The organism is Salinicoccus cyprini, assembly GCF_007713705.1.
Lineage (GTDB): Bacteria > Bacillota > Bacilli > Staphylococcales > Salinicoccaceae > Salinicoccus > Salinicoccus cyprini.
This window is the reverse complement of the sequence record NZ_VMSJ01000002.1, coordinates 226957-283898: the sequence shown is the minus strand read 5'-3', so window position 1 is coordinate 283898 and position 56942 is coordinate 226957. Positions and strand designations below refer to the sequence as shown.

General features: G+C 48.4%; 61 protein-coding genes (2 of these 61 only partly in view). 18 read left to right on the top strand and 43 right to left on the bottom strand.

Annotated elements, in window-relative coordinates:
* The 5 genes from FO441_RS07740 to FO441_RS07720 all read right to left on the bottom strand — a co-directional run.
* Positions 1 to 347, bottom strand: the beginning of a protein-coding gene (locus tag FO441_RS07740; RefSeq protein ID WP_145288213.1) for a UTP--glucose-1-phosphate uridylyltransferase. 799 nt of this gene lie to the left of the window's left edge; only the first 347 of its 1146 coding nucleotides appear in the window; the start codon lies at positions 345 to 347; its stop codon lies off the left edge, out of view.
* A gap of 105 nt (positions 348 to 452) precedes the next feature.
* Positions 453 to 2573 carry a hypothetical protein gene (locus tag FO441_RS07735; RefSeq protein ID WP_145288211.1) on the bottom strand — a complete coding sequence of 707 codons (2121 nt, stop codon included), beginning with the start codon at positions 2571 to 2573 and terminating at the stop codon, positions 453 to 455.
* Positions 2570 to 3988 (bottom strand): glycosyltransferase family 2 protein, encoded by a 1419-nt coding sequence (locus FO441_RS07730; RefSeq protein WP_145288208.1) that lies wholly within the window; start codon positions 3986 to 3988, stop codon positions 2570 to 2572. The genes FO441_RS07735 and FO441_RS07730 overlap by 4 nt, the downstream gene beginning before the upstream one ends.
* Positions 3988 to 4998: a HEAT repeat domain-containing protein gene (locus FO441_RS07725; protein WP_145288205.1), complete on the bottom strand. Its 1011-nt coding sequence runs from the start codon at positions 4996 to 4998 to the stop codon at positions 3988 to 3990. Before FO441_RS07725 ends, FO441_RS07730 begins: the two co-directional genes overlap by 1 nt.
* Positions 4989 to 5390 carry a response regulator transcription factor gene (locus FO441_RS07720; protein WP_145288202.1) on the bottom strand — a complete coding sequence of 134 codons (402 nt, stop codon included), beginning with the start codon at positions 5388 to 5390 and terminating at the stop codon, positions 4989 to 4991. The genes FO441_RS07725 and FO441_RS07720 overlap by 10 nt, the downstream gene beginning before the upstream one ends.
* A 268-nt stretch (positions 5391 to 5658) precedes the next feature.
* Here FO441_RS07720 and FO441_RS07715 point away from each other — a divergent pair, with 268 nt between their 5' ends.
* Positions 5659 to 6759 carry a GGDEF domain-containing protein gene (locus tag FO441_RS07715; protein WP_145288200.1) on the top strand — a complete coding sequence of 367 codons (1101 nt, stop codon included), beginning with the start codon at positions 5659 to 5661 and terminating at the stop codon, positions 6757 to 6759.
* 26 nt (positions 6760 to 6785) lie between these two features.
* Here the strand turns inward: FO441_RS07715 and FO441_RS07710 are convergent, their stop codons facing one another.
* The 7 genes from FO441_RS07710 to kynU form a co-directional block, all read right to left on the bottom strand.
* Positions 6786 to 8087 carry a pyrimidine-nucleoside phosphorylase gene (locus FO441_RS07710; protein WP_145288197.1) on the bottom strand — a complete coding sequence of 434 codons (1302 nt, stop codon included), beginning with the start codon at positions 8085 to 8087 and terminating at the stop codon, positions 6786 to 6788.
* Positions 8088 to 8104: 17 nt separating this feature from the next.
* Positions 8105 to 9241 carry a glycosyltransferase family 4 protein gene (locus FO441_RS07705; protein ID WP_145288195.1) on the bottom strand — a complete coding sequence of 379 codons (1137 nt, stop codon included), beginning with the start codon at positions 9239 to 9241 and terminating at the stop codon, positions 8105 to 8107.
* A 15-nt stretch (positions 9242 to 9256) separates the two neighbouring features.
* Positions 9257 to 10405: an NAD-dependent epimerase/dehydratase family protein gene (locus tag FO441_RS07700; RefSeq protein WP_145288192.1), complete on the bottom strand. Its 1149-nt coding sequence runs from the start codon at positions 10403 to 10405 to the stop codon at positions 9257 to 9259.
* Between the two features lie 196 nt (positions 10406 to 10601).
* Entirely contained in the window at positions 10602 to 10922 is a 321-nt protein-coding gene (locus FO441_RS07695) for a hypothetical protein (protein WP_145288190.1), read from the bottom strand.
* 17 nt (positions 10923 to 10939) lie between these two features.
* Entirely contained in the window at positions 10940 to 11782 is an 843-nt protein-coding gene (locus FO441_RS07690; protein ID WP_145288187.1) for a tryptophan 2,3-dioxygenase, read from the bottom strand.
* Positions 11775 to 12407, bottom strand: a complete 633-nt coding sequence (locus tag FO441_RS07685; protein ID WP_145288184.1) for a cyclase family protein — start codon at positions 12405 to 12407, stop codon at positions 11775 to 11777. The genes FO441_RS07690 and FO441_RS07685 overlap by 8 nt, the downstream gene beginning before the upstream one ends.
* Positions 12407 to 13672 (bottom strand): kynureninase, encoded by a 1266-nt coding sequence (kynU, locus tag FO441_RS07680; RefSeq protein WP_145288181.1) that lies wholly within the window; start codon positions 13670 to 13672, stop codon positions 12407 to 12409. The genes FO441_RS07685 and kynU overlap by 1 nt, the downstream gene beginning before the upstream one ends.
* 140 nt (positions 13673 to 13812) lie before the next feature.
* Here kynU and FO441_RS07675 point away from each other — a divergent pair, with 140 nt between their 5' ends.
* Both FO441_RS07675 and FO441_RS07670 read left to right on the top strand, forming a co-directional pair.
* Entirely contained in the window at positions 13813 to 14538 is a 726-nt protein-coding gene (locus FO441_RS07675) for an SDR family NAD(P)-dependent oxidoreductase (protein WP_145288178.1), read from the top strand.
* 21 nt (positions 14539 to 14559) lie between these two features.
* Complete coding sequence (locus FO441_RS07670) at positions 14560 to 14985, top strand: hypothetical protein (RefSeq protein ID WP_145288175.1); 426 nt, start codon at positions 14560 to 14562, stop codon at positions 14983 to 14985.
* A gap of 54 nt (positions 14986 to 15039) precedes the next feature.
* Here FO441_RS07670 and FO441_RS07665 read toward each other — a convergent pair whose 3' ends face one another.
* Both FO441_RS07665 and malQ read right to left on the bottom strand, forming a co-directional pair.
* On the bottom strand, positions 15040 to 17391 hold the full coding sequence (locus tag FO441_RS07665) for a glycogen/starch/alpha-glucan phosphorylase (RefSeq protein ID WP_145288172.1): 2352 nt from the start codon (positions 17389 to 17391) through the stop codon (positions 15040 to 15042).
* Positions 17388 to 18869: a 4-alpha-glucanotransferase gene (malQ, locus tag FO441_RS07660; protein WP_145288169.1), complete on the bottom strand. Its 1482-nt coding sequence runs from the start codon at positions 18867 to 18869 to the stop codon at positions 17388 to 17390. The genes FO441_RS07665 and malQ overlap by 4 nt, the downstream gene beginning before the upstream one ends.
* Positions 18870 to 19237: 368 nt before the next feature.
* Here malQ and FO441_RS07655 point away from each other — a divergent pair, with 368 nt between their 5' ends.
* Genes FO441_RS07655 through FO441_RS07635 form a run of 5 tightly spaced genes read left to right on the top strand, consistent with a single transcriptional unit; the run spans position 19238 to position 23561 of the window.
* Positions 19238 to 20152, top strand: a complete 915-nt coding sequence (locus FO441_RS07655) for a metal ABC transporter solute-binding protein, Zn/Mn family (RefSeq protein WP_145288167.1) — start codon at positions 19238 to 19240, stop codon at positions 20150 to 20152.
* 12 nt (positions 20153 to 20164) lie between these two features.
* The gene (locus tag FO441_RS07650; RefSeq protein WP_145288164.1) at positions 20165 to 20890 is read left to right on the top strand and encodes a metal ABC transporter ATP-binding protein; all 726 of its coding nucleotides are present in this window, start codon (positions 20165 to 20167) and stop codon (positions 20888 to 20890) included.
* Complete coding sequence (locus FO441_RS07645) at positions 20883 to 21761, top strand: metal ABC transporter permease (protein ID WP_145288161.1); 879 nt, start codon at positions 20883 to 20885, stop codon at positions 21759 to 21761. The genes FO441_RS07650 and FO441_RS07645 overlap by 8 nt, the downstream gene beginning before the upstream one ends.
* Positions 21758 to 22852, top strand: coding sequence for a metal ABC transporter permease (locus FO441_RS07640; protein WP_246095070.1), 1095 nt, complete (start codon positions 21758 to 21760; stop codon positions 22850 to 22852). The genes FO441_RS07645 and FO441_RS07640 overlap by 4 nt, the downstream gene beginning before the upstream one ends.
* Before the next feature lie 55 nt (positions 22853 to 22907).
* Positions 22908 to 23561, top strand: a complete 654-nt coding sequence (locus FO441_RS07635) for a metal-dependent transcriptional regulator (protein ID WP_145288159.1) — start codon at positions 22908 to 22910, stop codon at positions 23559 to 23561.
* A gap of 57 nt (positions 23562 to 23618) precedes the next feature.
* Here the strand turns inward: FO441_RS07635 and FO441_RS07630 are convergent, their stop codons facing one another.
* The 3 genes from FO441_RS07630 to FO441_RS07620 form a co-directional block, all read right to left on the bottom strand.
* Positions 23619 to 24446 carry a manganese catalase gene (locus tag FO441_RS07630; RefSeq protein ID WP_145288156.1) on the bottom strand — a complete coding sequence of 276 codons (828 nt, stop codon included), beginning with the start codon at positions 24444 to 24446 and terminating at the stop codon, positions 23619 to 23621.
* Between the two features lie 111 nt (positions 24447 to 24557).
* On the bottom strand, positions 24558 to 25169 hold the full coding sequence (gene wrbA / locus FO441_RS07625) for an NAD(P)H:quinone oxidoreductase (protein ID WP_145288153.1): 612 nt from the start codon (positions 25167 to 25169) through the stop codon (positions 24558 to 24560).
* 42 nt (positions 25170 to 25211) lie between these two features.
* A complete protein-coding gene (locus FO441_RS07620; RefSeq protein ID WP_145288150.1) occupies positions 25212 to 25652 on the bottom strand; it encodes a MarR family winged helix-turn-helix transcriptional regulator in 441 nt (146 codons plus the stop codon).
* Positions 25653 to 25831: 179 nt separating this feature from the next.
* Here FO441_RS07620 and FO441_RS07615 point away from each other — a divergent pair, with 179 nt between their 5' ends.
* The gene (locus tag FO441_RS07615; protein ID WP_145288147.1) at positions 25832 to 27430 is read left to right on the top strand and encodes a BCCT family transporter; all 1599 of its coding nucleotides are present in this window, start codon (positions 25832 to 25834) and stop codon (positions 27428 to 27430) included.
* A 56-nt stretch (positions 27431 to 27486) separates the two neighbouring features.
* Here the strand turns inward: FO441_RS07615 and FO441_RS07610 are convergent, their stop codons facing one another.
* The 14 genes from FO441_RS07610 to FO441_RS07550 form a co-directional block, all read right to left on the bottom strand.
* Positions 27487 to 27954 (bottom strand): Dps family protein, encoded by a 468-nt coding sequence (locus FO441_RS07610; RefSeq protein WP_145288144.1) that lies wholly within the window; start codon positions 27952 to 27954, stop codon positions 27487 to 27489.
* A gap of 130 nt (positions 27955 to 28084) precedes the next feature.
* On the bottom strand, positions 28085 to 29089 hold the full coding sequence (locus FO441_RS07605; protein WP_186365504.1) for an aldo/keto reductase: 1005 nt from the start codon (positions 29087 to 29089) through the stop codon (positions 28085 to 28087).
* Positions 29090 to 29250: 161 nt separating this feature from the next.
* Positions 29251 to 30033: a Cof-type HAD-IIB family hydrolase gene (locus FO441_RS07600; RefSeq protein WP_145288138.1), complete on the bottom strand. Its 783-nt coding sequence runs from the start codon at positions 30031 to 30033 to the stop codon at positions 29251 to 29253.
* Between the two features lie 79 nt (positions 30034 to 30112).
* Positions 30113 to 30241 (bottom strand): hypothetical protein, encoded by a 129-nt coding sequence (locus FO441_RS12730; RefSeq protein WP_281287292.1) that lies wholly within the window; start codon positions 30239 to 30241, stop codon positions 30113 to 30115.
* Positions 30238 to 30831 (bottom strand): hypothetical protein, encoded by a 594-nt coding sequence (locus FO441_RS07595; protein ID WP_145288135.1) that lies wholly within the window; start codon positions 30829 to 30831, stop codon positions 30238 to 30240. The genes FO441_RS12730 and FO441_RS07595 overlap by 4 nt, the downstream gene beginning before the upstream one ends.
* A gap of 75 nt (positions 30832 to 30906) precedes the next feature.
* Positions 30907 to 31626 carry a hypothetical protein gene (locus tag FO441_RS07590; RefSeq protein ID WP_145288132.1) on the bottom strand — a complete coding sequence of 240 codons (720 nt, stop codon included), beginning with the start codon at positions 31624 to 31626 and terminating at the stop codon, positions 30907 to 30909.
* Positions 31614 to 32234: a hypothetical protein gene (locus FO441_RS07585; protein WP_145288130.1), complete on the bottom strand. Its 621-nt coding sequence runs from the start codon at positions 32232 to 32234 to the stop codon at positions 31614 to 31616. Before FO441_RS07585 ends, FO441_RS07590 begins: the two co-directional genes overlap by 13 nt.
* Before the next feature lie 3 nt (positions 32235 to 32237).
* The gene (locus FO441_RS07580) at positions 32238 to 33710 is read right to left on the bottom strand and encodes a sodium:solute symporter family protein (protein WP_145288127.1); all 1473 of its coding nucleotides are present in this window, start codon (positions 33708 to 33710) and stop codon (positions 32238 to 32240) included.
* Positions 33697 to 33948, bottom strand: coding sequence for a hypothetical protein (locus FO441_RS07575; RefSeq protein ID WP_145288124.1), 252 nt, complete (start codon positions 33946 to 33948; stop codon positions 33697 to 33699). Before FO441_RS07575 ends, FO441_RS07580 begins: the two co-directional genes overlap by 14 nt.
* Before the next feature lie 16 nt (positions 33949 to 33964).
* Positions 33965 to 34954, bottom strand: coding sequence for an ornithine cyclodeaminase family protein (locus FO441_RS07570; RefSeq protein WP_145288121.1), 990 nt, complete (start codon positions 34952 to 34954; stop codon positions 33965 to 33967).
* Between the two features lie 110 nt (positions 34955 to 35064).
* Positions 35065 to 35481 carry a universal stress protein gene (locus FO441_RS07565; protein WP_145288118.1) on the bottom strand — a complete coding sequence of 139 codons (417 nt, stop codon included), beginning with the start codon at positions 35479 to 35481 and terminating at the stop codon, positions 35065 to 35067.
* A gap of 4 nt (positions 35482 to 35485) precedes the next feature.
* The gene (locus tag FO441_RS07560; protein WP_145288115.1) at positions 35486 to 35815 is read right to left on the bottom strand and encodes a YrhK family protein; all 330 of its coding nucleotides are present in this window, start codon (positions 35813 to 35815) and stop codon (positions 35486 to 35488) included.
* 95 nt (positions 35816 to 35910) lie between these two features.
* Entirely contained in the window at positions 35911 to 37101 is a 1191-nt protein-coding gene (gene chrA / locus FO441_RS07555) for a chromate efflux transporter (RefSeq protein ID WP_145288112.1), read from the bottom strand.
* Between the two features lie 94 nt (positions 37102 to 37195).
* A complete protein-coding gene (locus FO441_RS07550) occupies positions 37196 to 38191 on the bottom strand; it encodes a zinc-binding dehydrogenase (RefSeq protein WP_145288109.1) in 996 nt (331 codons plus the stop codon).
* A gap of 134 nt (positions 38192 to 38325) precedes the next feature.
* Here FO441_RS07550 and FO441_RS07545 point away from each other — a divergent pair, with 134 nt between their 5' ends.
* Positions 38326 to 39288, top strand: coding sequence for a threonine ammonia-lyase (locus tag FO441_RS07545; protein WP_145288106.1), 963 nt, complete (start codon positions 38326 to 38328; stop codon positions 39286 to 39288).
* A 27-nt stretch (positions 39289 to 39315) separates the two neighbouring features.
* Here the strand turns inward: FO441_RS07545 and FO441_RS07540 are convergent, their stop codons facing one another.
* On the bottom strand, positions 39316 to 40290 hold the full coding sequence (locus FO441_RS07540) for an LLM class flavin-dependent oxidoreductase (protein WP_145288103.1): 975 nt from the start codon (positions 40288 to 40290) through the stop codon (positions 39316 to 39318).
* Between the two features lie 12 nt (positions 40291 to 40302).
* A complete protein-coding gene (locus tag FO441_RS07535) occupies positions 40303 to 40638 on the bottom strand; it encodes a DUF3219 family protein (protein ID WP_246095068.1) in 336 nt (111 codons plus the stop codon).
* 118 nt (positions 40639 to 40756) lie between these two features.
* Here FO441_RS07535 and FO441_RS07530 point away from each other — a divergent pair, with 118 nt between their 5' ends.
* The gene (locus FO441_RS07530; RefSeq protein ID WP_145288100.1) at positions 40757 to 41215 is read left to right on the top strand and encodes a DUF2243 domain-containing protein; all 459 of its coding nucleotides are present in this window, start codon (positions 40757 to 40759) and stop codon (positions 41213 to 41215) included.
* A 1-nt stretch (position 41216) separates the two neighbouring features.
* Positions 41217 to 42005, top strand: coding sequence for a cytochrome c oxidase assembly protein (locus FO441_RS07525; RefSeq protein WP_246095066.1), 789 nt, complete (start codon positions 41217 to 41219; stop codon positions 42003 to 42005).
* 33 nt (positions 42006 to 42038) lie between these two features.
* Here the strand turns inward: FO441_RS07525 and FO441_RS07520 are convergent, their stop codons facing one another.
* On the bottom strand, positions 42039 to 43466 hold the full coding sequence (locus FO441_RS07520; RefSeq protein ID WP_145288097.1) for an NAD-dependent epimerase/dehydratase family protein: 1428 nt from the start codon (positions 43464 to 43466) through the stop codon (positions 42039 to 42041).
* 301 nt (positions 43467 to 43767) lie between these two features.
* Here FO441_RS07520 and FO441_RS07515 point away from each other — a divergent pair, with 301 nt between their 5' ends.
* From FO441_RS07515 to FO441_RS07495, 5 genes are all read left to right on the top strand, one after another.
* Positions 43768 to 45411: a peptide ABC transporter substrate-binding protein gene (locus tag FO441_RS07515; protein ID WP_145288094.1), complete on the top strand. Its 1644-nt coding sequence runs from the start codon at positions 43768 to 43770 to the stop codon at positions 45409 to 45411.
* 66 nt (positions 45412 to 45477) lie between these two features.
* Positions 45478 to 46416, top strand: a complete 939-nt coding sequence (locus FO441_RS07510; protein WP_145288090.1) for an ABC transporter permease — start codon at positions 45478 to 45480, stop codon at positions 46414 to 46416.
* On the top strand, positions 46406 to 47335 hold the full coding sequence (locus tag FO441_RS07505) for an ABC transporter permease (protein ID WP_145288087.1): 930 nt from the start codon (positions 46406 to 46408) through the stop codon (positions 47333 to 47335). The genes FO441_RS07510 and FO441_RS07505 overlap by 11 nt, the downstream gene beginning before the upstream one ends.
* Before the next feature lie 5 nt (positions 47336 to 47340).
* Positions 47341 to 48387, top strand: a complete 1047-nt coding sequence (locus FO441_RS07500) for an ABC transporter ATP-binding protein (protein ID WP_145288084.1) — start codon at positions 47341 to 47343, stop codon at positions 48385 to 48387.
* Positions 48384 to 49301, top strand: a complete 918-nt coding sequence (locus tag FO441_RS07495) for an ABC transporter ATP-binding protein (protein ID WP_145288081.1) — start codon at positions 48384 to 48386, stop codon at positions 49299 to 49301. Before FO441_RS07500 ends, FO441_RS07495 begins: the two co-directional genes overlap by 4 nt.
* A gap of 84 nt (positions 49302 to 49385) precedes the next feature.
* Here FO441_RS07495 and FO441_RS07490 read toward each other — a convergent pair whose 3' ends face one another.
* From FO441_RS07490 to FO441_RS07460, 7 genes are all read right to left on the bottom strand, one after another.
* Positions 49386 to 50114 carry a ZIP family transporter gene (locus FO441_RS07490; protein ID WP_145288078.1) on the bottom strand — a complete coding sequence of 243 codons (729 nt, stop codon included), beginning with the start codon at positions 50112 to 50114 and terminating at the stop codon, positions 49386 to 49388.
* Between the two features lie 95 nt (positions 50115 to 50209).
* Positions 50210 to 51502 carry a DUF2254 domain-containing protein gene (locus FO441_RS07485; protein ID WP_186365503.1) on the bottom strand — a complete coding sequence of 431 codons (1293 nt, stop codon included), beginning with the start codon at positions 51500 to 51502 and terminating at the stop codon, positions 50210 to 50212.
* Between the two features lie 119 nt (positions 51503 to 51621).
* Positions 51622 to 52137 (bottom strand): DoxX family membrane protein, encoded by a 516-nt coding sequence (locus tag FO441_RS07480; RefSeq protein WP_145288071.1) that lies wholly within the window; start codon positions 52135 to 52137, stop codon positions 51622 to 51624.
* A 136-nt stretch (positions 52138 to 52273) separates the two neighbouring features.
* Entirely contained in the window at positions 52274 to 52714 is a 441-nt protein-coding gene (locus tag FO441_RS07475; protein ID WP_145288068.1) for a VOC family protein, read from the bottom strand.
* 115 nt (positions 52715 to 52829) lie between these two features.
* Positions 52830 to 53693 (bottom strand): alpha/beta fold hydrolase, encoded by an 864-nt coding sequence (locus tag FO441_RS07470; protein WP_145288065.1) that lies wholly within the window; start codon positions 53691 to 53693, stop codon positions 52830 to 52832.
* A 111-nt stretch (positions 53694 to 53804) separates the two neighbouring features.
* Positions 53805 to 54578 carry a YhfC family intramembrane metalloprotease gene (locus tag FO441_RS07465; protein ID WP_145288062.1) on the bottom strand — a complete coding sequence of 258 codons (774 nt, stop codon included), beginning with the start codon at positions 54576 to 54578 and terminating at the stop codon, positions 53805 to 53807.
* Positions 54579 to 54638: 60 nt separating this feature from the next.
* The gene (locus FO441_RS07460) at positions 54639 to 55082 is read right to left on the bottom strand and encodes a YaiI/YqxD family protein (protein ID WP_145288057.1); all 444 of its coding nucleotides are present in this window, start codon (positions 55080 to 55082) and stop codon (positions 54639 to 54641) included.
* Between the two features lie 256 nt (positions 55083 to 55338).
* Here FO441_RS07460 and FO441_RS07455 point away from each other — a divergent pair, with 256 nt between their 5' ends.
* Complete coding sequence (locus FO441_RS07455) at positions 55339 to 55707, top strand: DUF3021 family protein (RefSeq protein WP_145288054.1); 369 nt, start codon at positions 55339 to 55341, stop codon at positions 55705 to 55707.
* Between the two features lie 34 nt (positions 55708 to 55741).
* Here FO441_RS07455 and FO441_RS07450 read toward each other — a convergent pair whose 3' ends face one another.
* Positions 55742 to 56512 (bottom strand): DUF817 domain-containing protein, encoded by a 771-nt coding sequence (locus FO441_RS07450; RefSeq protein WP_145288052.1) that lies wholly within the window; start codon positions 56510 to 56512, stop codon positions 55742 to 55744.
* A gap of 28 nt (positions 56513 to 56540) precedes the next feature.
* A protein-coding gene (locus FO441_RS07445) for an undecaprenyl pyrophosphate synthase (RefSeq protein ID WP_145288049.1) crosses the window boundary here: on the bottom strand, positions 56541 to 56942 show its 3' portion. The gene runs 357 nt beyond the window's last position; 402 of the gene's 759 nt are visible here — the last part of the coding sequence; its start codon lies off the right edge, out of view — the gene reads right to left on this strand; the stop codon is at positions 56541 to 56543.

The following is a 56942-nucleotide window of genomic DNA, read 5'->3' as shown; positions in this document are numbered from 1 at the left end:
TGGTTTGCCTGGAGTTCGAAAAGAGAACGCCCTTCAAAAGAAAATGTGCCTTTCGGTCCCTGGTGCTCGAGTCTCGTTCCCTGACCACCAGCCATCAGCAGTACTGCCACCTCTCCTTTGCCCATGGCATCATAGGCAACATCATTCAGCATGTCTTCATCCAGCTCGGCAGGTGTGGCATAAGGAACCTCCTTTATCGAACTCATATCTACATACGAAGGGTTCCGATATGCATCCTCGTACACTTTCCTGATTTCTTCCTTATCGAGCAGTTGATATTGGTCTTCCAATTTCTGCTGGCAGCTCTGTTCCAGCAATTCGAATTGAGGTATCCAGTTCGTTATCATGATCGGCCTCCGCAGTTGTTTTACCTTATTATAATCCAAATGGGCTCGGTCTGTAAAAATAAAAGGATGGCGGGGATGCTGCATCCCCGCCATTCTTTTCCGTTCCTACTCGCTGAATGTTTCTTTGATGATGTCATAGGACTTTTTCAGCCGCTCTTCCGATTCAGGCATATCCCATTCTTCCCACGTATACATATCGAGTGCTGGTAGTCTCCCCGCTTCTACCGCCGGCAGGCTATCCACAAGCTGCTGGTCATCTGTGACATAGGCACCGACACCAATACCGTCAATATGAACTGAAGCTTCGAGTCCATCTTCAGCGATGTTGCCGAGGAATTCCCGCTGGCTCGGATCGCGCGCACCGATCAGCTGCCATGGCAGACGGATTTCAAGCACGCCTTCTTCACGATTCCAGTTGTAGTCAGTAAGTGAATCGTATGACTCCGCTTCCGGATCACCGATACCTTCCCGCAGCAGTCCAGTTTCATAGGACTCAAACGGAAGTGTCACGCCCCTATCCGGCAGATAGTACTCCTTGTTCAATGCCAGACGGATCGGATTGAATTCCCCCGAATCCATTTCCGGTGCCTCCCCGGCATCTATCATTTCAAGTGTATGGCCATACTGGATTTCAAAGAAATCGTAATAGTCGTCCACTGTCACTCTGGACTGCTCAGAATTGATATCAATCAGAAAGTCGATGCCATCCTCCGATTCAATCTGACCATTTAGCGTATGATTGCCCTGGCCGTCAATGACATCCAGTGGAATATTGATGCCGCCTTCCATTTCAGGATCGTGTTCGACTTTCAAATAGAGGTACTGCTCATCATGATCCATCGTCAATGATTCAAGCACCCCGGAACCTGTATACAGCGGATCACCTTCCCAACCGGAGCCATCTCCATCCACTTTAATCTTATGTGTATCAAAGCTCAGCAGACCAAACTGCTGCTCGTTCGTCTGTGCATTCGACCAGAACGGGCGGCGGTCCGGATCATCATAATCCATCGTATTCCATGTCCGTTTGAACCACTCGTCCTGCCAGGTGAAGATCAGTCCCCCGAGCATGCCCTCTTCCAGAATATTCTCGTAGAGATGCGTTACAATCTCACCCTGCTCCTCTTCAGTATGGAATCCCTGATTCCAGCCGAATGGATTCCGGTGAGTCAGTCCGCGGGATGCTGGCACCCCGAATTCCGCAACAAGGATCGGAAGCCGGTGCTCAGCCACCATCTCATTGAGATAGCCGGCGTAGTTGTTCTTTTCTCCTCTATGGTCTGTATATTCCACATACTTCTTGTCATAGTTCAAAAAGTCCGGATAGTATGGATAGATATGATAGGAGGCATACTGGCCGATATCTTCCATTTCACCTTCTGTATAGATGACGTTCGGATCCACACTCACAAGATCCTCCATATCCGAAGAGTCGGATGGATGCTCAAGAATATCCGTTGTCACCCAGTTGGTAAAGCTCATTGGACGCAGCGAACCGTATGTTTCATTTTCATACTTTGAGATGTAGTCCATCTTCTCAGCCAGCCAGTGTTCGAACGGCGAGGCATCCTCAGTACGGTAGAAAGTGCCATCATACTGGCCGATATCATCATGCTTTTCATTCGTCCCGACGACAAATGGCGGATACCACTCGACGCCCATGATCCAGCCGATGACATAGCCGGATACATCTTTCGTATAGTCACCGGATGCCTTTCCAGGTTCAGGTTCGACAGTGCCGCCGCCGTGGATGGCATCCATTACATTCATCATATCCTGGTTGAACTCTTCATTCAGCGCTTCATCAAAGGCATCAAGTCCGTCGTGCATCTTGCCTTCATCCGCCCATAGACCATGCATGATGTAGATGTTTTCTTCATTTCTATCATTATAGCGGGCAAGTGCATTATAGAAACCCGGCGGATGCAGAGTATATACACGCACCGTATTTGCATTCATCTCGCCAATCTGTTCGAACCAGCGATAGTATTCATCTTCTGTAATCGCTGCTTCACCCGGGAAATAGCCGGGCTTGGCCATCCCCATGTTGACGCCTTTGATGGTCATCTGTTCCCAGCCATCCGGTGTCTTCACTTCAAACTGATCCCCAGTGATCCGAGCAGGCTGTATTTCATGCGCCTCTCTTTCCTGGCTGTTGCCGAAGACGAAGTATATTCCAACTCCGACTGCGACGATCAGAATACCGATAATGATGTACTTCTTCATTTTTGTGTTTTCCCTCTTCCCAGTCCTTGACGTTCCATCCTGCCCCAGTCATGATTCTTGCGCATGAAGTTGTAGATGCCTTCCAGTCGCCAGAATAATGTCAGCGGACGGTACCAGAATGTTTCCGAAAGTGCCAGAAGCACCATTGCGAGAATGGTACGCGGTCGTGTATAGTTTTTCGTCGTCCATGCCTCGAGCAGCAGCGAGAAGGACGAGAAGATGGATCCGTAGAGGATCAGCGCAAGCATCAGCATGAGCGCCATCTCCACATAGAGCGTACCAAGGAAGAAGGATACGATGATATAGATGTATCCGCCAAGCTCAACCACTGCACCGAGTGCCTCGAACAGCCAGAAATACGGGAAGGCAAAAAGTCCAATTCTGCCATACTTCGGATTCAGTGTCATATGCTTGTGCCGCCACAGGCTCTCAATAAGCCCCTGGCTCCACCTTCTCCGCTGGCGTCTCAGCACCCTGAGCGTAGTCGGTGCTTCCGTCCAGCACACGGGTTCAGGTACAAATTCGATGCGTTCATCCGAGTTGGTTCTGCGCAGATACTCATGGACTTTGACGACCAGTTCCATATCTTCACCGATGACACCTGGTGTATAGCCGCCTGCGGCGATGACGGTACGCTTTGAAAATACACTGAAGGCACCGGATATGATCAGCACCATATTGAAGCGGCTCAGAAAGATGCGTCCGAGCATGAACGCTCTCAAGTATTCGATGATCTGCATCATGACGACAGGCCTGCGCGTCAACTGCCGTTCCACGAGTGATCCGAAATGTATATCATTGCCATTCGCAATCCTTACATTACCACCTGCAGCAACCACTTTGCCGTCCGATGCGATGATAGGGCGCATCACTTTGAGCAGTGAATTCTCATCCAGTATGGAATCTCCATCAATCGAGCAGAAGTAGGGATATCTGGCCAGATTGATGCCGGTATTCAGCGCATCCGCCTTGCCGCCATTCTCCTTCATGATCATGAAAACTTTCGGGTGAAGCTTCGACTGATACACTTTGTTCACCTTTTTCGTCTCGATATGCTGGACGATTGTCGGATAGATCCGCTTCATGCTGAAAGCTTCGATGACCGTCTCTGCTGTGCTGTCTTTCGACCCGTCATCGATGACAATGATTTCCGACTCCGGATATCTCAGATTGATGAGGGAATGCAGACTTTCCACAATTCCCGCCTCTTCATTATAGGCAGGCACAAGTATGGAAACCGGCTTGGTGAAAAGGTTGGTCCTCAGATCATCATCGAGCATTTCATCATCAAGCAGTTTTCTCTTCGCCAGTGCCTGGTAGGCAAAAGCCATCATAAGTATGTAGAAGAGCGTGATGCTCAGCACATAAATCAGAATGATCCATCCAAGTACAAGACCAATACTCTGCCAATCCATCACTTCTCACCTTCCTTACGTATCGTCAGCGTCTCCCGTTGCATCGGCACAGCCCATTCCGCCATCGGTTTTCTGAAGCGCGACAGGGACCGGGCTGCTTCCCTTCTTACCATTTCATGCGGATCATCCAGCCGTTCCTTAAGTTGAGAAATGGACTTTTCACCGATCAGCGGGGCGATGCGTGTGACAAGCAGCCGCTCTTCCCAAACATCGGAATTGTAGAATCTGTCATAGCGGCAGGATTCCTGAACATGTCCAATCGACTGTATGGCTTTCAGCGCACGTATGCGTACTTCCGGTGTTCGATTGTTAAGCAGGGATTCGAGAAATTCTATGGAACGACCGGATGGCATGAGAGAAATTCTCCCGATCAGCGCATATTTCCCGGGCAATGTAATTTCTTCGAATCTGCCGATCAGTTTTTCGGCTTTTCTGTCGCTCAACTGATTGAACACTTTCTTATTCTCATATTCCGAAAGGTCTTCCCTTAAAAAGTAGATGTGCAGGAAACGATCCATGTCGAATATGGACAGGTAGCTCAAGAAAAGAAAGTACTCGTATCTGCTCAGCCGCAGTACCTCCTCGTTAGTAAACACCGTTTCAAAACCCGGCAGCTCGAATTCGATGAGTTTACCCATTGTATTGACCCTGCAGGCCCATTTGCCGCTTTTAAGCTGCCGTCTATAGCGGGGAGCAAGATGCTCTGTGGCAACCTGGATGATTCTTCTGTCTATATCCTTTGACGACGCATTCTGCTTGAAGGCAAAGAAGATCTTCTCAATCGCCTCCACATCAGTATCCTTTGATCTGGGGAGTGCATCCAGTCCGTCACCTTTGACCAGGTATTCATACCAGTCTTCAAGATGACGTTCGGTATATCGAGCCACCTCGTCCCGCCTTCTGATTCTGTGCTGCGACTGGGTGATGAAAACCACAACGAGCGCAGCAAGAATGACAACCAAAGCAAGAATACACCAGAGTACAACGCTAAGACTGATGCTTACACCCATAGATTTTCTCCCCGATTGACCAGTCGATTGATTCTGGCCTGAAAGACTTTCAGATTGAAAGGTTTGATGAAGTAGCTGTCGACGCCCATGTTCAATGCATAGACCATTTCTTCTTCAGTGTTCGAACGGGTCATGAAATAGATGACACCTTCAATATCCGTCTTACGTATATGCTGCACAAGCTCGATACCGTTCTTCTTAGGAAGAATGTCATTGATGATATAGATGCATCTTGCTTCCCCGTAGCGATAGCGTTCCATGAAATCATAACCATCCGAATATCCATGGACACCGAGCTGTTCAACATCATTTCCGTCTTCAAGTGTCCGAATCAGGATACGGCGAAATACTTCATCAGGCTCCACTACATGAATTTCGGTACGTTCAACCATCTCTACACTTCCTCACTTTATATTTCTTTTTATTATATTATACTTACAATCAATGGAATTATCACTCATCATTACAAAATAAAATAATTTATTCCAATCAGACATAAGTTGGATTTTCATCAATCACTTCGAATTGAAGATAATAATATATACATAATATGTTATAGTAGATACCGGTAATCAATTGATATTTTTTCATTATTTACATAGATACTATAGAATTTCAAAGAAATTTCAAACCTATTATCAAAACTGATGGAGGAAATTTATGTTTCTCGATATGATCGTACTGTTCTCAATGCTGGTTGCATTCCTGTACCTGTACTTTCAAATCAAATGGAAGATGGAACCTCTGCTGCAGAGCCGCCTCTACGAGAGTATTTTCGGGGGCCTGATGGGCGGTTTCATCTCCATTCTGCTCAACTACTATGCCGTCGGTACCCATCATGAAATCTATTTCAGTTTAAGTATGGTCGCTTTGATGCTGGTACTCATGTTCAACAGTTCCCAGGCCTATCTGGTAAGTTCAGGTGTGTTTTTCGGATGGGCGGCCCTTTCGCCCTGGGCCATTGCAACCGTATCACCGGGTGTCCTTCTGACTGTCATGGCCAGTGTCTTCATCGCCTACAGTATTCTGAAGAAACTGGGCGACTATGTGCTCGGAATCTCCCTTGTGCTTGTTGTTGTCATCCTGTATTTTACGACACTCGTCATGAATACCGGCGACCCAGCAGTAGCCATGGAAGTTGCATTCTACTATTTTCTCCTGGCTGCCATCAGCATGGCACTGAGCATCTCACTGATAGACTACATGACCCGGTCCCACCGGCTGTTCAGACAGTACGAAGAGGAGGCTTCCATTGATGGATTGACCGGCCTATACAACAGAAGGGCTTTCGACAGTAAAGTGGACGCACTGGATTCGGGGAAAAATGTTTCCCTGATGATTCTGGACATCGACTTCTTCAAGTCCTTCAATGACCGGTTCGGCCACCCTGAAGGAGATAAGATACTTCGGGCTGTCAGTCGGAAAATGCAGTCGGTCGTCGGAGAGGCAGGCATCCTGTCCCGCAACGGCGGAGAAGAATTCGCCATCATACTGAAAGGGAAGACACGGGATGAGGCGTTTGAAATTGCAGAACGTCTCAGAACCACCATCGAACATAGCCGCTACATCATGCATAACGGGGAGTTTGTCGGCATCACCATCTCCATCGGGCTCGCATCCTACCCGGAACAGGTCGACAGAATCGGCAAGCTGTATAAGACAGCGGATGAACATCTGTATATCGCAAAAAAGCTTGGGCGCAACCAGGTCTGCTGCGAAAAGCAGAAGGATCTGATTGTTGCAGACACTCCTCACACATAAATAAAGAGACTCCATATGGAGCCTCTTTATTTTGTAATGACCTGTTTGATCAGTTCTATTTCATTTTGGGTCTGCCCGATTCTGTAGTTGTCAATGATTTTCTGTTCCACATCTTTGACATCTTCTCTGTTGCTGTGGATGACAGCGATGGTATCGCCTGCTTCCACCCGGTCACCAACCTTTTTCTTGAGAACAAGACCGACTGCGAGATCAATTTCATCTTCCTTCGTCTGGCGGCCTGCACCAAGCATTGCGGATGCAATGCCGATCTCCTCAGCTGCAATCTCTTCAACATAGCCGCTTTTATCTGTTTTCACTTCAAACTGGTATTCTGCCTGCGGTAGTCTGGATACATCATCCACAACGGACGCATCGCCGCCCTGATTTTCAAGGAAATTCTTGAACTTCTCAAGTGCCCGGCCATCATTGATGACGGCCTGGAGTTTCTCTTTTGCTTCATCCAGTGTAGCGGCTGCGCCACCAAGCACCGCCATCTGCGCGCCGAGTTCCAGGCATAGTGCTGTCAGATCTTCCGGCCCTTCGCCTTTCAGCGTATCGATGGCCTCTTTGACTTCGAGTGCATTGCCGATGGCATGGCCAAGCGGTTCCGCCATGCTTGATATGATGGCCATCGTGTTGCGGCCGACATTATTGCCGATGGCAACCATCGCTTCTGCCAGGGCAATAGCGTCTTCTTCATTTTTCATGAATGCACCATCACCTGTTTTGACATCGAGTACGATGGCATCCGCACCCGCTGCGATCTTCTTGCTCATGATCGAACTCGCAATAAGCGGGATGGAGTTGACCGTCGCTGTGACATCACGCAGAGCGTAGAGCTTCTTATCTGCCGGTGTCAGATTGCCCGACTGGCCGATGACCGCAACTTTATTCTGGTTCACGAGATCCGTAAATTCCTGTTCACTGATCTCGACGTGGAATCCTTCGACTGCTTCAAGCTTGTCGATTGTGCCGCCCGTATGACCAAGACCACGCCCGCTCATCTTGGCGACTGGTACATCAAGTGCTGCAACGAGTGGAGCCAGTACAAGTGTTGTCGTATCCCCTACGCCGCCGGTGGAATGCTTGTCTACCTTCACACCTTCAATTGCCGAAAGATCAATTTCATCTCCCGACTTGACCATGGCCATTGTCAGATTCGCACGCTCTTCCTCGGTCATGTCATTGAAGAAAACTGCCATAAGCAGACTGGAAACCTGATAGTCCGGAATGTCTCCTTCCGTATATCCTGTAATGAAATAATCGATTTCTTCCTTGGATAGTTCCCCACCATCACGCTTTTTAGCAATGATATCTACCATGCGCATGAATATCTTCCTCTCCATTACATATTTCTGTTGCCGACAGAGTGCCTGTCTCTTGCTTCCATATAGAAGTCGATCAGCCGCTGGGACGTTGTATCCCAGGAGTAGCCCATCGCTGCTTCACGGGCATTCTGCCGCATCGCTTCAAGCTTCTCCTCATCCTCGAGCACGGATACTGCTTCGAGCATGCTTTCCAGGTTTTCATTTTCAAACAGCATGCCGTTGACGCCATGCTCCACCTGTTCATTCGTCGGTCCACTTTTCGCCCCGATCAGCGGCAGGCCGGATGCCATCGATTCAAGGATGACAAGGCCGAGCGTCTCGGATACTGAAGGGAAAATGAACGCATCACCCGAAGCGAATGCTTTCGACAGATCATCTCCATGAAGAAAGCCGGTGAATACCGTGTTGGTCCCCTTGAAACGTTTTTCGATATCCGCGCGTGCCGGTCCATCGCCGATAATCGCCAGGCTGATATCGGGACGCTGCTCGAGCAGTGGAAGCAATTTTGGAATCTCCTTTTCCACGGCAATCCGCCCGATGAATACGAGCAGCTTGTTGGAGGGCTTGCCTCCCGTCAGACGTTCCCGCATCTCTTCATCCTTATACTTCGGATGACGGTGGACGACATCCACACCTCGCGGAATGACATCGAGCCTTTTGATGCCCTGGGCATCGAGTTCATCACGGATGGCATTGGATGTGACCAGATTGAGATCCGCATTTTTGTGATTGCGTTTGATATACCACCATAGCAGCGGCTTCGCCGGCTTGTAGACCTTGTAGTAGTCCAGATACTTCGGCAGGTGTGTATGGTATGAAGATACGAGTGGTACGTCGAGCTTCTGTGCAGCCTTCACTGCACTTGTAGCCAGGAGGACCGGGTTGACTGCATGGACAACATCCGGCTGGAATTTTTTCAGTTCATGATACACTTTGCGGGACGGGAATCCCCACTTTCTATACCTGTAAAAAGGGAAAGTGATCGGCTTTACGCCGACCACTTTCGCTCCTTTATAGTCATATACACCAAGATCTGGGGCAATGACCAGGACTTCATGGCCTTCCCGTATAAAATAGTCTATTGCTTTTGTCAATCTGGTCACGATGCCATCTGTCGACGGCAGGAATGTCTCTGTGACAATCGCTATCTTCATACGGATTACCTCTCCTTATTTCCAAGTAACTTTTGGAAGAACGTTATCTACAATGATGCGGTCTTTATGCTCGAGCGCTTCTTTAAGCATTTCCTTGAGCACGTCTTGAGTCAGCAGGTGTGGTTCAAGACCGAGGTCGATCAGATTCGTATTGACTGCATTGTAGTAGTGATCTTCATTTTCAATACGTGGATTTTCAATGCTCTTGATATTTGCTTCAATATCAAGTTCTGCAGCAGCCTGCTTTGTCTTTTCAGCAAGATCTTGTACAGAGAAGGACTCGGTGAACTGGTTGAACACTCTGAACTCTCCTACGTCTGCCGGATTTTCAGCAGCAATCTCAACACAGCGTACTGTATCTTTGATGTTCAGGAAAGCACGTGTCTGGCCGCCTGAGCCATATACAGTCATATCGTGGCCGATTGCCGACTGGATGACGAAGCGGTTGAGCGCCGTACCAAATACACCATCGTAGTCCAGACGGTTTGCAAGTACTGGATCTTTTTTCGTTTCATCAGTATTCAGACCGTAGACAACACCCTGGTTGAGGTCTGTCGCACGGATGCCCCAGATTTTGCAGGCAAACATGATGTTATGTGTATCATGCACTTTCGTAAGGTGATAGAAGGATCCAGGCTGCTTAGGGAATGGCAGTGTGTCCTTTCTTCCTTTATGTTCGATTTCGATGTAGCCTTCTTCAATGTCGATATTCGGCTGGCCGTATTCGCCCATTGTACCCAGTTTGATCAGGTGGCAGTCTGGTTCGAACTCCTTGATCGCATAAAGTACATTCAGGTTGCCAAGCACGTTGTTCTGCTGTGTATATACCGCATGTTCACGGTCAATCATGGAGTATGGTGCTGAACGCTGTTCTGCAAAATGCACGAAAGCTTCAGGACGCTCGTTCTTGAAGACCAAGCTCAGGAAATCATAGTGGTTCAGATCGCCTTCATAGACTTTGATTTCTTTGCCAGTGAGTTCTCTCCATTTGTCTACACGTTCCTGTAGAGAGGCGATTGGTGTTACCGAATTGGAATGCAATTCGTCATCAATCTTACGTCTTACCAAGCTATCGACAATAGTCACCTCGTGACCTTTCTCGGAAAGATATAGGGCTGTCGGCCATCCACAGAAGCCGTCCCCTCCTGCTACAATAATTCTCATATGAAAATCCTCCGCTTCAAGTGTTTTTTGCAATATTCACAGTATACGGCTAGTATACAACAACTATTATAAAGATAAATATAAATGGAAACAAACTTTTATCGGTGGATTGTGCAAATTACTCAAATAAAAAAAGCAACCGGACGGTTTTTTCATCCGGTTGCCATTCCTCACAGCAGTGGAATGAATAATTCCCTCATTTCGATGTCGTCGTCCATTCCTTGCTGTTGCGATACCTTTTTACATGGGCATATATGTTATCCCCTGCATAGTCCTCATTTGTATAGATTGTAATATCAAAATATTTGCCGCGGGCTGAGAAAGCTTCCTCGCGGTATACGTCCCGCAAGTGGTCGAAAAGGTTTTTCATCCCTTCCATCTTCAGACTCGGATACTCCCTCAGCACCCGTTTATGCAGCTGTCCATTCTGCTCTGTCACTTCCTGGACGACGATCACGAATGTTTCATCCTCTTTGATTACGTGATCGAAAATGTTCGTCTGGCCATAGTCCCGCATGCCCGTCACCCCTTCTTTTATAGTTCAGATCTCAATTCCCAAAGCTCCCTGAAAAAGTAATGGTCGATTACCCGTTTCAAGTAGTCCACTCCCGAACTGCCGCCGGTCCCTTTTTTGAAGCCGATGATGCGTTCGACCGTCTTCATATGCCTGAATCGCCACTGGCTGTATAGGTCTTCCACATCAACAAGTTTCTCAAGCATCTCGTACAATTCGAAATACTGATCCGTGTTCAAGTATATCTGTTTGAATGCTTCCTTGACGGATTGATGGGGGACATAAGTTTCTGTCACTTCCCGCTGCAGCACAGCGTCATCGATTTCAAACCCTGCCCTGTCGACTGCACGGATGGCTTCGTCATAGATGCTCGGCTTCATAAGCTGGGATTTGAGCTGCTCATGCACCCCGGAATCCTTTTCGTATATTTTGAGTGCGTGTGTCGTCTTGTACCCGAGACTGAATTCCATCATGCGGTTCTGATAGGATTGGAAACCTGAAGCGTTACCGAGGCTGTCGCGGAATTTCAAGTAGTCGCTCGGTGTCATGGTGGACAGTACATCCCATGCTGAAATGATCTGCCTCTGTATATTGGTCACCCGTGCCAGTTTTTTGAATGCCATTCTGAAGTCATCCATTTTTATATCTTCAATTGCCGAATTGATTTCATGTATGATCAGCTTCATCCACAGCTCTGAAACTTGATGGATGATGATGAACAGCGTCTCATCGTGTTCATCCGTCAGTGTGTTCTGGGAATAGAGTATGCGATCGAGACTGAGGTATTCACCATAAGTCATGTCTTTCATGAAATCCGTTTTTACATTTTCCCCATCAAGTGTGCGATCCTGATAGTCACTCATTTTCGAATCCTCCCGTAAAGCGTAGTGCGGCGCGCACAGGCGAGCCGTCTCCGCCTCTGATCTTCAGAGGCATGGCAATAAAGTCATAATATCCGGGTTCGATATCGTCAAGCACTGTATTTTCGATGATCATGATATCCCGTTCGTAGAGCAGATGATGGATATCGAGCGTCTTCGAATCGATCGTGTCGACGGATGCGACATCGATGCCGAAAAGCTTGATATCGTGCAGCGCAAGATGTTCGACCGCCCTTTTCTCGAGTACAGGAATGCGGTCAGGGAAAACGGTGCGATCGGTATGATGCTTTGTTTTGATGAGCAGTATCGTGCCTTTGAGAGGGAAGATTTCGAGTGATTCCAATGTAATGGTTCCTTCAGCCGGTACTTCAATCACTGTGGCCGTACCGATATAGCGGTTGATATCCAGCTGTTCCACTGTGGCACCCGCATCATCAAAATGGAATGGTGCATCGATATGCGTGCCGATATGTGTACTTGTTTCAATTCTGCCTATATTGACCGAACCGCTCTGCTCTTTTGATACTGTACGCTCGTAGGTGAACGGCGTATCTTCAGGCCAGTGGGCAATGGCATCATCAAGCGTCTGTGTAATGTCCTTCCACATCAGGCAATCACTCCCCTTTTGTTATCAAACTGTTCATACAGCCGATCATCCATGATCTCCTTCAGGATCATGACCGTATGATGGACATCCTCGAATGAGTTGTACAGTGCAACCGGCGCGATTCTGACGTAGTTTGGAGCACGGAAGTCGGGAATGACACCTTTCGACTTCAAGGCCGCATTGATGCCGGCGGCTTTCGGATGACCAATCAGTATGTGTCCGCCGCGGTGTGCGTGCGCTCTTGGTGTGACAATCTCCACTTCATGCCCTTCAAGCACCGCTTCGATCATATCCATCATGAAGGATGTAAGCTCGAGTGACTTTCTGCGTATATTCATCATGCCCGCTTCCTGGAACATTTTCAAAGAACCGAGCAGCGGCGCCATCGAAAAGATATGCGGGGTGCCGACCTGATACTGGCTGATGTCCCGTGCCTGATCGAATGTGTGTGCCATATCGAACTGGGTCTCTTTGTTGTTGCCGAACCATCCCTTCAGACTTACTGCAAGATTATGATGCCTTTCATGGACGTACAGTCCACCTACCGATCCCGGTCCGCCGTTCAGATGCTTATATGTACACCACATCGCGAAATCCACACCCCACTTCTTCAGCTCGTGAGGTACCGATCCAATGGAGTGGCACAGGTCGAAACCGATGAGGATCCCTTTCTCATGCGCCTTTTCAGTCAGCTTCTTCATTTCCAGCACCTGTCCACTGCGATAGAGCACCGATGGCAGCAGTACCAGTGCCACACTTTCGTCCATCCGATCGATGATCGCTTCAGTGGAGAGGGTATGTCCATCATCCGAAGGGATTTTGACCATGCCATCCGAATGGCCGTAGTCATCGAGAATCGACTGTACTGCATAGATGTCCGATGGAAAATTCAGGTCATCGACAAGAATCCTGTACCTGTCATCTGTCGGCTGGTAGAGTGTCCGGACAGTCTGGTGGATGTTCATGGTCGTCGAGTTCGTTGCAAGCACTTCATGGGCATCTGCGCCCACAAGATCCGCCATCATTTCCCCGAGCCGCTCGCTCATATAGAACCATGGGCGATTGCCACGTGTCCATCCATCGATGCCATGCTGCTTCCAATCTTCCATGACATCAAGCAGACTCCTTTCTGCCGGTCTGCTCATCAGTCCGAGTGAATTTCCATCCATATAATGGATTGCTTCACCCAGATAGAATTCTTTCTTGTACTTGGCCAGCTTGTCTTCTCTGTCCTTTTCCTGTGCGCGTTCGAGCCATTCATTCATTTTGCTGCCTCCTCGTCTGTCCGATGTGCTTTTTTCTCATTATACAATGATTTTAACACAAGAGAAGTCTCATCAGTGCCTGCTGACTGCGTCTTTGCTACAATGGAAGTATAAATCTTGTCGACAAGGAGAGAGAATACATGCAGGAGATCCAAGGAAAATATGCTGTAATCACCGGAGGCACGAAGGGCATCGGACTCGCCAGCGCTCACGCGCTGGCACAGGAAGGCGTCAATATTGCAGTCATCGGGCGGAACGCCGACACGCTGAAAGACGCGGTCAACGCACTTCAGAAGCACGATGTGGAAGTCATCGGGGCGAATGGCGATGTGTCGAATAAAGAAGACGTCGATCGTATTCTGAACGAAGTGAACGACGCTTTCGACCGCATCGACATACTGATCAACAATGCCGGCATCATGAATCCTACTTCTTTTCTGGACAGTTCTGAAGAAGATTTGAGAAAAATGATGGATGTCAACGTATTTGGTATCTACCATATGATGCACGGTATTCTTCCGCAGATGAAAACTCAAAAACAGGGAGATGTCATCAATATCTCCTCCATGTCCGGACTGAAAGGCGGTCCGAACAGTTCACTGTATTCTGCAACCAAGTTTGCAGTCATCGGTATGACTGAAGGCGTCATGCAGGAAATGCGCCCGCACAACATCAGAGTGTCCTATCTGACACCATCAGCTGTGCTGACGGATCTGATTGGGGAAACCGGACTCAAGAAAGAGACGATGACTCATGCAGAAGACATCGCGGATATTATTGTCAGCCAGCTCAAGCTCAACCCGAGAACTTTCATCAAGACAAGCCAGATGTGGGCAACGAATCCTGTAAAAGAAGATCAACAGTAAACTTATTCTGGGGGCGATACCATGGCAGGACCGGCACTAAGACAACTTCATGCCCACCGGGCGATTCATGACGCAAGCCTGGGAGGTGCAGAGGACCACGTTACGGATATGAAAACTCTATTGAATAAACAGGAACACGAAGCACTTGCAGAAGAGATGCAGTCGTTCATCGAATATGTGGAACAGCGCATCCTTGCACATGCCGAAAGCGAAGAGGAAGAGAATGGACTCTACCAGGAAGCGGTAGATAAAAATCCCGCCCTCCACGATAAAGTCCAGCAGCTGACGCGCGACCATGACCTGATGCGCAATATGATTGAACGGATGAGAACCGAACTTTCCAAGGAGGCAGTCGACTTCCAGAAACTCATCGACTACTCCGTATCCATCATCATTGTGGATGAAATCCACTCAAGGGACGAAGAGCAGTTTCTGCTTGATGACTAGAAAAATGGCCTGGCCGCATTTGCGGCCAGGCCATTTCTGTAATTTTGAAGTGTTCTATTGCTGTCTGGCGACGTGCCATATATCTTTTGCGTATTCTTCCAGCGTACGGTCCGACGAGAACTTGCCTGCATTGGCCATGTTGATGAACCCTTTTCTATAGAAGGCTTTCTGATCTTTGAAATCTCTGGCAATCTGATCCTGTGCCTGGCGATAGCTTCCAAAGTCTTCCAATACGAAGTACTGATCCTCTTGTGTCAGGTTATTGTATAGATTCTGGAACATCCCTGTATTGTTATCATGGAATGTGCCATCGACCAGGGATTCGACAACCTGTTCCAGACCTTCGGTCTGCTTCATTGCAGCTATCGGATCATAGTTCTTCCGCTTCTCTGCAACTTCTTCCACTTCCATGCCAAAGATATAGTTGTTCTCCCTGCCTGCTTCTTCCACAATCTCCACGTTGGCACCATCCATCGTGCCGACTGTGACTGCACCATTGAGCATGAATTTCATGTTACCTGTACCGGAGGCCTCTTTGCCTGCGGTTGAAATCTGTTCAGACACATCCGCTGCCGGGAACAACCTTTCAGCATAGGAAACGCCATAGTTCTCAACAAACACCACTTTGATGATGCCATTCACTTCGGGATCGGTGTTCACGCGGTTTGCCAGTTCGTTGATATACTTGATGATTGCTTTGGCGATGTAGTACCCGGGAGCTGCCTTCGCTCCGAAGATGAATGTCCGTTTTGTCCATTCACCTTCAGGATCGGCTTTGATGCGGTTGTACAGATCACCGATATAGAATCCCATCATCAGCTGACGCTTGTACTCGTGCAGCCTTTTGATCTGAATATCGAAAATGGAATCCGGATCGATATCCACCTCTTCGTGGAACTGTATATACTCCGCCAGCTCCTGCTTCTTTTCATGCTTGATATCAATGAAACGCTCCAGCACCTGATCATCATCCTGCTTTCCTTCAAGATCTTTCAGCCGTCCAAGTTCTGTAATCCATTCCTTCGAGCCGAGAAGGTCTGTGATCATGCCACTCAGCTGAGGATTGGACTGGAGCAGCCATCTTCTCTGTGTGATGCCGTTCGTCTTGTTGACGATACGGTCCGGGAAGAGATTATGCCATGAGCTGATGACATCCGTTCTGAGCAGTTCCGTATGGATTGCTGCCACACCGTTCACTGCACGGGTTGCATAGATGGACATGAATGCCATGTGGATGCCATTATTCTGGATGATCAGGAAGTTATGCCATTCATCCTTGTCGATTTTCCACTCTTTCAGTTCAGCGATCAGACGGGAATTGATCTCCTCGATGTATGGATACAGATTCGGAAGTACTGATCTGAAAAGCCCCTTGTCCCATACTTCAAGCGCTTCTGCCAGCAGAGTATGGTTCGTATAGGCCATCGATTTCTGTGTAATATCGAAGGCTTTTTCAAAATCCACACCTTCCCGCTCAAGAAGACGGATGAGCTCCGGGATGGCAAGCGCCGGGTGTGTATCGTTCAGCTGGATGGAATGCAGTTTTGAAAAGTCATCGAAATTCTTATGGCCTTCCGCCTTGTACTTGATCATCAGATCCTGAAGGGATGCGGAAGTGAAGAAGTACTGCTGCTTCAATCTGAGCTTCTTGCCTTCTGTTGTCGAATCATTCGGATAGAGGATGCGGGAGATGGTTTCCGCTTCATCCTGCGCTCTGACCGAATCGATATATTTACCTTCGTCAAACGCTCTGAAGTCGAATTTATGGATGGCTTCCGACTTCCATAGACGAAGTGTATTTATAGTATCGCCACCATAGCCGACAATCGGCATATCGTACGGTACAGCTTCCACCTTGTCTGCTTCGCTGAACTCGACAATCACCGTATCGTTGCTGTTCTTGATCAGCCATGGATTGCCATGTTCGAGCCACGGGTCGGCAGATTCCACCTGGAAACCGTTGACGAAATTCTGCTTGAATATGCCATACTGGTACAGTATGCCGTAACCGGACAGCGGATAGTCGAGTGTGGCACCGGAATCCAGGAAACATGCAGCAAGGCGGCCGAGTCCACCGTTGCCAAGTCCTGCATCATCTTCCGCATCTTCCAATGCATTATAGTCGACGCCCATTTCATGAAGCGTCCTTTTGACTTCATCATCTATGCCGAGGTTGACCAGATTATTGCTCAGCGCGCGTCCCATCAGAAATTCAGCAGATAGGTAGTAGGCCTGCTTCTTCTTGTTGAACTTGCTTTTGGATTCGATCCACTTCGGTACAAGATACTCCATTACAGCATTGCCGACTACTTTGAACTGTTCCTTTTCGTTCAGGGCGTAAAAGGACTGGCCGTGGCTTTCATACGCTTTTCCTTCAATTCTTTCCTTGAGTTGTAATGACGTCATAATGACCTCCCATAGCGTTTATTCAAATTTTTTAGATGTACTTTATGCTTTTCCGTAAGCGACTCCTGTGTCATGCGCCACTCCCAGTTGCCTCCGATGGTCGATGGCCAGTTGAAGCGGGCCGAGTCATCAAGCCCAAGAAGGTCCTGTACAGGGATGATGGCCAGATTGGAAGAGGAGGCGAATACACCTCTGATGCAGCCATTGACGTACCCTTCCGCTTCAGTAAGGTTCAGATAGTCTTTTGCTGTCTCGAAGGCTGCTTCATCAGCAGTGTCGAGCCATCCCTGCATCGTCTTTGTATCGTGGTTGCCGGTGTATGCAATGGAATGACTCGTATAATTATGCGGCATGTATTCGGAATCCTCGTCGCCGAAACCGAACTGTATGACCTTCATACCTGGATAGCCTGTCGCTTCAATCAGATTATAGACTTCCTCTGTCAGGAACCCGAGATCTTCAGCCAGAATCTCCTTATCTCCGAGCTTCTCCTTTATCGCCTCGAACAGTGGAAGACCAGGCCCCTTCACCCAACGTCCATTCTCTGCTGTTTCATCCTCTGCCGGCACTTCCCAGTAGGATTCAAAACCTCTGAAATGGTCGATGCGGACTGCATCGAACAGTTCAAAGCTTTCTTCGACACGTCTGATCCACCAATGATAGCCTTCCTGCTTCATTTTTTCCCAATTATAGATCGGGTTTCCCCAAAGCTGCCCGGTATCGCTCATCATGTCGGGCGGTACCCCGGCGACAACTTCAGGATGCAGGTTTTCATCCAGTTTATAGAGGTCCGGCCGCGACCAGACATCCGCACTGTCCGCTGCGACATAGATCGGGATATCGCCGATGATCCGAATACCTTTTTTGTTTGCGTATACTTTCAGATCATGCCAGTGTTCGAAGAACAGATACTGGGTGAAGACCCAGAAGTGTATATCCTTTTTATGTTCCTCGCGGAATTCCTCAAGCACTTCCGGATCCCGAAGACGATAGGTTTTCGGCCATGCAGTCCAGGCAATATTTCCATATGCGTTCTTGATGGCCATGAAGCACGCAAAGTCAGGCAGCCAGTCTTCATGAGACGCCATGAAGCGCTCCAGCTCCTCCTCAATATCCGGGTAGGCACGCAGGAATGCCTTATGGAGCAGGGACATTTTTCCTTCATACAATTTTGCATAATTTACAATCTCATCGTCTTCTCCGAGATCCGTCTGGATGATTTCCGACTTTTTCAACCATTCCTTCTCCATCAGTCGATCGAAATCGATGAAATAAGGGTTTCCGGCAAAAGCAGAAAAACTCTGATAGGGAGAATCGCCGAAACTCGTAATGCCAAGCGGTAGTATCTGCCAGTACTTTGTGCCTGTCGCAGAAAGGAAGTCTACAAATTGGTATGCATTCTCCCCGAAATCTCCAATGCCGTACTTTCCGGGTAATGAAGAGACATGGAGCAGTAGACCACTGGCGCGCTTTTTCATGATATCCCTCCTTGTGCAAACGTTCGCATTTCTGTAGCTCGATTATATCATAGGTGATGATGACCCACTTCCATTAAGGATATGGAAATCATTCATCAAATATAATCTGTTTTGATTCATGACTATTTTCAATTCCAAATACCAGGATTTGATTTCAATATTCCGGGTGGTCTCGGTAATAATATAAAGATAGGTTTCCATCATTTTCTGAAGAAAGCCCACCCCTTTTCTTTTTCCCCTTAATATGAACTTAAACAATTAAATGAAAAATTTAGTATTATGGAACTCCGATATTACCATTTTGATTTTTAGGTTTGACTAAATATTTTTATTAGGGTAACCTAAATAAAAAGAAGTGGAGGTGCCACATGAAGAAGATGATCGTGTTCTGCCTGCTGGCTGCTATACTGCTCCTCTCCTATGGATGCAGCAGCGTGCAGGGCGAGGAGGATGGACAGCCGGATGTCGTAGTCACAACGACATTCATCTATGACATGGTGCAGGTGCTGAGCGAAGGCGTTGATGCATTCGACACTTCATTGATCATTCCGGCCGGGGAAGACCCGCATATCTATCAGCCGAAAGCCAGTGACCTTGCACTGATACTGGACGCCGACACGCTGCTCTATCAGGGATTGAACTTTGAAGGACGGATGGCGGATGTACTGGATGGCGGAACATCCATCACCGAAGATTTTGATGAAACGGCCCTGCTGCAGGAAGGCGAAGGCGAGGCAGATCCGCACTTCTGGTTCGATATCGAACTCTACAAGTCAGCGGTGAATACCGTAAGCAGCACACTATCCGAGGACTATCCTGAACACACAGATGCTTTCCTTGAAAATAAGGAAGCATATTTCAAATCTCTCGATGAACTGGATGATTATGTCGAGGAACGGATTGATGAAATTCCCGAGTCTTCGAGGCTCGTCATTACGCCACATGATGCCTTCGGCTATCTGGCTGCCAATTATGACCTTGAAGTCCATGCACCGCAAGGCATTTCAACAGATGCCGAGGTGTCCAACAATACAATCGAAGCGACAGCAGATCTGATTATGGAAAACAACATCAAGGCGGTATTCATAGAAACCACTACAAATCCGGACCGGATGCAGCGCCTGAAGGAAATCATCCAGTCGAGAGGCGGATCCGTCGAAGTGGTCGGCACTGAAAACGATGCACTGCTGTCCGACTCGCTGGGTGAAGCCGGCAGTGAAGGAGACACATATATCAGCATGTTCAGGCATAACATCGATACCATTACAGATCATCTGAAATAGGGAGGCAAACACATGGAAACACTCATCACAATAAAGGATCTGAACGTCGCCTATCAGGAAAAACCTGCACTATGGCATGTCAACATGTCCATTCCTGCCAATAGCCGCACTGCAATCGTCGGTCCGAATGGTGCAGGCAAATCGACGCTGATCAAATCCATCATGACGCTGATCAAACCCATATCCGGTAAAATAGATATCGACGGAAAAGATGTCAGACACGCTTTGAAAAGAATCGCCTATGTGCCTCAGAAAGGTGAAGTCAACTGGGATTTTCCTGCAACCGTACTGGATGTGGTGCTGATGGGCCGGTACGTCCACAAAGGGTGGTTCAAGCGTCCGAATAGGCAGGATTCAGAGATCGCCCTTGACGCTCTTAAGACCATGAAGATGGAAGCCTTCAGAAATCGCCAGATATCCGAGCTGTCCGGTGGCCAGCGTCAAAGAGTGTTTCTTGCGCGTGCCATTGCACAGAATGCAGAGATCTACATCATGGACGAGCCGCTTCAGGGCATCGATATTACGACCGAGAAACTGATCATTGATGTCATGAAGGCACTGCAGCAGGAAGGAAAGACGTTTGTCGTCGTGCATCATCAGCTGGATACGGTCGAAGACTATTTTGATCATGCTGTCATTTTGAATAAGACAGTCATTGCACAAGGACCTGTAGAGGCAATCTGGAATGAGTCCAATATCGAAAAGGCCTACTATGAGATGAGTGGTCACCATGATTGATATACTGACAAGCTACACTTTCATGATCGTAGCGCTTGGGACGGTCATCCTGGCCGTTGCCTCGGGAATCATCGGCACAGTCAGTGTCATCAAAGGGCAGAGCCTGATCGGTGATGCTGTGGGACACGCCACTTTTCCCGGCATCGTGCTCGCCTTCATGCTCGCCGGCACCCGAGAAACGCTTGTGCTGGCACTTGGGGCGCTACTGCTCGGCATCATCGCCTTCTTCACCATCCAGATCATTACCGAGCATTCTAGAATTACGCTCGATGGTGCACTTGCCCTTGTTCTTTCCTCCTTTTTCGGCCTTGGCATGGCGCTGATGAGCTTCGTACAAGGGAATCCGGACTTTGAGGGTACACAGGGGTTGTCCGACTATATATTCGGGCAGGCCGCCTATATGCTGCGCAGTGATGTATATCTCATACTGGCCGCCTCGGGCGCGAGTCTGCTGGTTTTCATACTGTTCTACCAGCAGCTTAAAATATATATATTCGACCCTGTCTACAGCCGCAGCATCGGCATCAGCAATATGCTGATGAACTTCATGATTCTCGGCATCACCATTACACTGATCGCCGTCGGCCTGAAGGCCGTCGGTGCCATCCTTATCGTCAATCTGCTGATTGCACCTGCTGTCGTCGGACAGCTCTGGTCGGATCGATTTTTCCACGTCCTCATCATTGCCGCCGCTACAGGTGGGATCTCAGCATTTGCAGGCACCTACATCAGTACCGCAGGCAATGACATCGCCACCGGCCCGGCAATCATACTTGTCCTGTCAGCATTCGTGCTCGTGTCCCTGCTGTCTGCAAGGAAAGGACTGCTCAGACGCAGTATCCTGAAAAGAAAAGTGGGTGAACGCTCATGATGATAGAGGTCCTGTTTGTATTGATTGTCACTGCAATGGCTGCCAGCCTGCTCGGGGTCTTCCTGGTACTGCGTGGCATGGCGATGGTTACCGACGCAATCAGCCATACGATACTGCTCGGCATCGTGCTCGCTTTCTTCGTGACCAATGACATCCGTTCACCATGGCTCATCATTGCAGCGAGCCTCGTCGGACTCGCTACCGTCTATATCATTGAGCTTGTTTCAAAAACAGAACTGATCCGCCAGGATGCCGCCATCGGGTTTGTATTTACAGCCCTGTTCGCCATCGCAGTCATACTCGTTTCGAAATTTGCGGGCAATGTGCATCTGGATATGGACGTTGTACTTATGGGGGAAGTCATTTTTGCGCCATTCAACCGTATCGATATACTGGGTGTGAGCATTCCGAATGCCCTCTGGCAGCTCTCCATCATACTGCTTATCAACATCGCCTTCGTCACCCTGTTCTACAAGGAGCTGAAAGTGACAAGCTTCGATCCTAAATTTGCATACATTGCCGGCTTTTCGGTTGCACTCATCCACTATGGTCTCATGACGCTCGTTTCGGTCACTGCAGTTGCAGCCTTCGATGCCGTCGGTTCCATACTTGTCATCAACTTCTTCGTTGCGCCTGCTCTGACTGCGTATCTGCTGGTCAGACGACTCGGTGCGATGATTGGACTCGCCATCGCGTTTGCAGTACTGAACAGTGTCGCAGGCTATTTCATCAGCTTCCATTTTGACTTGTCCGTCGCTGGAACCACCGCTTTCGTAGCACTGATTACGTTCATGATTGTATTTCTGTTCAACAGTAAAGGATTCATCATCCGGCGCATTCAGAAACAACACCAGAAGAAAACGTTCAGCCGCGCCATGATAATGATGCTTATGAATGAAGCATCGCATGAATCCCTGAGCCAGAAAGAGATCATGTCGCACTTCAACTTGTCTGAAGCCCAGTTCAACCGGCATATCAGCTACCTTATCGCAAATGAATATATGGAAAAGGACGAAGAAAAATACAGGCTCACCCGGCGCGGCGAAGAATTTACACACTATACGCGACTCAAATACGAGTTGCCCGCCTAGAGCGTGTACTTCATAATGAATAGATGAAAGACCGGACCAGGAACGGAGGATTATTTTGAGCCCGACTAAAGAAGATTATTTGAAAATACTGTTCGAACTTGGTGGAAGAACAGAACAGGTACCGAATAAGGAGATTGCCAATCGACTGAGCATCTCACCCCCCACCGTGACGGAGATGATGAACAGCCTGGTCAAGTCCGGCTGGGTGGTATACACACCCTACAAAGGCAGCAAGCTCACCCGTGAAGGCACCGACTATGCAAAGAGAATGATCAGAAAGCATAGACTCTGGGAAGTGTTTCTTGTGAAACACCTCGGCTTCTCGATCAATGATGTCCACTCGGAAGCCGAACTGCTGGAGCACACTACGAGCTCCATACTGGCGGATAAGCTTGAACAGTACCTCGACTACCCGGAGCATTGTCCTCATGGCGGTGCCATTTCTGTAGATCGCATGGAGGAACAGGAAGTGCGGACCATCCACCTGACCGAGGCGGAAACCGGCACTCCGGTACGCATCTCCCGCATTGTGGATGATGAAAAGCTGCTTCACTATTTTGAGAACCATAACTTGGGAATCGGCGACCAGGTTACTGTGAAGGAGCGGGACAGTGCGCTCGATCTGATAACACTGCATCATGACACTTCCAACAAGGAGATACAGATCAGCCAGACCATCGCCCAGTATCTTTTTGTCGAACATATATAGCACAAAAAAGCATCCGACCATCAGATGGAAGGATGCTTTTCGCTATGGCTGCCAATTCTATTTATCCTGGTTCGGCAGTGTATTGTGCATATATTTTGGTGCTGGATTGAGCACAGGGATTTCTCCATATGCCTTCGGAGTACTTTCGTACTGGAACTCTGCCGCACCATCCGGTGTTACGCCATCCATCCACTCAAGCTGGGAACTGCCTTCACCTTCAGAGAAGTTGTAGAGTTTGTATGAGAACTCTGTCGCTTCCATATCTTTTGTCACTGTGGAAGGAGCGACAACGCCTTCCTTCTCTTCCAGATCCTTGATTGCTGCAATCCACTGGTTCTGGTGCATTGTGTCTCTGGCAAGCAGGAAGGACAGCATTTTCTTGACACCAGGGTCATCCGTCATTTCATAGAGACGGGCCACCTGGGTGCGTCCCTGGGATTCGGCATTTACGTTCGCTCTCATATCTGCCAGCAGGTTTCCACTCGCTATAATATAACCACCACTCCATGGTACGCCTACGCTATTCTCAGGTGCTGCCCCAAGACCTGTAACGATGGCATGATGCGGATTCATGCCGCTCATGATGGCGCCGATTGCCGGGTCTTTCATCGCTTTTTCCTGCTCATCAATCGGTGCACCATCAAGCAATCTTGCAACCATTGTTGCGAGCATTTCTATATGGCCGAGTTCTTCTGTCCCCGTATCCAGTATGAGATCTTTATACCTTTCGTTGCCTCTCGTGTTCCATCCTTGGAATAAGTATTGCATCGCTACTGACATCTCACCGTATTGGCCGCCAATGACTTCCTGTAACATCTTCGCAAATACCGGATTCGGTTTTTCCGGTTTAGCTTCGAACTGCAATTCTTTTCTATGGTAGAACATGGTATCCCATCCTTTTCAATATATGATTTACACATGTAAGGTACCCTGTAACGATTTCATGAAACATTCATATAAAAAGAGCAGCTGCCTATTTGGCAACTGCCCCACTTCCTATTTTCCTTGTCCATCCTTGAGCCATTTCGCAACCTCGACTGTCCGTCTTGCCTGGGATTTGACCGCATCTTCGATATCGCCGACAATGCCGTTTTCGTCTACAGTTGCTGAGACGCCATACGGATTGCCACCTGACGCAAACTGTACAGGATCCCCGTAGCCTGTCGGAACGATGATTGCACCCCAGTGGGCCATCGTCTTGTAGATTGACAGCACTGTCGCTTCCTGACCACCATGCGGATTCTGTGCAGAAGTCATTGCACTGGTCACTTTATTCACAAGCTTGCCCTGCGCCCATAGGCCACCTGTTGTATCTATGAATGCCCGGAACTGGGAAGCTTCCACGCCAAAGCGAGTCGGTACACTGAATATGATTGCGTCCGCCCAGTCAAGGTCGTCGGTAGACGCTTCCTCGATATTCTGCGTTTTTTCATAATGTTCTTTCCATGCCGGATTCTGCTCGATTGCTTCCATCGGCGCCGTTTCCGCCACTTTACGTAATCTCACGTTCGCGCCCACACTCTTACCTGCTTCTTCAGCCCATTGGGCCATCTGGTGATTGGTACCGGTTGAACTGTAGTAGACTACAGCCAGATTCAGTTCTTCCATGATATCTCTCCTTCGTAAGAATGATGTCACAGATAAGATACATTACAGTGAAACATTTTTTCCCAGCTTTTTGAGCAGGTCAATCAGTTCTCCCTTTTCTTTCGGGTCGAGGCCGCCTGCAACCTGCTCAAGGCGTGCTGCATGATCGGGAAAAATCTTATCCATCAACGATTTTCCTCTACCCGTCAAAGAAACATACGAAACACGACGGTCCGCTTCATACTGCTCTTTCTTCACATAGTCCTCCTTCTCAAGATTGGTCACCACGTAGGTGATCGAACTTGATGAAATCAGTACTTTCTCCCCGATGTGCTGGACCTGTTGAGGTCCTTTATTGTATAAGAGTTCCAATACGGCAAAAGCAGTAGGGTTGAGCCCGTGCTTCCGCATATCCTTGAATGCTTCGGTTTGAAGCGCATGAAAGGCATGGTGCAGCACAACATACAGCTTCAGTGACAGTTCCCTATTATCCGACGATTCCATTTCCTCACCTCTTCACTTATGATGCCATCTCTGTTTCATGGTCATATCGATCATTTAATTGTACTATATACCTCTTATTATCCTAAATATTAAATTTCATGTTTTATCGCATGGCGTTTGTTATATATATGTAGTATACATGTCAAACTGTAAAAACTTAATATGTTAGGAGCATACTTATGTCTGAAAAACCAAAGAGAAGTGGTTTCAAGGCGATTGACTGGAAAATCTTTCTCCCTTCTATTCTTCTCATCCTACTCATCAGTATTCCACTGGCACTTTTTGAATCGGAATCTCTGACGCTCTTGAACGGCATCTTCGATCAGATTGTTGCCAATTTTGGCTGGGGCTACATATGGTACGCCACGCTTCTGCTTGCAGCGGGCCTCTACCTGTCATTCTCAAAATACGGGAAGGTTGTACTTGGTGCGCCGAATGAGAAACCTCGTTTTTCACTGTTTTCATACGCCTCAATACTCATTGCCATGGGACTCGGGTCCACAATCATGCGAACCGGCATGGTGCAATGGGCAGAGGTTGCCAATAACCCGCCGTTCGGTATTGAACCCGGCTCTACAGATGCCATGCTTTGGGGCAACGCCTATTCCATGTACATGTGGAGCTTCCAGATTTTCTCCATATTCGTCATGACAGCACCTGCAATTGCATATATCATCCATGTGAAGAAACGTCCGATGATGCGCGTCTCGGAAGCAACCCGCGTAATATTTGGAGACCGTTTCACTGATGGAATCGGCGGCATACTGATCGACGTTCTGTTTCTGGTCAGCATTCTTTCAGGTGCGGCAGTAACACTGGGTCTTGGAACACCGATCATTACATCCAATCTTGCTGCACTGATGAATATCGAAGTGACATTCACCATGACGATGATTGTCACATTCATCTGGGTCGCACTATTCTCACTCAGTGCCTACCTGGGCATCGAGAAAGGCATCAAACGCCTGAGCCTGCTGAATGTATATCTTGCAGGGGTTCTGGCGCTGTTCATTCTTGTAATCGGCCCCGGAATCTTCATTCTCGACTATTTCACAGATACCGTCGGCCATTTGCTGAACAACTACTTGACCTATTCCTTCTTTACGGACTCTTTGGCAGTGGAACAGACAGCACATATGCGAAGCCATATGATTTTCTGGATTGCCTATAGTGCCACATGGGCGATGCTGCATAGTGTATTCGCAGCGAAAATTTCAAGAGGTCGCACAATAAAGGAAATGATTCTGACGTATCTTCTTGCACCGACAGCACTGTCATGGATTGCGACCGGCATACTGGGTGGCATCGGAGTACACAGACAGCTGAACGGTCAGCTTGATATTCTTTCTCTGGCACAAAATGAGGAAGCGGTACAGATGATTCCTGACATTCTGCAGACCCTTCCGTGGTCCGGGCTGGTCATGGTGCTCTATATCATCATTGCAATGATCTTCCTGACCACTACACTCGATTCAACAACATTCACAATTGCTGCATATACCAGCAGAAATGACATGAGTGAAAATGATCCATCGAAATTCCTAAGGATTTTCGTTGCACTGGTCATCACTGGACTTGCGCTCGTACTGATGCAGATCGGTGGACTCGCACCACTTGAAGTCATATCCGGCATGATGGGGCTGCCGATCATTGTCCTGCAGTTCCTGACCATCTACGCCGTCAAGAAGATGATTGATGAAGATGAAGCCTGGAAGTACAACATCCGTACACCTGATGATGCAGAAACAAACGACGAATACAGCTATAATAGCCAGTAGAAACTGCATATACTAAATAATCCAGCTCCATAGGGAGCTGGATTATTTTTATCATTCTACTGATTGACTTCTTTTCCGAGGAAGGATCTGAGCATCCAGTTGTTCTTTTCAATATCCGTCACCATGCCGATGAAAATATCAGCTGTGCGGTCATCTCCGGCTGCTTCTGCTGCCTTGATGCCTGAATTCAGCTCTTCAATCACAGAATCATAATCCATTACAAGCTGTTTCACCATGGCATTGGCATCCACATCGTATTCCGCTTCCTTGACACTTGCTTTTTCAATCGCTTCAGACTGTTTGCCAATGGGTTCTCCGCCGATTGCAAGCAGCCTTTCAGCCAGTTCGTCCACATAGGTCGAAGCCGTATCATAGAGCTCCTCGAATTTTGCATGAAGGGAGAAGAAATTTGCTCCCTTTACATACCAGTGATAGTTGTGAAGCTTTGTCCAGAGTACTGTGAAGTTGGCGACCTGTAGGTTAAGTGCATCTCTTACTTCCTGCTTGCTGTCTGTGCTAGCCATTCTTTATCACCCTTCTTTTAATATGATCATATTAATTATACCCTTGGCGTTTCCATTCAAACGCCCGTGCCTCGTTCTTCACATAGTGTTCACAGTCTCAGGAAAATTCCATTCTCACATACTTTAAAGACTATAGTTCAGAACGGTGTGGCGGGGCGTAATGCTCGAGATAGTTGCTTTCCAGATCATCGATATGACGCTTCAGTATGTCATCTATTTCCTTCAGTTCCGTTTCATCGAGAATCCAGTTGCTGGTACCTTCGACATCTTTCAGCTGTTCCGGTTTTCGTGCCCCCCACAGCGCGATGCCGAGCCCAGGCTGGGACAGAACCCAACGTATGGCAAGCTGCGGCATGCTCTTGTTGCGCTCCATAGCGAAGGCTTTCAGGTCTTCAAGCGCATCCATGTGTCTCGTAAACTGCTCTTCTGAATACATCGGGTGGCTGTGTCTGATGTCTTCCTCTGCAAACGTCGTCGACTTGTCCATTTTTCCGGTAAGCATGCCATGTGCCATAGGTGCCCACGCAAGCCCAGTCATCTGATGCCTTTCGCCATAGGCGAAGCAGTCTCTCTGTCCACGCTGGAACATGTTGAACTGGTTCTGGGTGACGTGCAGCGGCGACTCCTCGCGGAATTCATCCATTTCCCGAGGTGTAAAATTGGTAACCCCGATGGCACGTATCTTCCCTTTATCATACAGCTGCTTCATCATGCCGGCCATTTCAGCCATCGGTACTTCCTTGTCTCGCCAATGGACCTGGTATAGATCTATATAATCCGTCTTCAGGCGTTTGAGCGTGTTGTCCACTTCCTCTTCCACGCGTTCCGGGCGCATATCACGATAGACATCCCCTTGGTTCGTCCAGTCGATGCCCGGTTTGCATGCAAGGACGATATCCTCCCTTTTCACATCCGACTCCTGCAGTGCCTTGCCGATGAAAGTTTCAGACTTCGCGAGTCCATAGTCCGGTGCAGTATCGATCATGTTGATTCCCTGGTCGAATGCCTCATGCACAGTCCGTATCGCTTCTTTTTCATCCGGTTCGTTCTGCCACATGAAGCCACCCATCGCCCATGTACCGAGCGCAATACGCGACGCTTCTATATTTGTATCACCTATTTTTATTCTTTCCATGCCCTCATCCTTTCGGTTCATTCAATTGATCATTTAAGGTTCAGATACCCAGTATGCTTATGACAAAACGTTCGAGGCCGGCCATATGGTAAAGGAAGACACATTAAAAAACCTTCAGAGTCTGTACTGTAAAGTACAGACTCTGAAGGTTCTGCCATCCGCTATTGGATAAGTCCCGCCATCTTCAACCCATGCAGTATGCCATCTTCATCGACATGTCTCGTTTCATACTTGGCATAGGATTTTACAAGGTCGGTCGCATTTCCCATTGCATAGCTGTTGTGTACGGTGGTCAGCATTTCTATATCATTGGGCCCATCACCAAAAGCAAACTGCCTCTCTGCAGAAAAGCCGAGATGATCGATGAGCTTTTCTATACCGTTCGCTTTCGAACCGCCCCTCGGAATGACATCGAGTGACACTGGATGCCACCGGATGAAATTAAAAGCATCGTAAGCTTCCTCATACTGCTGCTCCTCTCCTTCCGGACAGAAGAGCAGCGTCTGGTATAATTCCTTTTCCTCATGGTAGGAGGAATCGTGGGTCGGCGTAATGCCGAGCTTCAGAGTGGAGAGGCCTTCTGTAATATACTCATGTTCAGGTACATTGGAACGCATTTCGTCTTCGCTCAGGTAGACGACCGGATGATCGTTCTCAAGTGCCTGCCTGGTCAAGTCAGCCAGGGCTCTGGCATCCAGCGGATTCCTGTAGACGACCTCACCTTCCAGTACTACATACTGTCCATTGCAGCTGACATATGTATCGATACCGAGCGCTTCCCTGAGCTCCTTGTACATGAACGGCGCCCGGCCGGTCGCAATTGCGACAATGTGCCCCGCCTTTTTCAATTCGTCCACTGCCTGTCGCGTCGTATCAGGCAGCTTCTTTTCAGTGTTCAGCAACGTGCCGTCTATATCAAAGAAAATAATACTTTTATCTTTCATCCTTCGCACCTCATCCTGAATTTTAACTTCAATCTATTTCATCATACAATATGAAACGCCTTTCATGTCAAAGGAAGACCTATTCGACGTTTTCCTTCAAAGTATCGTACCACTCCCTTGTCATAGCTGGATTCTTATCGTTGATATAGGTGTGGACATCACCCCGTACTACGACAATCATTTCATTCCCAAGATCTTCGATATTCAACGAAAAAAAGTATCCCCTTTCGAAAAAGAGCCATGCCGCTGGTTCAACGTACCGAGAACGTTGTGATTGAAAGGGATTTCCGGCATCGCGTCCACCATTTCGATACGCTCTATCTCTTCATATGCGTAGCCGATATGGTCAGGCAGCATGCTTGCATGCGTATCCTCGAATACCACATCGACATCTTCAGTACCACGCGCGAAAAGGAAGATGAATATGCCTGCAATGACCCCGAACCAGATGACTGCCATCACCAGGTGGCTCCTATCATAAGTCACAGTATGGAGCTTCAGGTCGACAATCAGACTCAGAAGCAGCATGGCAGCGAGAAAGAGCCCGATCAGCCATACCGACAGTACAGGATCGATGAACAGGTGCACTCCCAATGCCAGAAGAAGAACGCCAAGCATGATAAAAAGAAATATGCCTTCCAGCCGACCAATATTCAGGTCCTGTACCTTCAGGTAGTCATCGTCCGTAAACCGCCGGTCATCAAAGCTGAAGTATTTCCTTTTCTCGGATATGTAACGGGTGTGAAAAGACTTCAGCAGCAATCCGGCAAATAATATATAGATTAATGTGAATATCATCGGCATTCCTCCTTGGAAAAAGTATGACACAACGCTTCCACAAAGACAAAAGGACGCAATCTTGGGATTGCGTCCCTATTCAATACGCTGTTTCAGTTCTTCGTACCATTGTGAAGTGGTGGCATCATCACTCGAGTTGATATACCTGTAATGGTTATTGGTCACCAGTCGGATCATTTCGCTTGAACGGTCTTCTATATGCAGAGTATAAAGCTTATCGACTATTGTATAATCACCATGGAGATGCCCCCCGATGCCCGACACACGATTATCGACCGGAATCGATGGTTCATCGGAGACCATTTCCAGTTCGTCGATCTCACTAAAATGTATTTCCCATGATTCGTCACTGATCATGATAGTGTGGTCCTCAAATTGAACATCAACTGCCTTCACACTGAGTGTCAGCATAAGATGGATTATTACAGGTATCGACAGCAGTGGCCACACTGATTGCCATAGATACTTCTTTTTTGCTGTCACCTGATATACCTTATAATTGCTTATTCCGAGCAACAGAAGCATGATGGCATAGATTGAAATGATGAGCCATACTGCATTCACCGGATCGATAAGGAGATGGCAGACGACTGCAGTCAGGAAGATGCCAAACGACAGAAAGATGGTGAACTTCTCCAATTCGATAATCCAGGAGTCCTCAATCTGAACGAGCTGCTGTTCTGTGAAGCTGGCATCGTCAAAGCTGAAGTAGCTTCTTCTTCTGGAAATGAAATGCATCTGGAATGCTTGGATAATGAAGGCGAGTGTCGTTGCAAAAAATATTATGGTCTCCATACTGGACCACCCTCGCTCTTCTCATCGATCAGATCCACACCACTGGCCCACCGTCCGCTCATGAATGCTTCCGATTCACCGGTGTTGGCATTGATGTAATGGATTTCCCTACCCTGATCTCCTGATATTACAACCTTCCATAGAGGAAGATGTACAAGCCTTGGTTCGGATGGCTCATGCTGCGGTTTCTTGAGTACATAGGACCGGTCAATCTGCATTGTCTGTACATCCTTTACATATCGGGCAACATCCGCTTCATCAATGACGGGATTGACGATGCTGTTTTTATCCACAGAAACCTCGGAAATGAAAGGCACTGTGGAAAGCAGCCCACGGTAACCTGAAACTGCATCGACAAATATCATATTGGGTATGCGCTTCGGCTTGAATGGCCGTCTTGTCGCAACGACTGTGTTTTTTATGATCCACATCGGATGATGGATGAGCCGACTGCTTTCGATACGCTGCCTGATTGTATTTTCGTCCATGCTCATATTGAACTTCTTCATCATGCCGGATGCTTTTCTGATCAAGCCTGGAAGCGCGTCCGCTGCAACAGTCGGTTCACCGAGCTGCTCGATATATTTTTCCTGCTTGCCAATCAGCATGTCCTACACCTCTTCTGTACGGGCAGCGGCTTTGCCTTCCGCTTCAATATGTGTATGATAGCGGTCGACCTGCGCCTGGATTTCAGATGACGGCGCTGGTGTCATCAGACTGACACCGACAGTAAGAATCAGTGATATCGGTGCTGCGATGATCGGTTCAGCATTTGTAGGGAGAATCTGCAGCGATACGAGTACCAGAAATACTACTGCGCCGCCGAGCATACCTGCGAAAGCCCCCTGCCTGTTCGCACGCTTCCACCAGATGCCAAGGACAAAAGGAATACCGAATGAGGATAGCAGGAAACCGCCAACCCAGCCGACCATGATGGCGATAAGCTGTGGCGGGTTGATCGCAATAAGAATACCGATGACACTCGCCACCAGCATGACGATCAGACTGAGCAGCGTAATCAGCTGCTCGCTCGCATTTTTATTGATATTTTTCTTGTATATATCATATGCGACACCTGCCGATACAGCGAGCAGCATCGCATCCGCCGATGACATGATTGAAGCCAGAAGCCCGGCAAGCATGATGCCCCCGACAATCGGCGGCAGATAATGCTCGATAACCGATACAAAGATCATATCCGCATTGTCCAGCTGTCCGGCAATGCCTAGACTTGCGCCTGCCATAGCAACCACCATACCACTCAGGAAGAGCAGCAGATAGATGAGCGTGCCCCACATCGAGGAGCGTCGTGCAGTTTTGGCATCCCTCGAGGCAAAGTTCCTCATGACAACAGATGGTGATATGATACCGAACCACAAGAAGGCAATGAAAAGACCGAAGTAGGCCATCCATGGCTGGGTGACATCGCCGAAGTTCGGATCTGTGGAAAGGGCATCGCCGAGCAGCGCGGATATCCCACTATGATCGAACAGGATGAATATTGCCAGCACCATGACACCAAGCAGCATGATCGCCCCTTGGAAAAGATCGGTGTAGGTGATGGCCCACATGCCGCCGAGTGCTGCATATATTGTGAACCCGAGGCCGAGAATGATGACTGCCCAGATATAGTCGATCCCGAGGACATACGAACCGATGAGACCTGAAGCAGTCAGTTGCGGCACCATATAGAATGTCATCGCCAGTACAACGATGATGGCTGCAAGAATCTGGACAGAACGGCCGAATCTCTGATCGAAGAAGTCGGGCATGGTCTTGACCCCTGCTCTTCTTACCTGTCCTGAAATCAGGAACATCGCAAAAGGCAATATGCCGATTGCACCGAAAGCATAGGCGAAGAAATACGGCACACCGAGCGTAACACCGGAGCCGACCGCACCCATCAGGGAACTCGAACTGGCAACAGCTGCCGCAATGGCGAACGCACCGACGAACGTGTTGATGCTGGAACCTGCGGTATAGTAGTCGGAGGAGGATGAGCGTGCTCTCCTATAGAAATAAAGCCCGATACCAATCATGAACAGCAGATACAAAAGCACAATGATGGCTTCAGTAATTCTCATATGTATCTCTCCTCTCCGTCTGCTCCTTCACCGATTTCTCGATATGTTCTATCCACAGTACGTAGATGATTGCGAGCCCAAACCACAGGATGATGCCGATCAGCATAAGCCAGGCAGTCAGTGCAACGCCTGCGACGTATGTTTCACTTGGCCACCATATCCATACAAAAGCGGAGTAAACGAGTACGACAATTGCAAGTATGAAGCCAGGATCCTTGAACTTCGATCTTTGTGCCATTTCCATCCCCCATTTATCATATTTCCACTGATGTCCCTCTGTTTTCTTTTTTTGCTTCCTTGTATACACCAATCGCTGCTGCAGAGTCGAAATAGGCAGCCCCTACAGACTTGAAGAAGGTCACTTCTTCCTCACTCTGCCTGCCTTCGACCTTACCATTCACCATATCCATCAGTTCACCGTGAAGATCACTGTATGACCAGCCATCCTGTTCATTTGCGTGGATAAGTTCGCCCGCTTCATGCGTTGCACCATCGAAGTCGTCGATGACAATCTTGTCCGCGCGCTGGATGAACTCGAAATCCACTTCCCGCATTTCAGGCAGATATGAACCGACACCATTGACGTGGGTGCCCGGCCGGATATCTTCCCCCTTGAATACAGGTGTACTGGATCGTGTACTGCAGCAGATGATCTCTGCTTGAGGCACTACCGCATTCACATCTGTGTGGACTTCCACCTCGATTTCCGGATCGATGCCGAAGTCCCTGAGCTTCTGCATGAATGCATATGCCTTGTCGGTGGTCGGATTAAAAAGCATGATCCTGCTGATCGGCCGAACTTCAAGCACGCCGAGCACCTGCTCGAATGCCATGCCGCCTGTGCCGATGGCAAGCAAAGTCTGCGCATCTCTCTGTGCCAGAAGATCCGTCGCAAGTCCGCTGATTGCCCCTGTCCTCAGACGTGTCAGATAAGAGGCATTAAGCAAGGCCAGATGGGTACCATCTTCCGCATCAGACAGTAGGAGCACACCTTGTGTCGTTGATTTGCCTACTGATGGATTATCCGGAAAGATGGTGACCGCCTTCATGCTCATGACCTTTTCATAAGTATCCAGATTCGGCATATAAAGTGCAGATCCATTGGTCTCCTTCGACTCGATGACAGTACGGGGTGGACTGATGATGCTGCCTTGCGCCTTCTGTTTCAGCATGCTTCCGATATCTCTTATGCAGTGGGACATATTATAGAACGACATGATTTCTTTTTCATCAAGAATAAGCATCAAACACCTCCAAATTATTTAAATATTCAAATTAAATCTTCTAATAAAATTATCACATCCGGTTTTCCAGTGCAAGATGGCACAAAAAAGACACTTCCATATGGAAGTGTCTATTTGACGATCATTACAGGGATTGTGGCACGCTTGGCCACCTTATGACTGACGCTGCCAAGGACCATTTCCTGAAATATGTTCAAACCTCTGCTGCCGATGACCAGGACATCATACTTTCCCGTATTCGCCTCTTCGATGATTTTTCTTGCAGGAAGGCCGCGTCGTACCACATATTCATGATCGACTGTCTGCTCATCGAAAAATCGGATGATTGATGATAATGTATCTTTTTTCTGCTTGTTCAGATGCCGTTCTGTCGTCGATCGGACGACATCCTTCTGTGTATCATCCGGATCCATGACATGCAGGATGGTTACATTGACCGTGTCGTCAAGTGCAAGTCTTGCTGCCTCATATCCGGCTCTTCGACTGTTCTCGGAGCCGTCGATGGCAAGAAGTATATTCTTATACATCCGATCACCTCCCGTCTGTCTGATCCGGTGGTTGATGCTGCTGTGAATGATTCTCCTCATCTCCATCCGGTCTTTTCGATGCCTTTCTCATAAAGAAGCCGTGAATCAGCTTTAGAATGGGACGACCAAGAAGCTGCAGGCTGCCGATGACAAACAAGACCGTGCCGAAGGTCTGGGTGGCTGTCCAGAAGAACAGGATGCTCCCGACAGTGAACCAGATGCCGAGTGACAGGTCATTGAGGATGGACAGCAGCTTATAGCGTTTCCTGAAAAAAATTTCAAACTTGCCGACATCCACTTCATAGGCGGTTTTGTCATTTTTAAATTCCGGCATTTCATTCATCTCCGTTCATGACCGGGTAAAATGTCGCTATAGGACAATACCCTATCCGGCCATAAGACAATCTCCAGGAGGTAAAGACCGGCTTATCACAGAAACCATGGCATATGCAGCATGTAGCCGCCGGCTACACCGATCAGGACCACCATCCAGGCAGGAATTTTCCACACAAAGAGCAGGAAGAACAATATCAGAGCGAGTACAAAATCGACGGGTTCCAATATGGCGCTTGTAAAGACGGGATCGTAGAAGGCGGCCAGCAGAATGCCGACGACGACTGCATTCACTCCCATCAGAATACCTTGGAAGGCATCATATCTTCTTAATGCATCAAGAAATGGCAGCGCCCCTGCGATCAGCAGAAAAGATGGCAGGAAGACGGCAATTGTAGCCACAATGCCGCCCGGTATGCCGGACATGACCGTACCAAGATAGCTGGAGAAGGTGAATAGCGGTCCAGGCACTGCCTGGGCCATACCATATCCTGCAAGAAATTCATCCGCACCGACCAGCCCGGAAGGTACAACTTCCCTTTCAATCATCGGCAGGACGACGTGCCCGCCTCCGAATACAAGCGCACCTACCCTGAAGAAAATATCGAAAATATTCAACAGGGCATGGTCAATGAGCCGGTTCAGTACAGGCAGTATGATCAGCAACGATGAAAGCAGGGCTAAAGCGGCAATACCCGTATTCCTTGAAATGCCGATCTTGAAAGGAGTGATATTGGATTCAGCCTGCTGGCGGAACCGCATATAGCCGATCGCTCCGCCGGTAATGATGACAAGGATCTGCACCCATGCGGATGGATAGAGCAGCATGATAGCTGCAGCAACGAGTGCCATCGCGATTCTCGGGCGATCAGGAGTCAGTTTCCTCCCCATGCCGATCAATGCATGCAGGACAACTGCAACTGCAACTACTTTAAGACTCTGTATGAAAAGTGCACCTTCCAGGTCGAACGTCTGATACATCAGAGCAAAAAGGATCAATACGAGAACGGAAGGCAGAGTGAAGCCGAGCCACGAAAGCATGCCACCAATCATGCCGCCCCTCAGTATCCCTATGGAAATGCCGACCTGACTGCTTGCGGGACCAGGCAGAAACTGGCATAGTGCAATGATTTCTGCATATGTCCTGTCATCGAGCCATTTTCTTCTGTCGACATACTCGTCCTTGAAATAGGCAAGGTGTGCCACCGGCCCGCCAAACGATGTCAGACCGAGCTTTGTTGACGTTGCAAGTATTTCAAATAATCGGTTCTTCCTATTTTCAGTCATCCATATCCCTCTTCCTGATAATATAGTCCACTTAAATTTATCAGGTCTGTCATGCCAGCACCATAGAAATGAAATATTTTATTCAACATCTGCATCATGCATCCACTGTAAATGCAATCTTGCCCATCATATCTGCACTTTCCAGGTAGTCGAAGGCTGCTTTGTAGTCGGACAGTGGATAGCTCTGATCAATGAGGGGCCTGATCTGGTGCTTTTCTGAGAAATCGAGCATCTCATGCAGCTCCTCTGTACTCGCCATCGTCGAACCGAGCAGGTTGAACTGCCCATAGAAGAATTTTCTCAGATTGAAATCCACGGTATCTCCAGTGGACGCACCAAATGCCACAAGCGTACCTCCTTTTCGAAGCTGATCGAGTGCCTTGCTGAAAGTCATTGCCCCGACACTTTCGATGACCACATCCATCTTTTTGCCATCTAGTGCTTCATCCCAGTCCGCTTCGCTGTCAATCGCGAAATCTGCACCAATATCGAGTGCTTTCCGCCTTTTCTTCTCTGAGCGGGAAGTGATATAGACTGTTGCCCCGACCGCTTTTGCGAACTGGATCAGATAGATGCCTGCACCGCCTGTACCCCCCGGAATCAGAACGCGTGTCCCTTCTTTGACACCGCCACGGGTGAAGAGTGCGCGATAGGCCGTCATGGCCGACAGGGCATATGCACCTGCCTCCTCCCATGTCAGATACTCAGGCTTCGGCACAGCATTTTCTTCAGGTACAACGATGTATTCAGCAAAAGTACCGTGATCCGGCAACCCCAGTATTTCAAAACCTTCTGGCGGTGCATCGCTGTTTTCATGCCAGCCCAGCGCCGGGTTGACGATGACGGCGTCCCCTGTTTTCACTTTTTCAACCCCTGATCCCACTGCGTCCACGACTCCAGCACCATCAGATCCAAGAACGAGCGCCGGGTCCTCCGGCTGATGACGATTCGGTATCATAAGGTCCCTATGATTCAGTCCCGCCGACTTCAACTTGATCCTCACTTCGCCTTGACCGGGCTCAGGTATACCCACATCACCGTACTTCAGTCCGGCCATGCCCTTCTCCTTTTCATGAAACACTGCTTTCATTTCCATTCCTCCTTCAGTCTTTCATTCATCATAAATGTCCAAAGTCCAATACAGCAAATGAATCGCCCTTATTTTTATAAAATTGTGTGTTTTCATTACAATTGTATAATGGAGAGTGAAAAGGAGGGTGAAAGATGACAGTTACGCATGAAGCAATTAAAGAAGCACGCATGAAAATTGCACCTTATATCAGTATGACACCACTGGTGAGAGCGCCTGCCCTGGATGGATTTCTTGGATGCGAAGTCTACCTTAAACTTGAAAATATGCAGGTGACACAGTCATTCAAATATCGCGGCGCCATCCATAAGATGCTCGGTTTGTCCAACGAGGAGAAAGAGCGAGGCATCATCACCGCCTCTTCAGGCAACCATGGTAAAGCTGTCGCCCATGCGGCAAAAGCTCTCGGCATCGATGCTACAGTGGTAGTGCCGGACACTGCCGCCCCGTTCAAAGTGGCCGCCATCGAGGAGCTTGGTGCAACGGTCATCAAGTGTGATGTGGCAGAACGATTCGCCATGAGTGCACGTTTGGCAGAAAGACATGCCTATACACTTTTCCACCCGTATGATGACGTGGAGATCATCATGGGACAGGGCACCGCTGGACTGGAGATCATAGTTCAGCAGCCGACACTTGATACCATCATTGTACCTACGAGCGGAGGCGGCCTGCTTGGGGGCATGCTCTCCGCCATCAAACCCACTCACCCCGGCATAGGCATTTATGGCGCAGAGCCCGGCATGATGGCGAGATACAGCGAAAGCCTCGCTCGGAAGAAGCGCGTGAAGATAGAGAGCAGAACCACCATTGCAGACGCTCTGGTTACAGATCAGCCCGGGGTGCATAATTTCCCAGTCATAGAAAGGTATGCAGACGGCATGCTGAAAGCTGACGAAGATTCGATACTGAAGGCGATGAAACTGCTGCTTATGGAAGCGAAAATCCTTGCAGAGCCTTCCGGTGCCATTGGTCTGGCAGCATTTCTTGATGGCAGCCATGTACCGGCTGCAGATGAAAAAGTGTGCTTTGTCATCTCGGGCGGAAATGTCGGATTCGATCAGCTTTCACAGCTTGAAACCATTCATTATGAATAGAGAATAGCCATCCGTGGAGCCGGATGGCTATTCGTTCAGCGCCTGTGCAATATACTGGTAGGACTTCCGCTTGTCTTCCGGAGAAAAAGTGATGGTGATGATCATGAATTCATCGGTATCCGTACGGTTCTGGATTGCTCGGAGTGCATCTGCCACTTCCTCTGGATTGCCGATGATCATCTTCTCCTTCATGCTTTGAAGCTTTTTTTTATCTTCAGCTGTCAATTCGTAGGCTTTGGCTGCTTCAATGGACGGTATGGCACCGTCACCGCCATGGGACTGCTGCACTTGCCAGATCAGCCAACTCAATGCTATATCATGGGCCGCTTCGGTCGTCCTGGCACATACTACCGATACACCCATGATGGTATACGGACGGGAGTCTTGACGCGGTATATACTGCTCACGGTATGCGTCCAGAATCTCAGCCCCATCTTCATCACTCATGAACTGGCCGAAGCAGTACAACAGACCCTTTTCCGCTGCAAATGCCGCACTTTTTCTGCTTGTGCCAAGCATCCATATTTCGGGGCTGTAGAGCGGAAGCGGATGGGCCGCCACACGGGCATCCGTATTCTCGACGTAGCCGACCAGCTCATCAACCAGCTCCGGCATCCTGAAGACCTGCTGCAGGAAGCCATCAGAGAGTGCTTCAGATGCTTCCGCAGAACCCCCAGGCGCCCTTCCGATACCGATGTCCACCCGATCCCCGAACAGCGTGGCCAGCATGTTGAAGTTCTCTGCCACCTTGTACGGCTTGTAGTAGGGCAGAAGTACCGCGCCGGAACCGATCCTTATCCGGCTGGTATGGGCACCGATATAGCCGAGGAACACTTCCGGTGAACTTGAAGCCAGGCTCGACCATGCATGATGCTCGGCTGCCCAGAAGCGTGTATAGCCGTATGCATCACCAGTCTGTGCAAGCTTCATGGAAGCCTCGAGTGCTTCCTTCGGTGTCTGTCCCTCTGCAACCGGCGCCTGATCCAGGATACTCAATTTCATATCTCCACCTCCTTAAGCTTCAATTTCTTGAAGCGTCACTCTGAATTCACCTGTCTGGTTTTCCTCATAGAGATTATCCAACGACGTGGAATAGTTGATGATTGTTCCTCTGAATTCAAGATGTTCTTCCGGTATGCTGACATCGAATGTCCCTCTATAGAGCAGTACTGCAACATCATGATAGTCTTCCGTTGTCACGTCGAAAATGAAGGCCACTTCACGCCTGCTGTCCTTCTCGTGCGCTTCATAGTCCTTCAGTTTGATTTCTGTATCATCCAATATGATTCTGTCGACCATCGACTCATCCTTTTTCTCCAAGAATAACACACTGATATTACGTTTCTGCATGCAACTGCTCATACGTAAAGTCCATGCCTCCAGGCCGAGCGTTAAAAAAGAAATGACAATTTTTTTTATCACTACTCAAACAGGGGTATGGAAATAGGAACTGAAAGGAGCGGATGAAATGTCTGAAAAACAAGTACCAAACATAAAGGGAAACGTCGTATCAGGTGTACTGTTCGGAATCGGTCTGATGGCACTGGTCGATGAAATCATCTTCCACCAGCTGCTGCAGTGGCACCACTTCTATGACCGTTCCACTCCATTCATAGGCATTCTGTCCGACGGTCTGCTGAATGCGTTCGCCCTATTCGCTGTTGTGCTGGGACTGTTCATGTTCGCAGACCTGAACCGCAAGCACAATAGACTTATGGCGACATGGACTGCATCTTTCTTTATCGGTCTCGGAGGTTTCCAGCTGTTCGATGGTCTTGTAAACCATAAACTGCTGCAGGTCCATCAGGTACGCTATGGGGTGGAGGTCCTCCCGTACGACCTCGGCTGGAACATCGCCGGGGCTGTGCTGCTCGTCATCGGCATCGTTCTGATGATCCGGACAAGAAAGCAGCGACAGGCGGGATGATATGATGCATACACATATGAATCATACAGGTTTTGCTGCACTCGAAGTGGTGGTCGCCATCATTGCAGCAACGGCCCTATTCCTTTATCCACTGGCGATGTTCATTTCGAATGGAAAGCATTCAAAATGGAAAGCTTCCCGGTATATATGGTGGTTTCTCGGCATCATACTCGCTGCCTCGGCGCTCATCGGACCTTTGGCAGAGCGTTCCCATTATGACTTCAATGCACATATGGCTGGGCATCTCCTGCTCGGCATGCTTGCACCGCTGCTCATTGTTTTCAGTCGCCCGATGACTCTCCTTATGCGCACGCTGCCCAACCAGTCGGCAAAACGCGTCAGCCGTCTGCTGAACAGCAGATACGTCACATTACTCACCCGCCCCATCGTTGCAGCAACTTTGAATATCGGCGGCCTGTACCTGATCTACATGACAGAACTGTTTACGCTCATGCACATGTCCTCCTGGCTTTATGCGCTTGTACATCTGCACGTCTTCCTCGCGGGCTACCTGTTCACAATCTCCATACTATATATCGATATAACGACACACCGTTACAGCTTCCTGCACCGGGGTATCGTTCTCATTCTAGCACTCGGCTTCCATAAGGTGCTTTCCAAGCTGATCTATGCATCCCCGCCGGAAGGCATTCCAGAAACTGAAGGGGAGGCGGGCGCGATGCTGATGTATTATGGTGGAGATATCATCGACCTGATGATCATCATTCTTCTCTGCCACCAATGGTACAAATCGACTGCCCAAAAATCACGAAAAGCGAGACCCGCATAGCAAAGGTCTCGCTTTCATCTGTTCTTCAAGGTTTCAGGACTGATTCGGGTTGGTTACATATTTCGCATATCTCGAATCCAGCATATTTGCGAGCAGCCGCGTTTCGAAGCCGAAGGCCTTCATGACAATCAGGTGGATTTTAGCCTGCGTCAGTGTATATACAAACCATGGCAGCGTCGGTTCATATTCATGGATGGCGATAAGCACCTCGTCCGTATCGAGAATTCTTCGGAACTCAAGTCGGGCACGCCCCCCTTCTCTTTCCTGTGAAAACTTGCCGCCCTTGATATAGTACAGTATGCGATTCTCATAGGAACGTTCCTTGGACCTGTCGAGAATCAGAATCGGCGACTTGAAAAATGGTAATGCAATCGATGTCTGATCCGCTTCCACTTTCGTACTGATGAACTTGCCGCCGACCCGTGACAACCAGTTGACGTAGTAGTCGGCCGTATCATCAATCGACCACTGCTTCGGTATGCGGATGCGCTGGACCGACTTCACATCATTCTTCTCCACATCTTCCTTCTGTACAATCTCGATGCCGGACTTTGAACTGCTGTCCATTTCACTATCGAGCGCAATACGGACACTTTCCTTGAATGTGGTCGGTGCATTGGATATTCCCTCTTCGTAATTTTCCTGACGCATCACCATATTGTGTGTGAGACTTTCAAGCAGAGGATAGACCATTTCTTTCGGCTTCTGGACAATGAGGCGCACCCAGAGCTTTGACAGGAAAATGGGAATGATCGGAAGATCCACCATCGGCAGCTTCTTGTCCATGACTTCAGCAGTCTCCACAAACAATTCCTTGTAGGACTTTTCATCCGGACCACCAATATCGATCGATTCATTATTTTCCGGTTCCCTCTTTACCACTCTCGTCAGTCCGGTGATGACATCCTTAAGTGCAACCGGATGCGTCCGGTTGTAAGCCCATGCTGGCAGCAGCATGCCGGGCAGGCGCTTCACCAGATTGTGCAGAATTGGGAAGGAGGAGCCTTTAGGGCCAACAATCAGTCCCGCCCGTAACGTCGTTACAGGAATGCCGTATGACCCGAGAATCCTTTCGCACTCAAGACGACTGCTCAGATGCGTCGACAGATTGTCGTCATCCGGTATGATGCCGCTCAAGTAGATGATCCGCTTCACACCTTTCTGCTTTGCTGCCCATGCAAAATTGTCGGCCAGTATCGCATCCATATCCTCAAATTTCGCCTGAGATAATTTGGACGAAGGCTGCATGGAATGCACAAGATAGATGGCGATATCGATATCATCCATCACGTTCTCGATGTCGATCTGCGAATACAGATCCGCTTCCTTCCAGGTCACATTCTCCTCATCTTCCTTATTATCCGTATGTCTTGAAACAGCAATGATTTCATAGTCCTCCTTCAGACTTTCAAGCAGATTTCCGCCGATATAGCCGGAGGCACCGGTAAGTAGAATCTTCATTATCTAACCCCTTCTCTCGTATGATACATCTCTATACCCGCTAATCACCGACGTAGTCTGATGAAATCAGGTGACTGGATGGATTGAATGTCTGCTGCATCTTTAGAAATACTTCATACATTTGACATTTCGGGTTTATACATTGATAATGCATATCAAGTAAGCGCTTTCAAATAAGAATCAGGAAGGAGTATAATAATAGAGGAAATTGGAAATTAAGGTTTCATATTACACATTTACATTCTTGTAATCTCATTGTAATATGCAGTATAATACGAATAGTAAAAAAGGAGTGAATTGTATGAAAAATTTCAAAGCTTTACTGCTTTTCCTAACTCTAACACTCGTTCTTGCAGCCTGTAATTTCGGCGGAGACAGCGGCGGAGACACTAGTGAAGAGAGTGCTTCAGGCGAAGGAGAATCCGGTGGAAAATCCATCAACCTCTCGATCGCTTCAGATCCACCATCCTTCCACCCGGCACTGGCAACTGATACAACATCAGGTGCAATCATGGCCAGCGTCTTCGAAGGTCTGACACGTCTCGACCCTGAAGGCAATCCGGAACCGGCGATGGCAGAAAACATCGACGTAAGTGAAGATGGCCTCACTTATACGTACACCCTAAGAGATGCACAATGGTCAAACGGTGACCCTGTCACTGCACAAGACTTCGAATATGCTTGGAAATGGGCACTTGACCCTGAAAATGCTTCAGACTACGCTTACCAACTCTACTACATAGAAGGTGCTGAAGCTTATAACACAGGCGAAGGCTCAGTAGATGATGTAGCAGTTACAGCGATTGACGATAAGACACTTGAAGTCAACCTTGTAAACCCGACGCCTTACTTTGACGAACTGACAGCGTTCTACACATACTATCCGGTCAACTCCCAGGTAGTAGAGGAAAATCCGGATTGGCATACAGATCCAGCCGGTGAGGACTACATCGGAAACGGGCCTTTCACACTTGAAAGTTTCACAAGCTCTGATGAAATCGTCCTGACGAAGAACGACAACTACTGGGATGCTGAAAATGTAGCACTCGAAACAGTCAACATCGACATGGTTGAAAGTGCAGCGACAGCACTCAACATGTATCAGGCCGGCGAACTTGACTACCTCGGTTCACCATTCAATACAATTGACCTGAATGCTCTTGAGCAATTCAAGGAAGAAGGTACACTGAATGTCAGTGACCAGGCCGGTACTTACATGTATGTATTCAATACCCAGGATGAAGTAATGCAGAATGTAAACATCCGTAAAGCTCTGACACTCGCAATCGACCGCGAAGGGCTCATCGAAAACGTCACTAAAGGAGAGCAGGTTCCGGCAACCGGCCTTGTTCCTCTGACTATGGAAGGTTTTGAAGAGCCAGGAAACTACTTTGAATCCAACAACATCGAAGAAGCGCAAGCGGCACTCGATGCAGGACTTGAAGAGCTTGGCATGAGCGACCCATCAGAACTTACAGTTGCACTATCCTACAACACTGATGAAGCACACGCAGCGATTGCACAGTTCATCCAGCAAGGCTGGGCTGAGAACCTTGGAATCAATGTTACATTGGATAACGCAGAATGGCAGGTATACCTCGAGACGCTTGATTCAGGCGAATTCCAGGTTGGACGTTACGGCTGGCTCGGAGACTTCAATGATCCGATCAACTTCCTTGAAATCTTCAAAACAGATGGCGGTAACAACGACACTGGCTGGACAAACGAAGAGTATACCCAGCTGCTGAATGATGCTGCTCAGGAAACAGACGAAGCAGCACGCACTGAAATGATGCAAGAAGCTGAAGAGATTTTGATGAGTGAATATCCATTTGCACCGATCTACTTCTACACGAATCTCTCAGTACACGAAGACAAAGTTGAGAATATGAATGCCGATCCACTTGGAAACGTTCAATTGAAATACGTAGATATTCAAGAATAAGAAATATACTGACAGGTGAGTATGCTTACATACTCACCTGTCACTTTTGAGAAGGGAGCGTTACAGATGATCAAATATATAGGTCAGCGCCTGATATATATCATCATCGCTTTATTTATAATCATCACCGCAACATTTTTCCTGATGCGCCTGGCTCCAGGTAATCCTTTTGCGTCTGAAAGAGCAGTACCCCCGGCCATCCAGGAAAGTCTGAATGAAAAATATGGACTGGATAATCCCTGGTATGTACAGTATGGAGAATACCTTCTGAATACTGTGCAGGGTGACTTCGGAACGTCCATGAAGTATAGATATCGTGAAACGAATGAAATGATTGCAGAAGGCTTCCCGATCTCCATGACACTTGGTCTGGAAGCAATGTTCATCGCCGTCGGAATGGGCGTACTGATCGGTACGATTGCCGCCCTCTTCCATAACAAATGGCCGGATTATGCGATGAGCATCGTCGCCGTCATAGGCATATCCGTACCATCCTTTGTCATGGCATCGGTTCTGCAGTATTACCTTGCACTCCAGGTTGGATGGTTCCCTATAGCCGGATGGAATGGCTTCATCTACAGTATATTGCCGGCGGTGGCACTCGCATCCACGCCAATGGCATTCATTGCGAAACTAACACGCTCAAGCATGCTTGAAGAGACAAACAGCGAGTATGTAAAAATGGCTAAAGCCAAAGGTATATCAAAATGGGTCGTTACCTTTAAGCATGCCTTGAGAAATGCACTGCTCCCTGTTGTCACATATCTGGCACCACTCACAGCAGGAATCATCACCGGCAGTTTCGTCATAGAAGAAATTTTTGCGATTCCTGGTATGGGTAAATATTTCGTAACCAGCATCACCAACCGGGACTACACAGTAATCATGGGAACTACCGTATTCTACTCGATCATACTGCTGCTTGCTGTATTGATTGTAGATATTCTTTATAGCTTCATTGATCCACGCATCAAGTTGAGAGGAGGAAAATCAAGTGGCAAATAAAGATATTCCAAAACTCAATTCTTCCGATTTTGAAATTGTTGGATCACGGACTGAGGAAGCGGAAACGCTTGCCAAAAAATCCATTTCCTTCTGGGGTGAAGTGGCTCGAAGATTTATTAGAAACAAGCTTGCTCTTGTTGGATTCATTACATTGTTCATCATCATTCTGGGCGCAATTTTCGGTCCAATGATTTCGGAATTCACATATAGACAGCAGAATGGCGACTACAATACGAGTCCGAATGGTACCTACTGGTTCGGTACGGACGACCTTGGCCGTGATGTTTTCACGCGTGTATGGGTCGGGGCGAGGATCTCGATCTTCATCGGTTTCGCCGCTGCCATCATCGACTTGATCATCGGAGTTGCCTGGGGATCCATCGCAGGACTTAGAGGTGGACGTACAGATGAGATCATGATGCGTATCGCAGATATTCTGACTGCCATCCCCTACCTGCTTGTCGTAATCATCCTGCTTGTTGTCATGCAGCCGGGACTGATCCCGATGATCATCGCCCTGTCACTTACAGGCTGGGTGAACATGGCACGTATCACACGATCTGAAATACTCAAACTCAAAAACCAGGAATATGTACTTGCTGCCAGAACACTTGGTGCCAAGAACATGCACCTGATCAGAAAACACCTGCTTCCGAATGCACTCGGTGCCATTCTTGTCACAATGACACTGACAATACCGAATGCGATTTTCACAGAAGCATTCCTCAGCTACCTGGGACTTGGTGTACCTGCGCCACTGGCAAGTTGGGGTACCATGGCAAATGACGGCTATCCCGCCTTGACCAACGCGCCTTGGAGACTATTTTTCCCGGCATTGCTCATCAGTTTGACAATCTTTGCATTCAATGCAATTGGTGACGGATTAAGAGACGCTCTCGATCCTAAGTTAAGGAAGTGATATAGATGAATGAACCAGTTCTACAAATAAAAGATCTGCAGATAGATTTCTCTACTTATGCAGGTACTGTAAATGCCGTCCGAGGCGTCAGCTATGATGTCTTCAAGGGGGAAACACTTGCCATTGTCGGTGAATCAGGTTCCGGCAAGAGTGTGACCAACCAGGCAATCATGAAATTGCTCCCGCAGCCGCCTGCCATCTATTCCGGTGGAGAAATCCTGTTTGATGGCAAAAACCTGCTGAAACAGTCCGAAAAGCAGATGGAAAAAATACGCGGCAACGATATCAGTATGATTTTCCAGGATCCGATGACTTCACTGAACCCGACGATGAAAGTCGGCAGACAGATTACAGAAGTAATGCTCAAGCATCAGAAAATCTCAAGAAGCGATGCCAAAAAACGTGCACTTGAACTGATGCAGATGGTCGGTATCCCAATGCCTGAGAAAAGACTGAACCAGTACCCACACGAATTCTCAGGTGGTATGCGCCAGCGTGTCGTCATCGCCATCGCACTGGCTGCCGATCCCAAGCTGCTCATTGCAGATGAACCGACCACAGCACTTGATGTAACCATACAGGCACAGATTCTTGACGTTATGAAAGATATCCAGAAAAACTCGCAGACTTCCATCATTTTCATCACTCATGACCTCGGTGTGGTCGCCAACGTGGCAGACCGTGTGGCAGTCATGTATGCAGGTGAAATCGTGGAGATCGGTACAGTAGATGATATATTCTATAACCCGCAGCACCCGTATACGTGGGGACTGCTGGGATCGATGCCTGACCTTAATGAAGAAAAGGGCCAGAAGCTACGTACGATCGAAGGGTCACCGCCGGATTTGACGGATCCGCCAAAAGGCGACGCATTTGCGCCGCGCAATCCGCATGCGATGAAGATTGATTATGAACAGAATCCTCCAATGTTCAAAGTGAATGATCACCATTTCGCCAAAACTTGGAGGCTGCACCCTGATGCACCTGAAACAGAGATTCCTGATATAATCAAAAACAGATACATGCAGTACTCAGGAGGAGTGAAAGAATGACGGAAGCTATCCTGGAAGTAAAAAATCTTGCAAAGCACTTCGGGCCTAAGAATAACCCGCTCAAAGCTGTAAATGATATTTCTTTCCACGTCATGCCCGGTGAGACACTGGGGCTTGTTGGAGAATCCGGTTGTGGCAAGTCCACTACCGGCCGCACAATCATCAAGCTGTATGAAAAAACCGGTGGCGAAGTCATCTTTGATGGCAAGCATACCGATCAGCTGTCCCGAAAAGAGCAGAAAACATTCAACCAGAACCTTCAGATGATTTTCCAAGATCCATACGCGTCACTCAATCCAAGGATGACCGTCTTCGAGATTCTATCTGAAGGATATGACATTCATGGTCTTCACAAGGACAAGAAGGAAAGACGCCGGAAGATAAACGAACTGCTCGAGTCCGTCGGACTGAACCGTGAACATGCCAACCGCTATCCCCACGAGTTCTCCGGGGGCCAGCGCCAGAGGATCGGTATCGCACGCGCCCTCAGCTTCGATCCGAAACTGATTATCGCCGATGAACCGATTTCTGCACTTGATGTTTCCATCCAGGCCCAGGTCGTCAACATGATGAAGGAGATACAGGAAGAGCGTGGACTCGCGTATCTCTTCATTGCACATGACCTTTCCATGGTAAAATACATCTCTGATCGCATAGCAGTCATGTACATGGGGCAGCTTTTGGAAATTGGTGATGCCGCAGATGTATATGAAAACCCGATACATCCCTACACGAAATCACTGCTTTCTGCAGTACCGCAACCTGACCCTCATACTGAAAAGAACCGCAGAAGAGTCGGTTATGATGCTGACCAGCATAATTACGCCGAAGGTGAAGAAGTGATTCTGAGAGATTTCGGCAACAACCACCAGGCGCTCTGTTCCAAGAAGGAATACGACAGCTGGAGACAATAGAGTCACTCAAACTGAAAACACCCGTAAGCTCAAGTTTAACCTTGGCCTACGGGTGTTTTGCTTTTTATGCCATCTGATTCCTTGTTACAGAAACAGCAGCAGTACAGTATAGCCGAGCATGCCTGAGAAAAAGGCAGGAAAGCTGCTTTCCCTCTCTTCCGGCAATTCTTCCTTCATGACGTTGAGGATGACGCCGCCTGCCAGAAAGGCAGTGAGCACTGAGATGACAAGTATATTCAGCTCCGTGAATACACCGACGAACCAGCCGATGGTGATGGCCACCGCAAGCAGCCAGCGGCCATATCGATCATAGTCATCCTTGTGCGCTGATCTCAGCGCCTTATCATTTGTGATGAAGTGGATGCCCATGGCAAAGAAATAAAGCAGCATGCCCCACTCGGACTGGTATTCTCCTCTGAGCAGCAGGTAGCCGATGATGGCGTTATATAGTGCGAAAGAAGAGATGTGAAGCCAGAAGACACCGGATGAGGCCTTGTCTGTCCCCTTTTCTGCACCCCGCTTCCTGGACTTCTTCGCAAGCTGCTCCAATCCATAAAAGATGACAAGCCCGAGCAGCGCAATGATATAGATGTGGCTTTCAAGAAACTCGAGCCCTTCAATTGCCCCTTCGAATTCCTGCTGGTACTCTCCAAGTTCAGGCAGAAGGTGCATGAAGACATATGCAACGGATATGCCCCCGGCAATCGAAAGAAACTTGCTGCGAGGGTCCACTCTCAGAAACTTCATCTGCTTTGAAAGCAGATGAATGATTACAAAACCTATCGCAAATATCAGACTGAACCAGATTCCCATGGCACTACCTCCTGTAAATCGATCAATACAAAGCTGTTCCCGTCGTTATTTTGTATAAACAAACAAAACGGGTATCAGCTGAAGGGACGGCTTGCCTAACGTGCTTCATTCAACGCTTCATCCAGTGCCATTTTCCTGGAATTGATGAATTTATGGTCAACTTCATGTAGTACTGCTTCATCGAAGCGATCGTATATATAACGGCTGAATGGTCTGATCTCCTGTTTGACATCTTCTGAACTGTTCAAAGCGATATTCTGCATCGATTCGAGCAGTGTTTCCAGAACGACAACATCCTCCCTGCCATAGAAGCTGATCTGCGAAAGTACATTATACAGCTTTTCCTCCACACTGCTCCTTCTTGTGATCAGGCGTCCAAGGTAGCGGTCATCATGGTAGATGACATACGTCCCGGTATGCTTGAAGCTCTTTATCAGCGCTTCGGTCAAGTAGTGGATGCACTGGACTGCTGTATTCGGGTCATTGATTCCTGGGGAAAGTGCCCGAAGGGCCACATCCACTATTTTATGGAGTCCATAATCCACATCCTGATAGACATTCTGCTCCCTGCCGATTGTGACATTGCTGATCAGGCTATCAGGGACTTCTACATCTTTCCCATGACTGATGGTCAGAATCTCGGTGGATGTCGTTACAAATTCACCAATCAGCGGGGTGACACGGATGACTGCATCATTCTTCTTCGCCCATTGGAACAGGTCATCGTGATCGATGAACTGGATGAAACCAAAGCTCTCGGAACTGAGTACAGTTGTCTCATCATACTGCTCCACCATCTCCGGCTTGAGGCTGGTGACCGATACATGCGCCTGATCCAGCCGCTCCCCTTCCCGATCAATTTCATCTTTGACGTCATCCACCAGTGAATCAATCAGGTTGCTGACCTGTATGCTGGAAGCAACGAAATGGATGAAATAAGCAAAGAAGAACAGGCAGAGTACAGCAAGCAGTACGGCAACGATTGCTGAAATGACTTCTCCTTCAAAAGTGGCCTGCTGCATGAAAGCCAGGGAAAGGATGGAATACAGAAAGCCGCCCATGAACACGCCAAGCACGCGCATCGTTCTTCTATCATTCACAAAGTTGGTCAGGACGCGAGGAGAGAACTGTGATGAGTATGTTGTCAGAACGACCATGATCGTGGAAAAAGTGATGGTCGTCATGGTCAGAAGTGCGCCTGAAATCGAGCCGAGTATCTCCTTGGCCAGATCCACTTCAGTCGCCAGGAAGAACGGCAATTCGAAATCGAGCCTCGGAAGCACATTTATATCAGTATAGACAGCAATCAGGGCAAGAATGACTGCCAGCAGACAATAGAATACCGGTGTCACCCATATGCTGTCTTTTATTTTCAGTATATACTTCATTGCAACGCTCCTATTCATGAAATTCTATAGTTCATCATACCCTGCACAAAGTGGATTACTCAAACCAAAATTAAGAAGAGACCTGCAATCGTCATGATTGCAGGTCTCTTCTAATCAATCTATTCTGTCACTTCACGTCTGTGACCCGGGAGCCTGAAGTGACGATGGCCGCCTTTATTTTCACGATGCAGGAACCGGTCCAGTCCGAAGCTGCCTGCTTTGTGTCCGGATACCAGGATGATCATGCCGATGATGATGTAGAGCGGATTCACTGATACTGTGCCGGCAAACAGGAATGCAAAGTTCATCATCAGTCCGAAGAATGCAGCATAGGCTGTGAAACCACCAAGCAGAAGTCCGAGACCGACAAGCACTTCGCCCCAAGGTACCATGACATTGATTACGGGGCTCATCGGTAGAAAAACATTTTCCACTAGAAATGTATACCATGGATAGACCGCATTGCCATCAGGACCGAGAACTGGATTCTGTACCGCATTTTGCAGGAATCCGGATGCATCAAAGCCACCTGTCACTTTACCAAGACCACTCGTAAACCATCCGAAGCCCAAGTAGACTCTCAGAACCAATAGTACCAACTCACTCGCCTTGTGTGCTTTCAACCAACTCATCATAATTTTCTTCTCCTCTCTTATGTTCCGTTCTTTTCTATAGGTTTATTATATGTGAAAATCATCACAATTACAATACTATATTGTTATTTTTTTCACATTAATTTATAGAAAAGAACCATATGAGAGGAAACCCTTCTCAATCAAGCACCAGCATGTTGGATGCATCGAACTCCCATTCGGCTCCATAGGCCACTTCCCAGTAGTAGCCATCGATATCAGTGAAGTAACCGCCATAACCGCCCCATGATAAAGGCTGTGGTGTTTTTACCACTGTCGCTCCATGCTGGACCACCCTATCCATAATGTCGTCCACTTCCGCTTCTGACTTCCCGTTGTAGGCGAGCGTCACACCATTGAACCCGCCTTTCGAAACTTCCGGCGGATTGTCCCTATTGATGTCTGCAGCCAGCTCGTGAATCGGGAAAAGTGACAGCTTCGACCCTTCATTACTGAAAAAGACAACAGTCGGATGTACCTCGTCTCCAACGATATGAGCTTTGAATCCGATATTCCGGTAAAAATCGAGTGAAGCTGAAATATCCCTGACGCCGAGAGTAACAAGATTGATACGATTCATTCCATCATCTCCTGATCATCATTTTGTTCAATGTAATTATACACTTAAAATAATGGCCATAGAAACCCCTCCTCGCATGAGAAGGGGCATACATCATATTTCTGCAGCGGCTGTTCTAGGAATCGAGAAACTGCAGAATCTGTTCATTCACATATTCCGGCTGTTCCTGATGGACCCAGTGGGTTCCTTCCTCCACCCATTCCACCGAACTGCTGCTTGCATACTTCAGACTTTCTTCTGCGAGCTTTTTCGACAGAAACTGGTCGCCCGTGCCCCAGATGATCTTTACAGGCATTTCAATCGTATGTTTCGGGATGTGCTTCATGTTTGCTGGAAGGGCACGATACCAGTTCAGCATGCTCGTCAACGCCCGAGGCCTTGCCCATGCAATCCTGTAGGCATCGAGGTCATCTTCTGTGAATGTACCCTTCCGGCTCGTCTGGACGAGTGCCTGTGCCATATACGCGTAATCTTTACTGCTCATGATCTTTTCGGGCAGCATGGGAATCTGGAAGAACAGCATGTACGAGCTTCTCAGCCCCTGCGAGGGCGTTTTGGCAAGCACTTTAGGAAACGCAGCGGGATGCGGCATATTGAGGACGACGAGACGGTTCACCTTCTCAGGATGTGTGCCGGCAAGCTGCCAGGCCACGCCCCCACCCCAGTCATGACCGATGACTGCTGCATTGTCATATCCATAGTACTCGATCAGTCCGGCAATATCCTGCTCAAGCTTATTGATACTATAGGCATTTTTGCCTTCCGGCTTATCACTCTTATTGTATCCCCGCTGATCGGGTGCCACGACCCTGTAGCCTGCCCCAGCCAGCACACGGATCTGTTTCCTCCAACTGAACCAGAATTCCGGAAAACCATGGAGCAGAACCACCAGTTCCCCATCCTCGGGCCCTGAAACAGCCACGTGAAGCTGGATGCCATTCGTCTGAATGTACTCGAATTCAATATCAGTTACAGCCACATTCCAGTCCTCCTGTCATCATTTCATGCTCCACTATACCCGGTTTCCATCCATGAACCACATGCCCATATTGAAAAATCCCCTCTGCCATCCAGGCAAAGAGGACTATATTCACTCGGAACGCTTGTATCTGCTTGCCAACGTGTAGGCGATGAACAATGTAATGATCACCATGAGCACAAGGCCCACATACACCATCCATAAATTCGCTAGCAGGCCCGCCTGCATCATCGCAGCCGTGACATTTGCCAGTGCATGAAGCACAATTGCCAGCGGGAATAGATACCACTTGCCCTTCTGCATCACTGCCACAAAGACGATGACAGACAGGCCGATATGCAGACTGATGGCAATAATACGCTCAAGGATACCAATAATATATGTGTAGGCCGGTGCGCCCGTAATGCTTTCCAGGACACCTGCAGGCAGTTGACCAAGCAGGTCACTGCCATTATTCGCCAGTATGCTCAATATCAAGACATTGAACGTCGAAAGTCCAAGAACGATGATCGCCTCGACACCGCCATGACCAATACCATATGATACCGCCGAATCAATCTTTCTGTACTTCCGTTTCATCAGCAGAAAAGCGACCAGCCTGCCCGTCTCCTCGAATACACCTGCAGCCAGAACCCCATACAGCACGTACAGCCAGGGAGAGCTGTCAAGAAGTGCAATCGATCCATCCACTCCGGGTCTGAGCACGAGGAAGTGGGCAATCTGTTCCAGCACCATCGCAAAGACGATGAAAGTCGCTGCACCAATAAGTATCGGAATCCACTGAATCTGAAACCTCTTCCTCAGTACCAGTATGAAAATGAAGGGCAGCATCAGCGATGCCAGTACGACAAGCCCCATGATAATGATATTGCCGGTTGAAACCATATTTCCTCCCCTGCCTCGTCATCAGAATAGTAGGTGTTGATACATATATTACCAGAACCGCTATTTCAACTCCAGTTTCTTCCGGAGCAAGGTGAGGAACGCTGCCCGGTCCTCCTTGCTGAACGGCTTCGGCCCTTTCGTCCTGCCGCCACCTTTGCGGATCATGCTGCCCACGTGACGTGTCACAAGTAAGTTGTCGATATTCAGGTCATTATATTCAAACCCTTTATGATGCAGCACGATGCAACCCTTAGGCAGAAGCAGGGAAGCCAGTCCATAATCCTGAGTGACGACGATATCCCCTTTCTTCGCCAACTGGACAATCCGGAAGTCCGCCGCATCCGGCCCCGCTTCGACATAGACAGCTTCCACATGCGCCGGCAGATCTTTACTGGAATAATGGGATAGACTCGATACCAGGGTGACTGGAACACTCGCCCGGGCCGCTTCTTCCATGACAATATCCTTTACTGGACACGCATCGGCATCTACAATGATCTTCATCTTTCCGCCCCCTCTCCATCAGTAACAGTATATCAGAGACGGAATATGTATGGATATTTTAAACAGATTCTACAAAAGAACGATAGAAAGAATATATTTCTGCCGCTACTCCAGAATGGGTATAAAAGAAAAAAGTGTTAATGTAATATGTAAGTATGACGAAGTCCGGCTCAGCATATGTGTCATGAACTGGAGAGTTGAAATTATCTTTACGTCGATGATCAGTACTTCAATACTTTGTGGAGAAAGAAGGTCGATGGACATCTTAATATTAAATTCTCTGCTAAGGGGCGGTATACCATTTGTCATCATGGGCAGTATCGCACTGCTGCTCTATTTCCAAAATGACCTTTCCAACGCGAAGAGCACATTTCTGGTGGGTCTCATCATATTTTTCGTTGCTGCAGCTTCAGTCATTTATGACCTGGATCACTGGAGCATCTTTAAAAGGAGTATCATCCATCTCCTGACTATGCTCATCACAGTCTACCCGATTCTTTTATTCAGCGGCTGGTTTGATATCACTTCCATATCTGACGCTTTGATCGTATTGCTCATCTTCCTGCTGGTTGGTGTGGTCTTATGGTCCGTATTCATTATATTGGCCAGAATATTCGCCTGGTAGCTGCAAGGAAAGTGTAGAACATGAATATATCGCACTATCCCCGGGGGCCGTCTCCTTTGACTTGCTTCAAAGTCGCAACGATAAGAAAGCTGACAATGACAAGCAGCATCCAGGAACTCACCTTGCCCAGGTGGACGATGCTCCAGACGTCTGCCTGGTTCGGATATTCCCATGCACTGAAATAGGTCGCAATATTTTCAGCAATCCAAATGAAGAATCCGATGAGCATAAAGGACAATACGAGCGGCATCCGGTAGCGGGTGCCGCCGACCTTGTAAGTCACCCGGCAACGCCAGAAGACGATGATGACACACCCGCATAGCCACCAGCGGACATCCAGCCAGTAATGGTGGGTGAAGAAGTTCAGATAGATTGCCGAAGCGAGCGGCACTACAATCAGAAGCGGTGGCCACCGGATCAGTTCGACGTCGAGACGTCTCCAGGCCTGGCAGAGATAGCTCGCGACACTCGCATACATGAATCCGCTATAGAGCGGCACACCGAACAGTTTGAAATGACCAGGCTCCGGATAGGACCAGGAACCCATATGTACTTTGAATATTTCCAGAGTCAGGCCGATGATGTGGAACACGGTGATCACTTTCAGTTCGTCCCGTGTCTCAAGTCCCGACCGTATCATCCCCCACTGGGTCAGCAGACAGATGATGAGCAGCCAGTCGTAACGCGGCAGAAGCGGTAGTGTTATGACTTCCGTCAGTGCCAGGGAGGCAAAGATGACGACCGGAAATATGCAGGACAGTGCCTGTGCCCAACCAAAGCGAACAAGCTGTTTCATTGCTCTCATGGCTACCGCCTCCCGGACCATTCAGATTCTACACACCGCCATACCTCCGTTTTCTCTGACCGTACGCTTCCAGCGCATCGATAAAGTCCTGTCCTGTGAAATCCGGCCACAGAATATCGCTGAACCAGAATTCCGTGTAGGCGAGCTGCCAGAGCAGGAAGTTGCTCAGCCGCTTCTCACCTCCTGTACGGATGAGTAGATCAGGTTCTGTCGTATCTGCTGTATACAGATACTTCGAAAACTGCTCCTCATCCAGTTCCTCCAAGGACAACCTTGCCGTATTCAGATCAGCAAAGACCGCCTCCATGGCGCTCAGCATCTCCTGCCTGCTGCCATAGTTGAGTGCAAAGTTCAGCTGCAGCCCGTCGTTATGACGGGTGCGGTCGATTGCATATTGGATGGCTCTACGGGTCGCAACCGGCAGTTTGCT

What these genes read in the sequence shown, in the direction of transcription:
- FO441_RS07620 (WP_145288150.1), bottom strand. Translation starts at nt 25,652, where the DNA reads ATGGAATCGTCGGATAATAGGGAACTGTCACTGAAGCTGTATGTTGTG.
- FO441_RS07450 (WP_145288052.1), bottom strand. Translation starts at nt 56,512, where the DNA reads ATGAGAGCAATGAAACAGCTTGTTCGCTTTGGTTGGGCACAGGCACTG.
- FO441_RS07690 (WP_145288187.1), bottom strand. Translation starts at nt 11,782, where the DNA reads ATGAGTGACTATCAGGATCGCACACTTGATGGGGAAAATGTAAAAACG.
- FO441_RS07600 (WP_145288138.1), bottom strand. Translation starts at nt 30,033, where the DNA reads ATGAAAGATAAAAGTATTATTTTCTTTGATATAGACGGCACGTTGCTG.
- FO441_RS07575 (WP_145288124.1), bottom strand. Translation starts at nt 33,948, where the DNA reads ATGGCACAAAGATCGAAGTTCAAGGATCCTGGCTTCATACTTGCAATT.
- FO441_RS07725 (WP_145288205.1), bottom strand. Translation starts at nt 4,998, where the DNA reads ATGGGTGTAAGCATCAGTCTTAGCGTTGTACTCTGGTGTATTCTTGCT.
- FO441_RS07530 (WP_145288100.1), top strand. Translation starts at nt 40,757, where the DNA reads ATGTCTGAAAAACAAGTACCAAACATAAAGGGAAACGTCGTATCAGGT.
- FO441_RS07685 (WP_145288184.1), bottom strand. Translation starts at nt 12,407, where the DNA reads ATGTGGAAGGACATTACACAGACGCTTGATGATGCCATTGCCCACTGG.
- FO441_RS07730 (WP_145288208.1), bottom strand. Translation starts at nt 3,988, where the DNA reads ATGGATTGGCAGAGTATTGGTCTTGTACTTGGATGGATCATTCTGATT.
- FO441_RS07695 (WP_145288190.1), bottom strand. Translation starts at nt 10,922, where the DNA reads ATGCGGGACTATGGCCAGACGAACATTTTCGATCACGTAATCAAAGAG.
- FO441_RS07710 (WP_145288197.1), bottom strand. Translation starts at nt 8,087, where the DNA reads ATGCGCATGGTAGATATCATTGCTAAAAAGCGTGATGGTGGGGAACTA.
- FO441_RS07595 (WP_145288135.1), bottom strand. Translation starts at nt 30,831, where the DNA reads ATGATATTCACATTAATCTATATATTATTTGCCGGATTGCTGCTGAAG.
- FO441_RS07480 (WP_145288071.1), bottom strand. Translation starts at nt 52,137, where the DNA reads ATGATGAGTTGGTTGAAAGCACACAAGGCGAGTGAGTTGGTACTATTG.
- FO441_RS07605 (WP_186365504.1), bottom strand. Translation starts at nt 29,089, where the DNA reads ATGGAAAGAATAAAAATAGGTGATACAAATATAGAAGCGTCGCGTATT.
- FO441_RS07645 (WP_145288161.1), top strand. Translation starts at nt 20,883, where the DNA reads ATGATTGATATACTGACAAGCTACACTTTCATGATCGTAGCGCTTGGG.
- FO441_RS07475 (WP_145288068.1), bottom strand. Translation starts at nt 52,714, where the DNA reads ATGAATCGTATCAATCTTGTTACTCTCGGCGTCAGGGATATTTCAGCT.
- FO441_RS07715 (WP_145288200.1), top strand. Translation starts at nt 5,659, where the DNA reads ATGTTTCTCGATATGATCGTACTGTTCTCAATGCTGGTTGCATTCCTG.
- FO441_RS07490 (WP_145288078.1), bottom strand. Translation starts at nt 50,114, where the DNA reads ATGGGAATCTGGTTCAGTCTGATATTTGCGATAGGTTTTGTAATCATT.
- FO441_RS07675 (WP_145288178.1), top strand. Translation starts at nt 13,813, where the DNA reads ATGCAGGAGATCCAAGGAAAATATGCTGTAATCACCGGAGGCACGAAG.
- FO441_RS07630 (WP_145288156.1), bottom strand. Translation starts at nt 24,446, where the DNA reads ATGTTCTACCATAGAAAAGAATTGCAGTTCGAAGCTAAACCGGAAAAA.
- FO441_RS07590 (WP_145288132.1), bottom strand. Translation starts at nt 31,626, where the DNA reads ATGGAGACCATAATATTTTTTGCAACGACACTCGCCTTCATTATCCAA.
- FO441_RS07705 (WP_145288195.1), bottom strand. Translation starts at nt 9,241, where the DNA reads ATGAAGATAGCGATTGTCACAGAGACATTCCTGCCGTCGACAGATGGC.
- FO441_RS07545 (WP_145288106.1), top strand. Translation starts at nt 38,326, where the DNA reads ATGACAGTTACGCATGAAGCAATTAAAGAAGCACGCATGAAAATTGCA.
- FO441_RS07525 (WP_246095066.1), top strand. Translation starts at nt 41,217, where the DNA reads ATGATGCATACACATATGAATCATACAGGTTTTGCTGCACTCGAAGTG.
- FO441_RS07650 (WP_145288164.1), top strand. Translation starts at nt 20,165, where the DNA reads ATGGAAACACTCATCACAATAAAGGATCTGAACGTCGCCTATCAGGAA.
- FO441_RS07515 (WP_145288094.1), top strand. Translation starts at nt 43,768, where the DNA reads ATGAAAAATTTCAAAGCTTTACTGCTTTTCCTAACTCTAACACTCGTT.
- FO441_RS07520 (WP_145288097.1), bottom strand. Translation starts at nt 43,466, where the DNA reads ATGAAGATTCTACTTACCGGTGCCTCCGGCTATATCGGCGGAAATCTG.
- FO441_RS07455 (WP_145288054.1), top strand. Translation starts at nt 55,339, where the DNA reads ATGGACATCTTAATATTAAATTCTCTGCTAAGGGGCGGTATACCATTT.
- FO441_RS07670 (WP_145288175.1), top strand. Translation starts at nt 14,560, where the DNA reads ATGGCAGGACCGGCACTAAGACAACTTCATGCCCACCGGGCGATTCAT.
- kynU (WP_145288181.1), bottom strand. Translation starts at nt 13,672, where the DNA reads ATGAATGAATGGCTCGAACGCGCACAGGAAAAGGACAGAGAAGACAAG.
- FO441_RS07465 (WP_145288062.1), bottom strand. Translation starts at nt 54,578, where the DNA reads ATGGTTTCAACCGGCAATATCATTATCATGGGGCTTGTCGTACTGGCA.
- FO441_RS07655 (WP_145288167.1), top strand. Translation starts at nt 19,238, where the DNA reads ATGAAGAAGATGATCGTGTTCTGCCTGCTGGCTGCTATACTGCTCCTC.
- FO441_RS07510 (WP_145288090.1), top strand. Translation starts at nt 45,478, where the DNA reads ATGATCAAATATATAGGTCAGCGCCTGATATATATCATCATCGCTTTA.
- malQ (WP_145288169.1), bottom strand. Translation starts at nt 18,869, where the DNA reads ATGAAAAAGCGCGCCAGTGGTCTACTGCTCCATGTCTCTTCATTACCC.
- FO441_RS07615 (WP_145288147.1), top strand. Translation starts at nt 25,832, where the DNA reads ATGTCTGAAAAACCAAAGAGAAGTGGTTTCAAGGCGATTGACTGGAAA.
- FO441_RS07640 (WP_246095070.1), top strand. Translation starts at nt 21,758, where the DNA reads ATGATGATAGAGGTCCTGTTTGTATTGATTGTCACTGCAATGGCTGCC.
- FO441_RS07720 (WP_145288202.1), bottom strand. Translation starts at nt 5,390, where the DNA reads ATGGTTGAACGTACCGAAATTCATGTAGTGGAGCCTGATGAAGTATTT.
- FO441_RS07540 (WP_145288103.1), bottom strand. Translation starts at nt 40,290, where the DNA reads ATGAAATTGAGTATCCTGGATCAGGCGCCGGTTGCAGAGGGACAGACA.
- FO441_RS07495 (WP_145288081.1), top strand. Translation starts at nt 48,384, where the DNA reads ATGACGGAAGCTATCCTGGAAGTAAAAAATCTTGCAAAGCACTTCGGG.
- FO441_RS07560 (WP_145288115.1), bottom strand. Translation starts at nt 35,815, where the DNA reads ATGCCGGAATTTAAAAATGACAAAACCGCCTATGAAGTGGATGTCGGC.
- FO441_RS07735 (WP_145288211.1), bottom strand. Translation starts at nt 2,573, where the DNA reads ATGAAGAAGTACATCATTATCGGTATTCTGATCGTCGCAGTCGGAGTT.
- FO441_RS07550 (WP_145288109.1), bottom strand. Translation starts at nt 38,191, where the DNA reads ATGAAAGCAGTGTTTCATGAAAAGGAGAAGGGCATGGCCGGACTGAAG.
- FO441_RS07610 (WP_145288144.1), bottom strand. Translation starts at nt 27,954, where the DNA reads ATGGCTAGCACAGACAGCAAGCAGGAAGTAAGAGATGCACTTAACCTA.
- FO441_RS07500 (WP_145288084.1), top strand. Translation starts at nt 47,341, where the DNA reads ATGAATGAACCAGTTCTACAAATAAAAGATCTGCAGATAGATTTCTCT.
- FO441_RS07485 (WP_186365503.1), bottom strand. Translation starts at nt 51,502, where the DNA reads ATGAAGTATATACTGAAAATAAAAGACAGCATATGGGTGACACCGGTA.
- FO441_RS07460 (WP_145288057.1), bottom strand. Translation starts at nt 55,082, where the DNA reads ATGAAGATCATTGTAGATGCCGATGCGTGTCCAGTAAAGGATATTGTC.
- FO441_RS07580 (WP_145288127.1), bottom strand. Translation starts at nt 33,710, where the DNA reads ATGAGAATTACTGAAGCCATCATTGTGCTTTTGTATCTGCTGTTCATG.
- FO441_RS07700 (WP_145288192.1), bottom strand. Translation starts at nt 10,405, where the DNA reads ATGAGAATTATTGTAGCAGGAGGGGACGGCTTCTGTGGATGGCCGACA.
- wrbA (WP_145288153.1), bottom strand. Translation starts at nt 25,169, where the DNA reads ATGGAAGAACTGAATCTGGCTGTAGTCTACTACAGTTCAACCGGTACC.
- FO441_RS07665 (WP_145288172.1), bottom strand. Translation starts at nt 17,391, where the DNA reads ATGACGTCATTACAACTCAAGGAAAGAATTGAAGGAAAAGCGTATGAA.
- FO441_RS07565 (WP_145288118.1), bottom strand. Translation starts at nt 35,481, where the DNA reads ATGTATAAGAATATACTTCTTGCCATCGACGGCTCCGAGAACAGTCGA.
- FO441_RS07535 (WP_246095068.1), bottom strand. Translation starts at nt 40,638, where the DNA reads ATGCAGAAACGTAATATCAGTGTGTTATTCTTGGAGAAAAAGGATGAG.
- chrA (WP_145288112.1), bottom strand. Translation starts at nt 37,101, where the DNA reads ATGACTGAAAATAGGAAGAACCGATTATTTGAAATACTTGCAACGTCA.
- FO441_RS07585 (WP_145288130.1), bottom strand. Translation starts at nt 32,234, where the DNA reads ATGCTGATTGGCAAGCAGGAAAAATATATCGAGCAGCTCGGTGAACCG.
- FO441_RS07570 (WP_145288121.1), bottom strand. Translation starts at nt 34,954, where the DNA reads ATGCTTATTCTTGATGAAAAAGAAATCATGTCGTTCTATAATATGTCC.